The sequence below is a fragment of the Priestia sp. SB1 genome (assembly GCF_038898415.1).
Window position 1 is genome coordinate 1 of record NZ_JBBJSS010000017.1, and the last position, 49995, is coordinate 49995.

Consider the following 49995-nt stretch of genomic DNA (forward strand, 5'->3'; position numbering starts at 1 on the left):
GAGCCATTAGCTCAGTTGGTAGAGCATCTGACTTTTAATCAGAGGGTCGAAGGTTCGAGTCCTTCATGGCTCATTTTAATAAGCGGAAGTAGTTCAGTGGTAGAACACCACCTTGCCAAGGTGGGGGTCGCGAGTTCGAACCTCGTCTTCCGCTCCATTTCTATATAAAAAAACATATTGGGGCCTTAGCTCAGCTGGGAGAGCGCCTGCCTTGCACGCAGGAGGTCAGCGGTTCGATCCCGCTAGGCTCCACCATACATATAAACGTACAACCTTTAAGCAATTTGCTTAAAGGTTTTTTTGTGTAGTTTCTACAAATTAGAATTGTATATATATTCAAAAAAGTGTCGAGTTGAGCCATCGCTCATTTAGCCGTTACAATAAGAGAGTAGCAACATTTGTGATGGGGGGAAATATTATGAATAAGCTTTCAATTATTGGAGTACCAATGGATTTAGGTCAAACTCGCCGAGGGGTCGATATGGGGCCAAGTGCGATACGATATGCAGGTGTTATGGAACGCATCGAGAATATTGGATATAGTGTAGAAGATAAAGGGAATATTGAAATTGCCTTAGCTGAACGAGTACATAGTGATGAAAATACAAACTTAAAGAATTTAAAAGCTGTAGCGGATGCTAGCGAAAGACTTGCTCAGACCGTAAGTGATGTTATTGCAAATAAAAGGTTTCCTTTAGTGCTAGGGGGAGATCACAGCATCGCTATCGGAACACTAGCAGGAGTAAGTCGTCATTATAAAAATTTAGGCGTAATTTGGTATGATGCACACGGAGATTTAAATACAGCAGATACGTCTCCTTCCGGAAATATTCACGGTATGCCATTGGCGGCAAGTATAGGTATAGGAGACGAAGCATTGACTCGAATTGGTGGCTATGCCCCTAAAGTCAAGCCCGAGAATATTGTGATTATCGGAGCCCGTTCTTTAGATGAAGGAGAAAAAGAGCTAATAAAGGAAAAAGGAATTAAAGTGTATACGATGCATGAGATAGATCGAATGGGTATGACAAAAGTAATGGAAGAAACAATTTTATATTTGCGTGATAAAACAGATGGCGTTCATCTATCACTCGATTTAGATGGACTGGATCCACATGATGCACCTGGAGTAGGAACGCCAGTTATCGGTGGAATAAGCTACAGAGAAAGTCATTTAGCTATGGAGATGTTGGCAGAATCTCAGCTAATCACTTCTGCCGAGTTTGTGGAAGTGAATCCTATTTTAGATGAGCGGAATAAAACAGCTACCGTAGCTGTTGCATTAATGGGCTCACTTTTAGGAGAAAAATTAGTATAAAACATTATTGCCTACCAAAAGGTACATGAAACATATGTGAAGATAAAAAAAAGAAGCTCTTAGTTCAGATTCTAGAGCTTCTTTATATAGAGAAAAACTTTTCATATTCATTTAATAGACCATCTAGCTCTGAGCTTACTCTCACCACTGTTAGTGAGGATAAAGGATTTTCTGCTGCAAGAGTGACCATGTTATTTCTACATTCTTCAATTTGATTCAAAAGGTTTTCTTTTGTATGAGTCAAGCTTTCCACTCCTCTTCTTTTCATCTATACTAATTACATAACCTACGTACGATCTTTTTAAACGTATTTGACAAATTTTTGTTAAAATAATTAAGCATAAGTGAAACTTTATGATAAAGTACACGTATATATACTATCCCGCAATGGGCGGAGGTAACCGTTACATGGATTTATTATTAAAAAGAAAAATAAAAAAAGTAAAAAAAGGTGACCAGGATGCGTTTGCTGACATAGTAGAATATCACAAGGATAAACTTTTTCATCTATGTTATCGAATGCTAGGAAACCGGGAAGAAGCGCAAGACGCTGCACAAGAAGCGTTTATTCGAGCCTATGTAAATATTCATAGCTATGACACGAGTAAAAAGTTTTCCACCTGGCTATATCGAATTGCTACAAATCTTTGTATTGATCGAATTCGTAAAAAAAAGCCAGACTATTATTTAGATGCAGAAGTAGCCGGGACCGACGGGTTAAATATGTACTCTCAAATAGCTGCCGATCAGGCCTTACCAGAGGAAGAGCTAGAGCAAGTAGAATTGCAAGAATTCATTCAGTCGGAAATATTAAAGCTACCTGAGAAATATCGAACTGTCATTGTCCTAAAATATATAGATGAGCTGTCGTTAAAAGAAATCAGCGATATTTTAGACCTGCCTCTTGGTACGGTAAAGACTAGAATTCACAGAGGACGTGAAGCTTTAAGAAATCGACTTCGCCACTTGTAAGGAGTGAACTAAGAATGAAATGTCCAAAAATGTATGTAAACCTCATTCATGAGCATTTAGATGGAGATATTACAAAAGAAAATGAACTGTTATTAAAAGAGCATTTGCACCAATGCAAAGGTTGTCAGCAGCATATGCATCAGTTAAAAAGAACGATTGCATTTGTGCAAAGCACTTCTCATATAGAATTACCTATGAACTTTACAGCAGGTGTTATGGCCGGGTTACCACGTGAGAAGAATCGAATTCGAATGAATAGATGGTTTACAAACCATCCGATTCTTAGTGCAGCTGCTGTATTTGTGCTGTTAATGTCCGGCACGGTGTTTTCAGCTTGGGAAACGGATGAAGACTTTTCTGTTTCAAAGCAGCCGAACCTGGTCATTCACGATAAAACAGTCGTTGTACCAAAAGGTGAGACCGTCAAAGGTGATATTACTGTGAGAAATGGCGATATTAAAATTGAAGGAAAAGTAGATGGAAACGTTACTGTTATACATGGTGATAAGTATCTAGCTTCTGCAGGAGAAGTGACAGGCAATATTGAAGAGTTAGACAAGATTTTTGACTGGGTATGGTATAACGTCAAAACTCATGCCAAGCAAGCTGTTGACTTTTAATAGTTAAACATAAAACCGTCCGCTTATCTTGTTAGAGAGGAACAGTGGACGGTTTTATTTATATAAAAAGAAGGCTACATTATATAGGAACAAGGATTTAAAAATAAGATGTAATTTACAGTGTAATTTTGTTTTATGGTATAATAAAACGGTTATGTTATCTTTATTACATATATAGAGGAAGTGAGAAGATGCCTATTGGAGACCTGCCAATCCTCTCATATTTAGGAAAAATTGTTGATGTTCTCCTGGTATGGTTCGTCATATATAAATTAATTATGGTCATAAGAGGTACAAAAGCAGTACAGCTTTTAAAAGGAATCACGGTAATTTTAGTTGTCCGCTTTATAAGTAACTTCCTTGGACTAAATACGTTGCAATGGTTAATGGACCAAGCGTTAACGTATGGATTTTTAGCTATTATTATTATCTTCCAGCCAGAGCTGCGCCGAGCGCTTGAACAGCTTGGGAGAGGACGTTTGTTTTCACGCAGTAATTTGCCTGAAGAAGATGAACGTACCGTTACGATTGAGGCGATTATAAAAGCAACGCATTATATGGCTAAAAGACGCATAGGTGCATTGATCTCAATTGAAAGAGAGACGGGTATGGGTGATTATATTGAAACAGGTATACCGCTCAACTCTAATATTTCTTCTGAATTATTAATCAACTTATTTATACCGAATACACCACTTCATGATGGAGCGGTTATTTTACAGCGGGATCAAGTAGCCGCTGCAGCATGTTACTTACCTTTATCTGAAAGTCCTTTTATTTCAAAAGAATTAGGTACTCGCCATCGTGCTGCTGTAGGAATAAGTGAAGTAACAGATAGTGTGACTGTCATTGTATCTGAAGAAACTGGAGGCATTTCCGTTACCAAAAACGGTGAATTGTATCGTGAATTGACCATTGATACATTAAGAGAAATGCTAGAAAAAGAATTAGTCACAACTTCTAAAGCAACTTCTTCCACTCGTTGGCAATGGAGGTTGAAGAAGAATGGATAAATTGATGAATCGATCGTGGGTTATGAAAATTATCGCGTTGCTGTTAGCCTTCATGTTATATTTATCTGTTAATTTAGATGATGGTGCCAGTTCATCAAATAAAATTCTGAACCGAAGCAGTTCTGCCAACACTGGAGTAGAAACATTAACAGATGTTCCGGTTCAAGTATCCTACAATGAGAAGAACAGAATTGTAAGAGGTGTTCCGGATACGGTCATTATGACACTGGAAGGTCCTAAAAATATTTTGGCTCAAACAAAGCTACAAAAAGATTATCAAGCTTATATTGACCTTGATAATTTAAGCTTAGGGCAGCATAGAGTCAAGGTTCAGTATCGAAATATCTCTGATAATTTAAACGTAGTGGTTAAGCCTGATATTGTAAATGTAACAATTGAAGAACGCGATTCAAAACAGTTTTCAGTAGAGGCAAGCTATGATAAAAATAAGGTCAAAAATGGGTATGAAGCAGGGGAAGCAACCGTTAGCCCAAGAGCCGTCACGGTAACGGGCGCATCAAGTCAATTAGACCAAGTTGCTTATGTAAAAGCTATTATTGATTTAGATAATGCTTCAAAAACAGTGACGAAACAAGCAACTGTTGTCGCATTAGACAAGAATTTAAATAAATTGAATGTAACAGTTCAACCAGAAACGGTCAATGTAACAATCCCGGTGAAAAATATTAGTAAAAAAGTGCCGATCGATGTGATTCAAGAAGGCACGCCAGGCGACGGTGTCAACATTACGAAGCTAGAGCCTAAAACAGATACCGTGAAAATTATCGGTCCATCTGATTCTTTAGAAAAAATCGATAAAATTGATAATATTCCAGTCGATGTTACCGGTATTACGAAATCTAAAGATATTAAGGTGAATGTCCCTGTTCCAGACGGAATAGATAGTGTAAGTCCTAAACAAATTACCGTTCATGTGGAAGTAGACAAACAAGGTGATGAGAAAGACGCAGAAGAAACGGACGCAAGTGCAGCTGAGACTAAGTCATTTAAGAATTTGCCGGTTTCTTTAACTGGTCAATCCTCAAAGTACACGTATGAACTGCTTTCTCCTACTTCAGTAGATGCGGATGTAAAAGGACCAAAATCTGATTTAGATAAGTTAACGAAAAGTGGCATTAGCTTGTCAGCGAATGTAGGGAATTTATCTGCTGGGGAGCACACGGTTCCTATTATAATAAATAGTCCTGACTCTGTTACATCAACACTATCGACTAAACAGGCAAAAGTTCGTGTAACAGCGAAAAAACAATCAGGGACAAATGATGAGCAAACGGATAAAGAAACAAGTGGAAGCACGAGCGATAAAGAAACAAAGCCAGACACGGGAACTGGATCAGGATCAGGAACAAATCCTGGGACGGGAAATTCAGGTGATTCAACTGATAAACCAAGCGAAGAGACTGATACACCTGAAGACAATACAGATACACCAACAGATAATACAGAAACTGGTGACGATAGTAGTAATCAAAGTGATGAAAATTCTACACCCGTAGATGGACAGACAGATAATACATCAGGAAACTAAATGTTTTGACATGAAGGAGAGAAAATTAATGGGTAAGTATTTTGGAACAGACGGAGTACGAGGAGTTGCCAATAGTGAATTAACTCCTGAGCTTGCTTTTAAAATTGGACGCTTAGGTGGTTACGTTCTAACAAAAGATGCAGAGCGACCAAAGGTATTAATCGGACGCGATACACGCGTTTCTGGTCATATGTTAGAAGGAGCGCTTGTTGCAGGCTTGCTTTCAATTGGTGCAGAAGTTATGCGATTAGGCGTTATTTCAACTCCAGGGGTAGCGTATTTAACAAAAGCACTTGGCGCACAAGCAGGAGTCATGATCTCTGCTTCACATAACCCAGTTCAAGATAACGGAATTAAATTCTTTGGTCCAGATGGATTTAAACTGTCAGATGCACAAGAGAATGAAATTGAAGCGTTAATGGATAGTGAAACAGATCAATTACCAAGACCTGTTGGGGGAGATTTAGGTCAGGTAAATGACTACTTCGAAGGTGGACAAAAATATCTTCAATACTTAAAACAAACGGTTGATGAAGACTTCTCAGGTATTCATGTTGCATTAGACTGTGCGCACGGAGCAACGTCATCGTTAGCAGCACATTTATTTGCAGATTTAGATGCGGATATCTCTACAATGGGGGCATCACCAAACGGATTAAACATCAATGACGGTGTAGGATCTACACATCCGGAAGCATTAAGTGCCTTCTTAAAAGAAAAAGGAGCGGATGTTGGGTTAGCATTTGATGGAGACGGAGATCGTTTAATCGCAATCGATGAAAAAGGCGAGATTGTAGACGGTGATCAAATCATGTTCATTTGTGCAAAGTACTTATATGAACAAGGACGTTTAAAGAAAAATACGCTTGTTTCTACCGTTATGAGTAACTTAGGCTTCTATAAAGCACTAGAAGCTAGCGGAATTGAAAGTGCACAAACTGGTGTAGGCGACCGTTATGTAGTAGAAGAAATGAAAGCTAATCAATATAACCTAGGTGGAGAACAGTCAGGTCATATTATTTTCTTAGATTACAACACAACAGGTGACGGTATGCTTTCAGCTATTCAGCTTGTAAACATTATGCAAGCAACGAAAAAGCCTTTATCAGAATTAGCAGCTGAAATGAAGAAGTATCCTCAGCTTCTTGTAAATGTAAAAGTAACGGATAAGCATCATGTTACAGATAATGAGAAGGTAAAAGTGGTTATTGAAGAAGTGGAAAAAGAAATGAACGGTAATGGCCGAGTACTTGTACGCCCTTCAGGAACAGAGCCGTTAGTACGTGTTATGGTTGAAGCACAAACACAAGAAGAGTGTGAAACTTATGTAACGCGTATCGTAGAAGTAGTAAAAGAAGAAATGGGCTTAGAGTAATTCATTAATTATATGCATAAGCGGTGACGTTTCGAGCTGCTTATGCATATTTTTATATTGTTGAGAAAAATTCTTGGAAATTATCTGATGCTAAAGGCTGTTTTTACAGATAGTAAAGAAGATAATTGACGTTTTCTCACTTCTTATTGTAATATTAAATCTGTTCGTCTCTTAATTTATGTAAAGGAGTGAACAATCTATTTTAAAAGTGAATACAAAGCGCCTGAACTAAGTAAAGGGACGGAAACGACTTAGTTGACGAGGAGGAGGTTTATCGAAGTATCGGCGGATGCCTCCCGGTTGTTGATTATCACGGCCGAAAACTTGATGTGAAAAACAATGAGGTGACTTATTGGACAAAAGCATTGAGATGATAATCATTGATGATGAAAAGAGACTCTCTTTTCATACATGAAGGAGGATTTTATCTATGTGCGGAATTGTAGGATATATTGGAACAGAAGATTCGAAAGAAATTTTATTACGTGGTCTTGAAAAGTTAGAATATCGTGGCTATGACTCAGCAGGTATTGCAGTTGTTAACAATGAAGGCGTACACGTATTCAAAGAAAAAGGTCGTATTGCAGAATTGCGTCAGGCAGTAGATAACAGTGTTGTAGCACCAGCAGGTATCGGTCATACGCGTTGGGCAACTCATGGTGTACCAAGCCAAGAAAATGCTCACCCGCATCAAAGTACATCTGGACGCTTCACGCTTGTGCATAATGGTGTAATTGAAAACTACGCTATTTTAAAACGTGAATATTTACAAGATGTAACGTTCAAAAGCGAAACGGATACAGAAGTAATCGTTCAGTTAATTGAAAAAATCGCAGCAGAAGGCTTAGATGTAGAAGAAGCGTTCCGCAAGACAGTAAGCTTGCTTCACGGTTCTTATGCACTAGCTCTTGTTGATAACGAAGATAAAAATACAATCTACGTAGCTAAAAACAAAAGCCCGCTTCTTGTAGGTGTTGGCGAAGGATTTAACGTTGTAGCAAGCGATGCTATGGCAATGCTTCAAGTAACAGATCAGTACGTAGAATTAATGGATAAAGAAACAGTAATTGTTACAAAAGAAGGCGTAACAATTAAAACGCTTGATGGTGAAGTGGTAGAAAGAGCACCTTACACAGCAGAGCTTGATGCAAGTGATATTGAAAAAGGTACGTACCCTCACTATATGTTAAAAGAAATTGATGAGCAGCCTTTAGTTGTTCGTAAAATCATTCAAGAGTATCAAAATGAAAACAATGAACTGCACATTGATGCAGACATTTTAGGAGCAATGGATGAAGCAGACCGCATCTATATCGTAGCATGTGGAACAAGCTATCATGCAGGCCTAGTAGGTAAACAATTCATTGAAACGTGGGCGAAGGTTCCGGTAGAAGTGCACGTAGCAAGTGAATTCTCTTACAACATGCCGCTTTTATCTGAAAAGCCACTGTTTATCTTTATTTCTCAAAGTGGAGAAACAGCTGACAGCCGTGCAGTATTAGTTCAAATTAAAGAACTAGGTTACAAAGCGTTAACAATCACAAACGTTCCGGGATCAACATTATCTCGTGAATCTGATTATACGTTATTACTTCATGCAGGTCCGGAAATTGCTGTAGCATCAACAAAGGCTTATACAGCTCAATTAGCAGTCCTATCAATTCTAGCGGCTGTAACAGCAAAAACACGCGGCATTGAATTAGAATTTGATTTAGTTCAAGAGTTAGCAATCGTAGCAAACACAATGGAAGTACTTTGCGACGACAAAGAAGAAATGGAAAGCATTGCTCTTCAATTCTTAGCAACAACTCGCAACGCATTCTTTATTGGACGTTCTGTTGATTATTATGTAGGTTTAGAAGGCGCGTTAAAACTAAAAGAAATCTCTTACATTCAAGCAGAAGGATTTGCTGGAGGAGAGCTTAAGCACGGAACAATCGCTTTAATTGAAAACAATACGCCAATTATTGCATTAGCAACACAAGAACATGTAAACTTAAGCATCCGTGGTAACGTAAAAGAAGTAGTAGCACGTGGAGCTAATCCTTGTATCATTTCAATGAAAGGATTAGAAACAGAAGAAGATCGCTACGTGATTCCGAAAGTTCACGAAACACTTTCACCACTAGCAGCGGTTATTCCTTTACAATTAATCTCTTACTACGCTGCATTGCACCGCGATTGCGATGTAGATAAACCACGTAACTTAGCAAAATCAGTTACTGTAGAATAATAAGGTTCTAGACACCCTTCTATTATAGAAGGGTGTTTTTGTATATAATTCTCATTGAGCTAAAAAATATATTTGCTTGCTTCATTTATTTTATATAATAGAGTAGGTAAATGAATGAAACTTATTTATAAAAAAGGAAGTGAAAAGTATTAGTGGAGTAGCTCAAAGTATAAAGTACGTGTTGCGAGGCATCTTTTTTGTCTTGTATTTTCCCTTTTATTTTGTATTTCAAATTTTGTGTAAGATATGGATATATTTTATCGCTAAGCCCCTCATATGGATAGGAACAAGAATTATTCAACCTGTCATTGATTTCATTTGGAGATACATTATACGTTTTTTATTCGTTTATCCTATTTCTTGGCTATGGAGTGTCCTCATCTATCCTTTTATTCTCTTCGTTTGGAAACGATGTTTTTTGCCTATAACTAGATTTATATGGAAGTATGTTTTATACCCTGTTTTATACATGGTTTGTTACCCTTGTTATCTTCTATGGAAATATGTTGTGCTGCCATTTTACAATGAAATTGTTATTCCCGTGGTTTCATTTTGTCAGCGTATATTCTTCTGTTTTTGGAAAGGAGTTAAGTGGATCATAATTCATATGATCTACTATCCCCTACGGTGGATTTGGGTGAGATGTATATACAAACCGCTGAAAAAGGTATATACAAAAATCATTCAGCCTGTTATCAAATGGTTTTCTCATTTATTTAGTTAACGAAATATACCAAAAGATTGCTTGTCTTTTTTAGGTATTAAACTCGAAAGATAAGAGGGAATTGATGTATAATAAAAACGGATATATCATTGCCTATTTATTTTATTAGATTCAATTTTGAAAGAGAGTGAAACAATATGGGCCGTAAGTGGAACAATATTAAAGAAAAGAAAGCGTCAAAAGATGCTAATACAAGTCGTATATATGCCAAGTTTGGCCGTGAGATTTATGTGGCTGCAAAACAAGGTGAGCCAGATCCAGAATCAAACCAAGCGTTAAAAGTTGTATTAGAACGCGCGAAAACATACAATGTGCCAAAAGCAATTATTGACCGTGCCATTGAAAAAGCAAAGGGCGGTTCAGAAGAAAATTACGATAATCTTCGTTACGAAGGTTTTGGACCAAATGGCTCAATGGTTATCGTAGATGCTCTTACGAATAACGTAAACAGAACAGCTTCAGACGTGCGTGCTGCCTTTGGTAAAAACGGCGGTAATATGGGAGTAAGCGGATCAGTAGCGTATATGTTTGATCCAACAGCTGTTATTGGTGTAGAAGGTAAAGATGAAGAAGAGACGCTAGAACTGTTAATGGAAGCAGACGTAGACGTGCGTGACATTTTAGAAGAAGAAGATTCTGTAATTGTTTATGCTGATCCGGATCAATTCCATGCGGTACAAAAAGCGTTCAATGATGCTGGTATTACGGAATTTACAGTAGCTGAGCAAACGATGCTTGCTCAAAATGATGTAACTCTTCCTGAAGGTGCACAAGCTCAGTTTGAAAAAATGATTGATGCATTAGAGGACTTAGAAGATGTGCAGCAAGTATATCACAACGTTGATTTAGGATAATAGTGAAAGAGGCAGACCTATCAAAGAGGTCTGTCTTTTTTTATAGGCCGTGTGAAAAGCATCTATTGACCCTTTCCCTTCGTTTGGAATATGGTAAGATAATGAATTAAGAATAGAAAATAGTAGAATTTTATAAGGAATAAATGGAGGGAAAGCAGTTGAAAAAATTAATGGTGGGGATGGCGTTAACAGCTACGCTTGCAACGGCTGTAACGCCTGGCTTTGGCTCAATTGGGGGAAATCAAGAAAAGGCATATGCAGCAACAGTTACATATAAAGTAACGGCAAGCAAGCTAAATGTGAGAAGCGGAGCGGGAACGAATTACGGGATTATCGGCAGCGTAGTAAAAGATCAAACACTATCCGTGGTGAGCAAAAGCGGAAGCTGGTACAAAATTAACTATAACGGCCGCACAGGCTATGTAAGCAGCGATTATGTACAGTCATCAGGAACAACAGCGCCACCAGCAGAAAGCACAACGTATACAGTAACGGCAAGCACGCTGAATGTAAGAAGCGGAGCGGGCACCAACTACGCATCTATAGGAAGTGTGGCAAAAGGCCAGAAGCTGTCTGTGATGAGCAAAAGCGGAAGCTGGTACAAAATTAACTACAACGGCCGCACGGGCTACGTAAGCAGCGATTATGTACAAGCATCGGGAACAACAACGGCCCCAACAATGCCACCAGCAGAAAGCACAACGTACACAGTAACGGCGAGCACGCTGAACGTAAGAAGCGGAGCAGGCACCAACTACGCATCTATAGGAAGTGTGACAAAAGGCCAGAAGCTGTCTGTGGTGAGCAAAAGCGGAAGCTGGTACAAAATTAACTATAACGGCCGCACAGGCTATGTAAGCAGTGACTATGTACAGGCTTCAGCTACAGCGTCTCCAAAGCTCGTAGTCGATTCTTTTAAAACGTTAGGCAACGCTCAGCAAGTCATCTTGGTTACAGCAGATAACTACGATACGAAGTCTGCTAAAATTCAAACATTTGAAAAAGTTGATGGAAAATGGAAGCAAGTTTTAACTGCGAACGGTGTACTTGGACAAAAAGGATTCGCTTTAGCGAAAAAAGAAGGAGATATGGAGTCTCCGACAGGGAAATATACAATTGGCACAGCATTCGGACGCTATGCAAATCCTGGAACTAAGCTTCCATATCGAAAGATTACATCAAATGATGTGTGGGTAGACGATTCAAAAAGCTCTCTGTATAATACGTGGCAGCAAAAGCCAGCGAATGGCCGCTGGACGAGCGCTGAGAACATGGATATCCCGGCTTATGATTATGGGTTTGTCATTAATTATAATGAATCTAGAACCCCAGGAAAGGGAAGTGCAATCTTCTTTCATGTAGGAACAAATTATACAGCAGGATGTACGGCCACTTCTAAAGAACAAGTTGTCTCTATTTTAAAATGGTTAAATCCAGAGAAAAATCCAGTTATTATTCAATCTCCTGTAAGTGAATTAGATAAATATTAAGTTAGAAAGCAGCTGAATTCGTGTAATTCAGCTGCTTTTTTATGTAATTAAAAGCTTTGTCCGTCTGTGGTACGACAAAGTTAGTTTTCCTATTCATTGAATGAAAGCGTTTAATCTCTTACGATTAAAGTATCACCACGTAGAGAAAGGAAGAGAGCAAATGGCTCAATCTAATATAAAAGTAGCTGTACAAAAATTTGGGAACTTTCTAAGTTCAATGGTTATGCCAAATATCGGAGCATTTATTGCATGGGGACTTATTACTGCTTTATTTATTCCAACAGGCTTTTTTCCAAATGAAAGCCTTGCCAAACTAGTGGATCCAATGGTCAAGTATTTGCTTCCGCTGCTAATCGGCTACACAGGAGGAAAGCTTGTACACGATCAGCGCGGAGGCGTTGTAGGTGCTATCGCGACCATGGGCGTCATTGTTGGATCTGATATTCCGATGTTTCTAGGCGCTATGATTATGGGGCCGCTGGGCGGCTATATCATCAAGAAGTTTGACCAGTTTATTGAAGGTAAAGTCAAAACAGGATTTGAGATGTTAATTAATAATTTCTCAGCAGGTATTCTTGGAGGAATTCTAGCGATTCTAGCCTTTTTAGGAGTTAGCCCAGCTGTGGACGGATTTACAGGTGCACTTGTAGTGGGTGTAGATTGGATGGTTGCACATGGCCTTCTTCCTCTTACAAGTATTTTAATTGAACCAGCTAAAATTTTATTTTTAAACAATGCCATTAATCACGGCATTTTATCTCCGATTGGCGCAGAACAAATTCGAACAAACGGACAGTCCATTCTATTGTTATTAGAAACAAATCCTGGTCCGGGATTAGGAATTCTGTTAGCGTATTGCTTCTTTGGAAAAGGAACAGCAAAACAGTCAGCACCGGGAGCGGCCATCATTCATTTTATTGGCGGAATTCACGAAATTTACTTCCCTTACGTTTTAATGCGTCCTCTTCTAATCATTGCGGCTATTTTAGGAGGAATGAGCGGAGTATTTACATTTGTTCTTTTAGGAGGAGGCTTACAAGCCGTTGCTTCACCAGGAAGTATTTTGGCTATTTTAGCTGCTACACCAGGTAATGCAGGCAGCTATGTTGCAAATATCTCAGGTGTTCTTGTTGCAGCCATCGTATCGTTTATTGTAGGTTCGTTAATTTTAAAAACGGGCAAGCAAACAGAAGATTTGGACGAAGCAGCTCGCAAAATGCAAGAGATGAAGGGCAAGAAGAGCTCTGTAGCAGGAAGCTTTACAAAACAGCAAGGCGACGTACCAGCAAGCGTTCAAAAAATTGTTTTTGCCTGTGACGCAGGTATGGGATCGAGTGCAATGGGCGCCTCTCTTCTTCGCAAGAAAGTTAAACAAGCAGATTTAAATATTTCGGTAACAAATACAGCTATCAGTAATATTCCAAGTGATGCTCAAATCGTTATTACACAGGAAGAGCTAACGCCAAGAGCTCAAAACAAAGTTCCAGATGCGTATCATATCTCGGTGGATAACTTTCTATCTAGCCCGGAATATGACAAACTAATTGATCAACTAAAAAATGATCATACTACTTCTAAGGCGGAAGAAGAAAAGAACGTATCTGCAGAAAACTATACAGATAGTAATGATGGTTTATTAAAAGAAGAAAACGTTTTCTTGAATCAGCACTTTTCTTCTAAGGAAGAAGCAATTCGATTTGCAGGAAGTGTGTTAGTAAAAGGCGGATATGTAGAAGAAAACTATGTTGAAGCGATGATTGAGCGAGACAATATGACTTCTACTTATATGGGAAATGACGTAGCGATTCCGCACGGTACGGAAGAAGCGAAAAAGAACGTTTTAAGATCAGGTTTTACAGTAATTCAAGTTCCAGAAGGCGTTGATTTTGATGGTGAGAAAGTTCGTTTGATTTTCGGAATTGCCGGAAAAGACGGCACCCATTTAGAAATTTTATCTGGTATCGCGATTACATGTTCTGATATGAACAATATTGAAAAGATGGTTCATGCCAAATCAGCTAAAGAATTAATGGCTATTATTCAAAGTAACTAACGGGATAGAAAGGCATGAAGATGCCTTTTTATCCTTTGTTTATAAATAAGAAAAGAGTTGATGTTCTTGTTTATTACTTCAAGAGAAAAATCAATCATTGAGTTAATTATTAAAACGGCAGGAAAGCATACAGCACTTACACTTGCTACTTTTTTGAATGTAAGTGTAAGAACCGTTCACCGAGATTTGAAGGCAATTGAATCAATACTTGAAAAATTTGATTTAAAGCTGATTCGTACACAAGATGAAGGACTAATGATTGAAGGTAAAAATGAACAAATTTTTCGTCTTATCCAAGAGCTGATGAAGATTAAAACGACGGATCAGTCTCCACAGGAAAGAAAATTAATTCTTTTAATTCTTCTTCTAGAAGAAGGAGATTCATTTAAATTACAAACGCTGGCTAAAGACTTAGAAGTAAGTATTACTACACTAACTGCTTATCTAGATGAATTAACAGAGTGGTTAACCACATTTGACGTTTTCCTTCATCGAAAGAGAGGGGTCGGAGTAGAGGTTCAAGCTACTGAAGCCAATAAACGGAACGCATTAGCCAATTATTTTCTTGTCCACTTTAATGAAGAGTTAATTGAATGTTTGTTTCTAGTAGAAAATCACCAGCATACGGATGAAACGATTTTGCATTATTTTTATCCGAATTATTTAGCAGAAGTAGACCGAATTGTACATCAAGCGATTAATCAGTATCATTCTAAGCTGGCTGACAGCGATTATATAGGGCTCATTGTTCATATTTGCATTATGATACAGCGAACGAAAAAGCAAATGTATCTAGAAGACGACGGCGGCCAAACGGAAGAGCTGGCGAGTGAACTGTTCTTAATGAAGGATATTTGCCGCGAAATTGAACGGGTATTTTCTCTTTCTTTCACGGAAAAAGATATTCATTTCTTAGCAGTACGGCTGCGTGCAGCTAAGTTCCAAACTACTAGAGACGTATATTACGACAGCGTAGTGGTTGGGCAGATTATTAAGAATATGATTTCTCATGTTTCTGTTCAGCTTAACACCGACTTGACCGGTGACTTTTCCCTTTACCAAGGGCTGCTTGCTCATATGGAACCGGCAATTTTTCGTCTTAAGCAAAAAATGGAGCTTTTTAATCCATTAACGGAAGAGATTAAGAAAAAGTACCCTGTTTTATTTATGGCTGTGAGAAACAGTATCGATCAAGAGCTGCCGGATTTAGTTTTTCCAGATGATGAAGTGGCATATCTTGTTTTGCATTTCGGTTCAACGCTAGTGCTAAAAGAAGAAGTCATGGAAATTCAGGCACTGATTGTCTGTCCAACTGGAATCGGCACTTCGAAAATGTTAGCTAGCCGTATTCGTAAAGAGATTCCGGAGATTAATTCAGTTGTCATTAAATCGGTAAAAGAAATCAAAGAAGCGGCGCTTGAAGGGTATGACGTAGTGATTTCAACAGTAAGACTTCCTTTTTTAAATGTCGATTACATTTTAGTCAATCCACTCTTAACCGAAGAGGATATTCAGTCCGTTCAGAATTTTTTACAGAAAAACATTCAAAAGTTAACCAAAGATAAGGGCTATCGTTCGTTCCAATATAAAAATAAGACCGTCTCTACACAAAAACCGTCTTTTGAGGAAACGATGAAGCAAATTAAAGATGTGCATGGAAGTATCGAATCAATTCTTCAAAACCTTAGAATGTATCGATTTTCGGATGCAGTGAGTCATGATCAAGTGATTTCGCACGTAGTAAAAGCAGCTGAAAAAGAACGTTTAATAACCAATGCCAGCTGCGTTATTGATCAGCTTAAGGAACGAGAAAACAAAGGCGGTTTAGGTATTCCGCAAACGAGTATGGCACTGTTCCATTGCCGTGAACATCACGTAAAAGAGCTGATTTTTCAAGTTTCACATTTAGAACAGCCTTGCACAGTTAAAGGTATGGACGGAACAAACATGCAGGCGCGTAACCTTCTATTAATGCTAGCACCTGAGGAGTTAAGTGAAGTACAGCAAGAAATCTTAAGTTTAATTAGTACAAGTTTAATTGAAGATCATGAAGCAATGATGGTTTTTTCGTCTTCGAACGAAGAGATAATTCGCACAAGGCTAGAGGATACGTTTCATGAGTACCTTCGAAATAATTTGATAAAGGAATGATTTTTGTGAAACAAGCAGTTCATTTTGGAGCAGGTAATATTGGGCGAGGATTTATTGGGGCATTATTTTCTCAAAGCAACTATCACGTTACATTCGTAGATATTGCTGAAAAGATTATTAATCAGTTAAACACAGATGAAGGGTATAACGTAATAACAGCCGCAGAGCACCCAGAGACATTAGCTGTTCAAAACGTATCTGGTTTAAATAATCTGACGCAAGAACAAGCAGTCATTAAAGCGATTAAAGAAGCAACGTACATTACGACAGCCATCGGACCGAACGTTCTGCCTCGCATTGCTCCTTTAATTGCTAAAGGTTTGGCTGAGCGTGTGAAAACAAGCGACGAAAAGGTATATATTATTGCATGTGAAAATCAAATCTCTGCGACAGATTTATTAAAAGGCTATATTTTTGATGCGCTGGATGAAGAGACAAAAGCTCATATGGTAAATAAGGTCTTTTTCTTCAATTCAGCTGTAGATCGTATCGTACCTCTTCAACACAACCAAGGTTCGCTTGATGTTTTAGTAGAATCCTATTATGAATGGGTAGTAGAGGCACCTGAAAATATTCCTTTTGTAGAAGGAATGACGATTGTGCCTGACCTTGCTCCTTTTATTGAAAGAAAGCTATTTACAGTAAATACAGGACATGCGGTGATTGCATATTTTGGTTATTTAAAAGGAAAAGAAACGATTGATCAAACGTTAAGAGATTCAGATATTTACCAACAAGTACAGCAAACGCTACGAGAAACAGGAGACTATCTAATTAAAAGATATGACTTAGATAGAGAGGAACACGAAGCCTACATCGTAAAAATTATTGAGCGCTTTAAGAATCCTCATTTAAATGATTCAGTTAAACGGGTAGGAAGAGCGCCAATTCGCAAGCTTGGACCTCAGGATCGTTTGATTCGTCCAGCGCTAGAAGCAAAAAAAGCGGGCCTTTCTTATACCCACTTAGCGAAGGCCATCGCTGCTGCGCTTCTATTTGACCCGCAAGAAGATAAAGAGGCTATAAAGCTTCAAGCGAATATTCATGATTATGGTATTGAGTATGTGTTAAAAGAGATCAGTGGGTTAGAGGCAAGTAATAATTTAACAAAAGAAATCATTGCTCAATATCATGCTTTAAAATCGTAAATGACTCTAATACGTGTAAACAGTCCATTTTAAATGGGCTGTTTTTCTTTTTGTAGAAAGGGAATGTTTGTGTATAGGAGGATGATAAAATGGTAGCTATTACTCACGTTGGATTAGCTGTACCTGATGTAGAAGAAGCCGTCCAGTGGTATGGGGAAGTTTTAGGTTTTAAGCTGATTGCCGGTCCTTATACGTTTAATGCGGAGGAAGAAAAAGCTGAAAATATGACTCAAGATTTACTAGGGTCTCATATTAAAAAAATGAAAAATGCTCACATGACAGCTGATAACCAGGTAGGCATTGAACTGTTTGAATTTAATAAGCCGCAAATGCCTCTTGTATTAAAAGACAGCGATGAGCAGTATCAAAGTTATTTTCACATGTGTTTAATAGTCGATGACGTGGAAAAATTAGCGGATAAAATCGAACAATCAGGCGGTAAAAAGCGTAGCCAAGTATGGAATACAAGACCTGGAAAACCTTATTACTTAATTTATTGCGAAGATCCGTTTGGGAATATTATTGAGCTATATTCACATAGTACGGAGCTCATGTATGGGAATAAAGAAGAATAAAAGCTTATCCACATTTTTTGGATAAGCTTTTATTTTTCACAGCTGTCCGTAGCCATATACCTTTGCCAGCTCTTCGAAGGTTTTTGATGAATACGTAATAGTTACAGATGTTCCTACTGCTACTTTATCGAATAGTTCTTCCACATCCGCATTGTGCATCCGTACGCAGCCGTGGCTTACATATTTGCCAATGCTAGCTTCTGAGTTATTCCCATGAATACCGTATGTGTCGCCGGTTGTTCCGTTTGCATTAAGCCCTAGCCAGCGAGAGCCAAGAGGATTATTAGGAGCGCCTCCTGCAATGTGCCCTGTATAGTAAGGGCGATTTTTAATTTTGTTAACAATCTTGAAAAAGCCTACCGGCGTATCGCTCCATGTTTTTCCCGTAGCTACTGAATACGTCTTTTCTAACTTTCCGTTATGAAAATAAGCAAGCTGATTTGTTTTTTTATTAATAATAATTAAATCTTTACTTGCTGTGTTTTCACTTGCGTCCGCCGTGCTTGCTGTATAAGAAATACTGATAATAGCTGCGAGACACAAAGCCGCTGCTCGCAGTAGAATTTTTCTCACGTTCTAGCCATCTCCTCTATTGTTCGATTACATATTTGATGAATTACATGCTATTAGTGTATAAAAGAAAAATGGACTGAACATGAACCTTACCTGAATGAAAACTGAAAGTGCGTTTTTACATGCGAATATAAAGTGAAAATATGGGCAGAAATACAACTAAAGGTCTGGTACATATCTCATGAAAAAGAGAAAAATGAAAATGCACCTTGTCTGTTTAATTTAGGATGTATTATCATGAAAGTTTGAAATGAAGGGCAGGAGGTGGAATAAACAGATGCTTAAAGAATTTAAAGAGTTTGCTTTGCGAGGAAATGTATTAGATTTAGCTGTCGGTGTTATTATTGGAGCTGCATTTGGAAAAATTGTCACGTCTCTTGTAAATGATATTATTATGCCGCTGATTGGTTTGTTGTTAGCAGGGATAGACTTTAAAGATTTATCCTTTACGGTTGGAGATGCTACGGTATTATATGGATCTTTTATTCAAACAATTGTTGATTTCTTAATTGTTGCATTCTCGATTTTCTTATTTATTCGTTTCTTTAATCGTTTTAAGAGAAAAGAAGAAGAGAAAGTAGAGGAAGAAGTGGCTGTTCTGTCAAAAGAAGAAGAGATCTTAACAGAAATTCGTGATCTGCTAAAAGCAGAAGCAGTGAAAGAGCGTTCATAACAGCAATTTTTACATACGTATAAAACGGCTAAGAGGCCCGTCTTTTCATCAGAAAAGCGGGATTTTTTTTGTGAAATTTCGCGGGAAATGTTATTGATGTGATTTTGAGAAAATTAGGCGTGAAGGCGAGAGAGATAGGAATGTTAAAATCATATTAAAAGTGTTAAGATATTGTAAATAGGAGGCTTAAGGTTATGTTTAAACATTTGTATCGTTCTTTGCCAATGCTGGTGGCGTATGGGCTGCTTAGCGTTTTTTTATACAGTGTTGTTATGCTTAATATATCAAATGACACAAAGATATTGTTTGACTGGGCCCAAATCCATACAGCTGGGTTCGTCGTATTAATAGGGGGATGCTCACTTGTCTTATGGGCGCTCACTTTCTATTTGCTGCTTCGATTTAATCAGATAGAGAGAATACAAGGTTCGCAGTGGTACGCCATTTTTACGGCAATTGTGTTTTCAATTGCGGTAGCAGCCGTTTCTGCTATGGTTTTTGTTATCTATCATATTGATATACATAATCCAGGCAAAACAATAGAGTGGATGCAAGCATACCCTGAACGCTATCTTTTTACGGTATTTTTACTTTCGCTGTTAACACTAGCGATCATTATGCTAGTAGGGGAAGCTTATTTAGGGGCTGGGATTACCTTTGTTCTGTATTTCATTTTAGCTCTTGTAAACTATTATAAAAAAATCTTTCGAAATGAACCATTGTTCCCGAACGATTTTATTCAGGCGAGTCAGTTAAAAGAAGTTATTCCGATGATTAAAGATTCCATTTCAATTCCTATTGTCATAGGAGTTATTGGATCTATTGTCGTACTGATTGCTCTTTGGTTTTTCTTGCCGAAAATTAAAATTCGATGGTTTCTTCGAATTATTATGATTCTGCCGCTTATCTTTTTAATGAAATCATTTTTATTCTTTGAACACTCGTTTGCTCAAAAATATTATGATCAATATGCTGCGCTGATGCCTTGGAATCAGCAAAATAATTATTACTATAATGGACCGGTTATTGGCATGATTTCAAATGTTAAAACAGATGTGCTGCAAGAGCCGGATGACTACTCACAGGAAGTAATGGCCAAAGTGGCAAAGCGCATTCATTCAAAGGAAGAGAAAACACAAGAAAGCAAGGCTGAAGTCAAACCAAACGTCGTGTTTGTAATGAATGAAACGTTTTGGGACCCAACAAAGCTTAACGTGACGTTCTCTGAAGATCCAATGAAAAATACAAGAGAACTTCAAAAGAAATATCCTTCTGGGTGGTCTTTAAGTCCTTCATTTGGCGGGGAGACAGCTAATGTAGAGTTTGAAGCATTGACGAGCTACTCTTTGTCTTTCTTTAACCCTGGAGGTCTTCCTTATCAGCATGTATTGAGTAAAAAAGAATATCCGTCTTTTGTTTCTTATTTAGAAAAACAAGGCTATGCTACAACAGCTATGCATCCAAACAGCGGTATGCTTTATATGAGGCAAAATGTGTATCCAAATTTGGGATTTGATCAAGTGAAGTTTATTGATCAAATGAAGCATACGCAAAAAGATAACAAAGAATTTGTTTCTGATGAAGCTGTAGTTGATGAAGTACTCGATACGCTTCGTCAGTCGAAAAAGCCTGCATTTGTGCATGCTGTAACGATTGCAAATCATCTCCCTTATTCTGCGGATAAGTATAATGGTCAGGAAACAATTAAAGTAACCGGTAAAGGGTTATCACCAGAAATGCAAAAGGAAATTGAAATTTATGCTGAAGGAATCAAACGTTCAGATGCTGCTTTAAAACGATTGAACGATGAAATTCAAAAGTTGGACGAGCCGACCATTGTAGTATTTTGGGGAGATCATTTGCCAGCACTTGGACAAAACCTTCAAGCTTACAAAGAAACGGGTTTTGGAAACGAGAAAACGCAGCAAACATCTCAAAAATTTTATGAGACGCCGCTCTTATTTTTATCTAATTATGATACAAAAATAGATAAAAATCTTGGTACGATGAGTCCTATTTATATTGCTCCGACGCTTGTTCAATCTCTTGGTTACAAAAGTAATCTGTTCTACGATCAGCTGAATCAAATGAAAACAGAAGTGCCGGCTTTTCGTTCAAATATGTATATAAACTCAAAAGGAAAGCTAGTGGATGATCCGGCAGCGCTCTCTAATAAAGCTGCAAAAGACCTTCAAGATTACCATGAAGTTGAGTTTGATACATTATCCGGGAAACAGTACGAAACGCATAGGTTGTATAAATAAAAATAAAAACTCCTTTTAAATAAAAGGAGTTTTTATTTTTTAAGTGTTTAAGGTTGTACTAAAAAATAATTCATGTATAATATTTTAAGGTTAAAAGTAAACTTTAAGTTAAGTAAAACAAAACTTGAGTTTGGAACAGCATGAACAATTATTCATGCTGTTTGCTAATTTTAAATACAGTTGAGGATCGAGAGTATGGAAATAGGAAAGAAAATTAAGAATTTACGATTAAAAAAAGGCTTAACACAAGAAGAGCTAGGAGAACGTACTGATTTAAGCAAAGGCTATATTTCGCAGCTAGAGCGCGATTTAAGTTCGCCGTCTTTAGAAACATTTTTTAGTATTTTGGAAGTGCTGGGGTGCGAACCGAAAGAATTCTTCGAAATTGATACGCATGTTCAAAAGGTTGTATATAAAGAGGAAGACTACACGAGTTATTGCGAAGATGAAAAAGGTTACCATATTCAGTGGCTTGTACATGAATCAAATGAAAAGGAAATGGAGCCAATTCGTCTTATTCTTCATGAAAAAGGTGCATTTAAGAGATTTGAACCTTCTCTTTCAGAAACGTTTGGCTACATTTTGCGCGGGTGTGTGAAGGTGAAGCTTGGAGGCAGAATATATGAGGCTAAACAAGGGGAAACCATCTATTTTCAAGCTTCTGAAGAACATCAGATTTTAAATGCTCATGACGGAATAACAGAGTTAATTATCGTGGCGACAGAGTCTTATTTATAGAACAAAAGAGGTGAAGTGAAATGACATCTACGAATACAATTATTCAATTTGAAAATGTGACCAAGCAATATGATAATGATTCAGTTGTATTGGATCATGTAAGCTTTGAAATTGAAAAAGGGAAGTTTTATACCCTTTTAGGTCCATCGGGATGTGGAAAGACAACGATTTTACGATTAATTGCAGGCTTTACGGAGGCCTCGAGCGGAACGATTTATTTTAATGGAAAAAGAATTAATGATGTCCCGGCTAACAAACGTCAGGTTAATACGGTTTTTCAAGACTACGCGCTTTTCCCGCATTTGAATGTATTTGAAAATGTAGCATTTGGTCTTCGAATCAAGAAGATGAAAAATGCTGATATTGGGATAAAAGTTAAAGAAGCCCTTCGCTTTGTTAACCTAGAAGGATATGAAAAGAGAGAAATAAAGGAAATGTCGGGCGGTCAAAGACAGCGCGTAGCCATTGCACGAGCAATTGTAAATCAGCCCGAAGTCATTCTGCTGGACGAGCCGCTTTCAGCTCTTGATCTAAAATTGCGTACGGAAATGCAATACGAGTTAAGAGAATTACAGCGCCGTCTAGGTATTACGTTCATTTTTGTTACGCACGATCAAGAAGAAGCGCTTGCGATGTCCGATGAAATCTTTGTTTTGAATAAAGGAAGAATTCAGCAGAGCGGGGAACCTACAGATATTTATGATGAGCCAATTAATCGTTTTGTTGCCGATTTTATTGGTGAATCAAATATTGTACCAGGTAAAATGATTGCTGACTTTTTAGTGGAGTTTGGCGGCCAGCAATTTGAATGTGTCGATCAAGGGTTAAACCGAAATGAGCAGGTTGAAATTGTGATTCGCCCTGAAGATTTAGCCATTACAAGCTCCGATCAAGGAAAGCTGCAGGTTCGTGTAGATTCACAGCTGTTTAGAGGAGTCCATTATGAAATTTTAGGCTATGACCATGCAGGGAATGAGTGGCTCGTCCACTCTACAAAAAAGGCAACGGTTGGCGAAGAAATTGGTTTATATTTTGAACCTGAAGCTATTCACGTTATGCGATTTAATGAAACGGAAGAAGAATTCGATAAGCGACTCGAAGGTTATGAAGAGGATTACCATGCAAACTAAATCAAGAAATATTTATTTAGTCCCGTATGTGTTATGGATTTTGCTTTTTGTAGTTGCTCCCATTGTATTAGTTGTCTATTATTCTTTTTTCAGCATTGATAATGAGCTGACGCTTGAAAACTATAAGAAATTTTTTACCCCTGTTTATTTACAGATGACGCTGAGCTCATTTTGGTATGCCTTTTTAATTACGTTATTTTCCTTGGTTTTTTCTTATCCAACAGCTTATTTACTAACGAAGCTTAAGCATAAGCAGCTTTGGCTTCTACTGATTATTTTACCGACGTGGATTAACCTATTATTAAAAGCTTATGCTTTTTTAGGCATATTCGGCACGTACGGTACGGTTAATAAATTTACTGAATTTCTGGGATTTGGTACTCATCAAATTTTATTTACTGACTTTAGTTTTGTATTTGTATCAGTGTATATTTTTATCCCCTTTATGATTTTGCCGATCTTTAACTCTTTAGAAGAACTTAATCCCTCGCTTATCTACGCTTCGCGAGACTTGGGGGCATCTTCATGGGTGACATTTAAGCGCGTGGTATTTCCGCTAACGCTAGAAGGGGTTAAATCAGGTTGTCAGGCTGTTTTTATTCCAGCACTGTCACTCTTTATGATTACGCGTTTAATTGCTGGAAACCGCGTCATTACACTGGGAACGGCGATTGAACAACATTTTTTAGTGACGCAGGATTGGGGCATGGGAGCCACAATTGCTGTCTTTTTAATTATTGCGATGGCCGTTATGATGCTCATAACAGGCACTGGAAAGAGAGGTGTGTAAAATGAAGAGAAAGTGGAAGTTCAGCCACCTTTATTTATTTTTTGTCTTTTTCATTTTATACGCGCCCATTTTTTATTTAATGTATTACTCTTTTAACAGCGGAGGAAACATGCGAGAGTTTGAAGGGTTTACGTTAGATTGGTACAAAGAAGTGTTTCAAGACACACGTTTGCTCATTATTGTCTTGAATACCTTAATTATTGCTCTATTGTCTTCGGTTATTTCAACGATTATTGGCGTGATAGGAGCACTTGCTATCGTATACGTGAAGCGCAGACGTGTTCAAAATACACTGTTAACATTTAATAATGTGTTAATTGTGAGTCCAGATGTTATTATTGGCGCATCTTTTTTAATTCTATTTACCATTATCGGTGTAAAGCTCGGGTTTATATCGGTATTATTAGCGCATATTGCATTCAGTGTACCGATTGTGGTCATCATGGTTCTGCCTAAGCTGCAGGAAATGAGTCCGACACTGCTCGATGCAGCCCGTGATTTGGGAGCAAGTCGCTTTGAAGTACTTTCGAAAGTGGTATTGCCATTTATTCGTCCGGGTATCTTTGCAGGCTTTTTTATGGCTTTAACTTACTCTTTGGATGACTTTGCGGTTACGTTCTTTGTGACCGGGAATGGTTTTTCCACGCTTTCAGTAGAAATTTACTCGTTAGCAAGAAGAGGGGTCTCGCTGAAAATCAATGCTCTTTCTACTCTTATTTTCATGTTTACCGTGCTGATTGTAATTGGTTATTACTTTATCAGTCAGCGATATAGCAATAAAGCGAAAGGGGTGGCGACTGGAAAATGAAGCAATTAGCAAAGCCGTTTATCTTCATCGTCATCCTTTCTTTCGTTCTTATGTATGTGGTTCATCATTTGAACAATGCCGAAGGATACTCTGGAGGAGATACGCTGACCGTCTATAATTGGGGAGATTATATTGATCCTGATTTAGTGAATCAGTTTGAAAAAGAAACCGGAATTAAAGTCATTTATCAGACCTTTGATTCGAATGAAGCAATGATGACAAAAATTGAACAAGGCGGTACGACATTTGATATTGCTGTTCCTTCTGAATACGCGATTAGCAAGATGCGTGAAGAAAATTTACTATTGCCAATTGATCATTCGAAGCTGCCTAATTTAAAATACATTAATCCGCGTTTTTTAGACCTATCTTTTGATCCTGGCAATAAGTACTCTATTCCTTATTTTTGGGGAACTGTGGGTATTGTTTATAACTCTGATATGATTCATGGTAAGAAGATAAAGAGTTGGAATGATTTATGGGATCCTAAGCTAAAAAATCAAATTTTACTTGCAGATGGCGCTAGAGAAGTGATGGGAATGGGGCTAAATAGCTTAAATTATTCATTAAATGATACGAATAAAGCTCATCTTCAAGAAGCAAAAAGAAAGCTTGATACATTAACACCAAACGTAAAAGCCATTGTAGGAGACGAGATTAAGATGCTCCTAGCAAATGAAGAAGCGGCAGTTGGCGTTGTTTGGTCAGGTGATGCTTCTGAAATTATGAGTGAAAACGATAAGCTGAATTACGTTGTTCCAGAAGAAGGTTCGAATTTATGGTTCGATAACATGGTTATTCCAAAAACGGCTAAAAACGTAGAAGGTGCACATAAATTCATGAATTTTATGCTAGATCCTAAACACGCTGCTCAAAATGCAGAATATGTAGGGTATTCTACGCCTAATAAAAAAGCGTTAGATTATTTGCCGAAAGAAGTAGCGAAAGATGAACGTTTTTATCCGGATGAAGAACTAACCAATAAGCTTGAAGTATATAATAACTTAGGCAAACGAATGCTTGCTTATTACAATGAATTATTTTTAGAATTCAAAATGCACCGTAAATAAAAGGTACTTAGTTAGGCCTTTATACTCAAGTTCTTTATTGTTTTTGTAAATTCAGTTGCGTGATAGCAAGAGGAAAGATAAAATACAAACGAGTAAAGCTAATAACATTTATTTTATGTTATTAGCTTTTTTATTTGTAAAACGGGAAAGATAAGAAAAAATTGAATGTTCTATTATTCATCTAGAATGTATATTTCACATTATATAGGAGAGAAAAAGTGAAGCAAAAACAAAAGCAGCATATTCAATCCATTTATTTTTTACGATTATTCGCTATGATGATGGTTGTGCTCGTACATGTAACAGCAGCGTATGCAACGGTACTGCCATTTGCAAGTGAAGCTTATCAGAAATATCATTTCCTTAACCGAATTGTTCGAATTGAAGCAGGGATCTTCATTGTGATCACAGGTTTAGTTTTCTTTTATAGTTACATTAACAAGCCGTTAACAAAGACTTTATGGAAAACGTATTATGCTCGAAGAGTGACATATATTTTAGTCCCCTATGTTATTTGGGCACTTATTTATGAATTTTATTCGTACTATGTGGGAGCAACAGAGTTAAATGCAGCTGATATTGTGAAACGTATTTTACGCGGAGAGTCCTACTATCAGCTTCATTTTATCTTTTTAATTGTACAAGTGTATCTCGTGCTGCCGGTTTTTGTATGGCTAGCACAAAAAGTAACCATTTTTAAAAAATACATGTGGCTGTTTGGTATTATCATTCAGCTTGGTTATTTAATGCTTAACAATACGTATCATATCACTTCATTTAATTTATTTTTAAATACGATGGCTACGTTTTTACTCGGCGGTTGGATTGGTATTTATTATCGCGAACAAGTGGATAAAAAGTACAGTCGTTCAAATATTGTATTATTTCTGATGACGCTCGGATCGGGAATAGCTATTTCACTGTTAAATTATCACTTATACACAATGAAGACGATTCACATTTCAGGCTTTACGTATGAGGCTGTTAATACGCTTTATTTGGTCGTGGGAAGTTATTTCTTCTTCCGAATTGCAGAGATATTAGCTGAAAAGCTTTCTGTGAAGTCCGTGACGGTCGTTAAAAATATTGCCATGTACTCGTTTGGATTTTACTTGATTCATCCAATGGTTTTAAACTTTGTGGCAAAAGCAGTACCAATACAAGGCAACTATATGTTTCACGTGGAAATCTTGGCACGTTATATTTTGACATTAGCGGGCTGTTACCTCATTATTTGGGGATGTCATCGTCTTTTACCGTTTGCTAGCTTTTTGTTTGGTAAACTGCCAAAAGAAGCGGTGTTCATTTACCGACGTCCTGATCATAAATAGCGTTTAGTTAAAAGTTATGCCTGCTTGCAGGCATAACTTTTTTTATAAAGTATAAGAGATGATAACGCGCTAGTTTTAAAATATTTTTAAAAGTGACATGCTAAGATAATGATTATTTAGGTAATCACAAAAGGGGGAATTTGATATGCGTGTACTTGTGGTAGAAGATGATGCTTCATTATTACACGGTATCGTAGAAGGCTTAAAAGAAGAAGGATATGAAGTTGATTGTGCGTCTGATGGAGATGAAGGTTTGTTTTTAGCAGAGCAGAATATTTATGATGCCTTAATTTTAGATATTATGCTGCCGAGTATGACAGGGCTTGACATACTAAAAAAACTAAGAAAACAAAAGGTGTTGACCAAAGTTATTTTTCTTACTGCAAAAGATAGTGTAGAAGATCGAGTGAAAGGACTCGACTATGGAGCCGATGATTATTTGGTTAAGCCTTTTGCCATGGCTGAACTTTTTGCGAGGTTAAGGGTAATGCTTAGGGACTTGCAGGCAGAAGAAGGTATGATTTCATATGGTCCCATTTCTATACGAGAAGCCAATCATGAAGTAGTGATTAATGGAAGTGTCCTCACGTTAACGATTAAAGAATTTCAGCTTTTGGAATATTTTATTCGAAATAAAGAACAAATCCTTATTCGAGATCAAATTTTTAATCGGGTATGGGGTTTTACATCCGATGTAGGAGTGGGCGTAGTTGATGTTTATGTTCACCATTTAAGAAAGAAGCTTCAGCCTTTTAATTGTGACAATTATGTACGTACAGTCAGAGGCGTAGGCTTTATGTTAAAAGGGGAAGAGCATGTTTAAAAAGACGAGAATCAGGCTTGTGTTATTTAACACAATGGTGCTGATGGTTATCTTGAGCATTTTTAGTGTGGTTTTATATTTTTACATGCAGCATCTTATTTTTTTAAACCCGGACAATCGGCTAAGTGAGATGAGCGAGCAGGTTAAAAAAAGAAATTTACATGAAATTCAGGAAAACAATGAGAGAGAAACAGAACGTCGCGTTGCGTTTTTACTTTGGAGCAGTGATAAAAAATTAATCAAAATTACACCTAAAAAAGGGTTATATACAAACGATATTGACGACTTTAAGCCTGCGCTCTCAGAAGGGAAAATCAAAACGTCGCAAGAGGTAAACGGTCATGCTTATCGAGTGATGAATGTGAAAAATGAAGGATATATAAAAGATCAAGACGTTTCAACAATTCAACTTGTCTTAAACGTAGATCCAGAAACTCAAACCTTAGAGCACCTTGCTTTTCTTCTTGTCATTTCAGCTTTTATTGGACTGCTTCTTTCCCTTGTAGCTGGCTTGTTTTTAGCCAATCGAGCGCTTGTACCTATTCAAAAATCTTGGAACAAACAAGTCGAATTTATTGCAGATGCTTCCCATGAGTTAAGGACGCCTCTTTCCGTGATGCAAACGCATCTCGAGCTATTGTTTAGACGACCAAATCATACGATTGAGCAAGAAAGCGAAAACATTTATCAAAGCTTAAACGAAGTAAAGCGGATGACGAAGCTGGTGGGCAACTTACTAACACTCGCTAGATCTGATTCAAGTGCACAGCTGCTAAACAAAACGGTCTTTAATATGGGTGAGCTAGTTGATAAAGTAGCTAATCAGTTTGAGCCTATATTTGAACTAAAGGAGCTGCATTTCACAAAGGAAATTGAATCGTTAATGTTCGGAGGAGATCAAGAACGACTTCATCAGCTATGTATGATTTTGTTAGACAACGCTTTTAAGTACACCCCACCTCGAGAAAGCATTCATATTAGTCTAAAGAAACATCATCACTCTATGACGCTAATTGTCAAAGACACAGGCATTGGAATTGAAGCGAAAGATCTTCCGTATGTGTTTGATCGCTTTTATCGAAGTGATAAGAGTCGGGCGCGTGCCGAAGGAGGATCAGGTTTAGGGCTCGCGATTGCCAAATGGATTGTACAAGCTCATGACGGAGAAATTAAGGTTTTTAGTCAAAAAAACGTGGGTACGGAATTTTATGTGAAAATTCCGCTATGAAAAAAGCTGCCTGTCATTAGGCAGCTTTTTTTGTCACTTTTTTGTTTGCAGTCTTCCATGCTTTCCATGCATTAGCAAGTAACAGGCCGATTAATAAATAGGCAAGGCCGCCAAAAACTAAGTAATCTACGGCGCTAATCGCCCCTGCAAGCATCCCAAATTTTATTTGGTCTTTATACTTCGCAGGAGAAGTTGGCGGATCCGTCACCATAAAGAAGGCTAAAAATAAAGCGGAATTAACAAAAGGAGCTCGTAAAGCATCCGCTACATCACCTACTCCTATTAACGACATAATCGTAAAAATAGCAAAATACACGCCTAAAAACGCAAATACTTGAGGGAATTTATTTACTTTGCTCGTCACAAGGTACCCTGTCACAAACACGAATACAATGAGCCAGACGGGTAGTAAAGATAAGCTTCCCCACCAGCTTTGGCCGCTTGAAAAGACAATAAGTGAAAAGAGAAGACCAAAAGCGGCAGGGTTAAAAATAGGCTTCTTTTTTACTTTTACTAAGTGCTTCGATAAAATAGCAACAGCTACAGTGCAAAATGTGACCCAAGCAGGTGTAGAGGTGCTGAGCACTAAGGCAATAATTAATCCAGTAATAATTCCGCCGTCAGGAAGCTGAATTTTCTTTTTATAAGCAAAAGAAAATCCTAAATCTAAGGCGGCCGCCGAGCATACGGCGAGTAGTAGGTGTCCTAATCCTTGAAAGGCAGAAGAGTTGAATTCACCTAATAAGGTTAAAAGCAGCAGCATAGCCATCACGTATCTTTTAGGTGTTTTAACTAGCTGCCCCCACCGACTTATTTCTTTTGGTTTGTTTTCATCTACAATAATATAACCTTTGGGTGTACTAATATATTTAACACCGCTTCTTCGTTCAGAACGTGTGGTCATCATTCATTAATTCCTCCATATCTGATGTGAAAAAAGGAGTGAAACTAGAATCGAAGAGTACGCCGCGTACGTCGGCATCATTCAATAAATTTACTCCTTTCTCCGCTCCTAAAATAAAAGCTGATGTAGATAATGCATCGGCCAGCATGGCAGAAGGAGCAATAGCTGTACAACTCATTAGACTGCTTCTAGTAGATGGAGATAAGGGATTAACCAAATGATGCATGAATGGTTGCGTCTTATTTTTTCTAGCATAATTTCCTGATGTGCAGACAGCCGTATCTGTTACACGCAAGGTCAGTAATGACTGCGTTTGAATCTGAGGGTGCTGAATCCCGACTTTCCACAAATCTCCGTGTTGATTGAGTCCTTTAACTAGGATGTCTCCTCCGGCATTAATCATAAAATGCTGATAAGGAAGGGAGTGGGCAGCCAAATCAATAGCTAATCCTTTGGCGACCGCTCCAAGATCTATAATCATCGGTTTTTGTAAGAGAACCGTTTTTTTATGTGTATTCAATACGATGTCTTTATAACTTCCAGAATCGACTGCTTCGTTCACTTGTACGGGCTTTCCATCTAAATAATGTTCGTTAAAACCACGTTTTTCTAATTGTTTTCCTACCGTTGGGTCAAAGATTCCATGCGTTTCATCTGCTACTAAGATAGCGAAATGAAGGGCTTCAAATAATAGGGGGCTAACAGCAACAGGTTCTTTGATATGTCTAATTAGCTTCATAACTTCGCTTTTGGCATCAAATCGACTGCATGTCGTTTCGACGGTCTTAAAAATAGTAAATGCCTTTGAGATATGGTGAAGGACATTTGCTTCCTCCGATTGGGGAGCAATTACTTGAATGGACACGGTTGTTCCCATACATAAGACAGAGCGGCTATACGTTTTTATGGACATCATTCGTTTCTCCTTTATGCATTCATTGCTTGCTGAAGGGCGTCATCCACGGCATTTTGAAAATCTTCCGTGCTAAGCGTTGCTCCGCTCACGACGTCGACATCTGAGCTTTGTCTTTGTACGACTTGAGACGGAAGATCCTCAATGTAACTCTCAGAATAGTGAGTATCCGCTTCTGTAATTTCAACTGTATCAATTCGGTCGTTTTTAATGGTCACAGATACGTAAACAGTTCCGATACGGTTGCTTCCTTGACCAGAATACGTTCCATCTTTGTATTTTGTTTTAGGAGCAGAACTTTCGGTACTCGCTGATGAAGGGTGCTTATTAGAAGAAGCGATATCTTCTCCCCAGTTATCATTAACAATCGTTTGATTGTCTGTCTGATCTCTCGTTTTTTTCTGATGATGAGCCGGTGTGACTTGAACAGCTTGCGCGTCAGATAGAGTGTTTATATAACCAGTTGCATAAATACTTCCAATGGCTACGCTGCATGCAGCAATCATCGTTTTTCCCATTTTACTCATATTTGTTGAACCTCCTGATTTATACCAGAACTATAGTTTCGATTATTGATGGTGATCTTTAGCATAAATAAACTTTATAAATAAACTTTTAAAAAAGATTTAAAATCAAAAAAGTTTTTTTAAAAATAAATGATTCAAGTGAAAAGGTCATTTTAAATAATGAAAGGAGAAGCTGGAATTTCTTTCACAAGCCTAGCTATTTTGACATACGTAATAATAGTTAATATTTCTGTTTACTATCTAAACGTGCATGATAAAATAGAAAAGATGAATATGTGTTAGGAGGAACATCAGTGAAAATTAAGCTTGGCCTTTTATACGGAGGAAAATCCGCTGAACATAAAGTATCTTTACAAACAGCTCTAGCAGTTTCAAAAGCAATTAATCACGATAAATATGAAGTGCATCCAATTTACATTACAGAAACAGGAAAATGGATTCGCGGCACACAGCTGACTGGTCCGCTTGAAACAGTTGCTCAATTAGAAATTCAAGATAACGGAACAGCTATTTCACCAGTTTCATTGAATACAGAAATGTTTGCATTAACAGATTCAAAAACAGATGATCAACTAGATGTTATTTTCCCACTTCTTCATGGTCCAAATGGAGAAGATGGTACGGTACAAGGATTATTAGAATTATTGAATATTCCTTATGTTGGAAACGGCGTATTAGCTTCAGCAGCTGGTATGGATAAAGTTGTAATGAAGCAGCTGTTTGCACAGGCAGGTCTGCCTCAAGTGGAGTACGTATCATTTATCCGCCGCGAGTGGGAAGCAGATCGAACGGCTGCTTATGAAAAAGTAGAAACACTTGGATACCCTTGCTTTGTTAAACCAGCAAACTTAGGTTCAAGTGTTGGGATTAGCAAATGTGATAACCGCGAAGAGTTAGAAGCGGCATTTGTTGAAGCCTTCTTATTTGATCGAAAAATCATTGTAGAAGCAGCAGCAGTTGGTCGTGAAGTTGAAATTGGTGTGTTAGGGAATGATGAAGCAGCTTGTTCAGTAGTTGGAGAAATCTTACCTAAAAAAGCGTTTTACGATTACAAAGCAAAATATGAAGACGGCGATACAGGTCTTATTATTCCAGCTGAAATTACAGAAGAACAGCATCAAGAAATGTCAGCACTAGCAATCAAAGCATTTAAAGCAATTGATGGATCTGGTCTTGTACGTGCGGATTTCTTCTTAACACCAGAAGGTAAATTCATTATTAATGAAGTGAATACGATGCCTGGTTTTACACCTTTCAGTATGTTCCCGTTATTGTGGAAACACGCAGGTGTTGAATATCCAGATTTAATTGAAAAACTTGTATCACTAGCAATTGAACGTCATACCGAAAAGCAGCAAATTAAACACACAATGTAACTCACACAACACTATTCATCATGAATAGTGTTTCTGTGTTTAGTTTCAATTAAATAGTATCCATAGTTTACTTTATATCGAGAGGAGCAAAACAACAATGATTAAACGTACGCTTAAACAGCTAGCTGCAATGATTCCAGGAAGTGTATTTCATAGCGGGAACGAAGCAACTGTAATTGAGGGAGTCTCAATTGATACGAGAACTATTCAGCAAGGCAATTTATATATCCCAATTAAAGGGGAACGTTTTAACGGGCATGTATTTGTCGATAAAGCAATTGAAAACGGAGCGGTCGCTACTCTGTGGAACAAAGATGAAGAAAACCCACCGACAGACATTAGCGTTATTTTAGTCGATGATACGCTAGAAGCTCTTCAGCAATTAGCGAAATCCTATCGTCACGAGTTAGATATTAAAGTAGTGGGCATTACAGGAAGTAACGGAAAAACAACGGCAAAAGACATGGTGAAAGCTGTGCTTGATACAACTTACCGTGTTCTGAAAACAGATGGAAACTTTAATAATCATATTGGCATGCCGCTTACTATTTTGCGTTTAGATGAAACTCATGATATTGCCGTTTTAGAAATGGGCATGAGCAGCCGAGGAGAGATTGAGTTTCTTTCTAATTTAGCGGAGCCTGATGTGGCCATTATTACAAATATCGGAGAATCGCACCTTCAAGACTTAGGAAGTCGTGATGGAATTGCGGAGGCAAAATTAGAAATTACAAGCGGCTTAGCACCAACAGGTCAGCTTGTCTATAATGGTGATGAGCCACTTTTAACGTCGCGCGTAGTTAATCCAGCATTTGAAACGGTGACATTTGGCAGCTCAGAACAAAACGATTTGTATCCAAGTGCTATTTCAGCCGAAGAGTTAGGAACAACATTCACTGTTTCACGTGAAACAACATATTCATTCTTTATCCCGGTATTAGGTAAACATAATGTTCACAATGCGCTTTCTGCTATTGCGGTAGGTCATTATTTTGGACTAGACAACGAAACAATCGCTAAGGGATTAAAAGAATTAAAGCTAACAAATATGCGTATGGAGCTTGTAAAACGAACAGATGGCCTGACCTTCATTAACGACGCATATAACGCAAGTCCAACGTCCGTTAAAGCTGCTATCACGTTGATGCATGATTTAGAAGGCTATAAGCAAAAAATTCTTGTTCTCGGGGATATGCTTGAATTAGGCGATCAGGAAAAAGAGTTCCACAAAGAAGTGGGAGAGTTTATTCAAGCAGAAAAAATTGATTATGTTCTAACATACGGTCCTTTATCTGTTGAAATTGAGCAAGGAGCAAAAAATAATTTTGCAGAAGATAAGGTAATACACTTTGAGGAGAAAGATGAGCTTGTTGAAAAATTAACAGCGATTACAACAAGAGAAGATGTGGTTTTAGTGAAAGCATCTCGAGGGATGAAGCTTGAGGAAGTTATCTCAAAAATGATGCATAAATTACCGTGATATTAAAAAGAGTATAAGTAAGCTCTATTGCAAACGGAAAGCCATAGTGTTATGATGTAGTCTGAGTGTCTTGAGGCGCTTATACTCTAAACGTTGAATTTATTGAAGTAGTCGTTTAGAGCATTTTCCGTTTCCTCGGAGAATGCTTTTTTTTGTAAAATATAGATAGTCTAAATATAAAAGGAGTTTGAAAAACTTGGCATTATTTCAAGATTTAGGATTAAGTCAACAGCTTAACAAAGCTGTGAGTAAAATGGGTTTTGAAGAAGCAACACCAATTCAATCAGAAACTATCCCATTAGCACTAGAAGGTCACGATTTGATCGGACAAGCACAAACAGGAACAGGGAAAACAGCGGCATTTGGTATTCCTCTTATTGAAAAAGTTGATGTAAACGTAGATGCAATTCAAGGGTTAATTATTGCTCCTACTCGTGAACTTGCTGTACAGGTATCTGAAGAACTTTACAAAATTGGTCAAACAAAGCGCGTACGCGTGCTATCAATTTATGGTGGTCAAGATATCAGTCGTCAAATTCGTGCATTGAAAAAGCACCCTCATATCATCGTAGGGACACCAGGACGTATGCTAGATCATATTAATCGTCGTACACTTCGTCTACAAGACGTTCATACAGTTATTTTAGATGAAGCAGATGAAATGTTAAACATGGGATTCATCGAAGACATTGAAAAAATCTTATCAAACGTACCTGAGAACCACCAAACACTTTTATTCTCAGCAACAATGCCTACTCCAATCCGTCGCATTGCTGAAAAATTCATGAACGAACCAAAAGTGGTAAAAGTAAAAGCAAAAGAAGTAACGATGCCAAACATTACGCAGTATTATTTAGAAGTACAAGAAAAGCGTAAATTTGATATCCTTACTCGTCTTTTAGATATGCAATCACCTGAACTAGCTATCATTTTTGGTCGTACAAAGCGCCGTGTTGATGAGTTATCAGAAGCATTAAATATGCGTGGTTATTCTGCACAAGGTATCCATGGTGACTTGACACAATCGAAACGTCTATCTGTACTACGTCAATTTAAAGAAGGTTCTATTGATGTATTAGTTGCGACAGACGTAGCTGCACGCGGACTTGATATTTCTGGTGTTACTCATGTATACAACTTTGATATCCCTCAAGATCCGGAGAGCTATGTACACCGTATCGGACGTACAGGACGTGCTGGTAAAATGGGTGCTGCTATGACATTTGTAACGCCAAGAGAAACTGGACAGTTACACAATATTGAGCGTACAACAAAACGTAAAATGGAGCGTATGACTGCTCCAACGCTTGATGAAGCAATGGAAGGTCAACAGCGTATTGCAGCTGACAAATTAACGGAATCTGTGACACAAGGCAACTTATCTTACTACAAACAGTTGGCAGAAGAGTTACTTGAAGAGCACGATTCAGTTTCATTAGTGGCAGCGGCAATCAAATTATTTACAAAAGAACCAAATGAATCACCAATTCAATTAACTGCTGAACCACCGGTAATTGCAAAAGGTGATAAAAACAAACGTGGAAATGGCGGAGGTCGTTCACGTTCTAACTCTAAAAACTACTCACAGCAAAATCGTCGTGGAAACTCAAAGCGTTTTGGTGACAAGCGTCGCGGTGGAAGCAACGGCAGTGATAATAGAAATCGCAATAGCAGCAGTAATCGTAAAGATTCTCGCAGCAAAGCGTAAAATAAAAACGAGCCTTAACAGGCTCGTTTTTTTTATGTGTTAATTGCTATTTTATTGGTGCACACTATGAGTAAAATAAAATGGGGTGTTCACTGATGTCGACCATTGTTCGGTTAGGTTATGTGGCGATGAGCGTTCATTTGGAAAATAGTTCTCCTTCTCAAACAATGACTTTTGCACAATTTCAGCGTGTGAAAGACCATGAAGCGGCCATTCGCAAGCTCGAACGTATTGCAATATCCAACTTAGAAAACTGCTTACGGTTATTAAAACATAATGCGTGGAGTGAAATTGAGTTTTTTCGATTCAGTTCTAAGTTAATTCCATTAGCTAACCATGAGGCACTAAAAGAGTGGAACTACATAGCTCCTTTAAAAGATGCTCTTCAGCGTATTTCTGTATTTTTGAAGGAACATCCAATGCGAGTAGATTTTCACCCGGATCATTTTGTTGTTTTAAACTCAACGGATAAAGAGGTTTTTAAGCATTCTATCCAAACTCTTCGCATGCATCAAAAGTTGCTGAAAGGAATGGATATTCCGCTTCAAAATCGCTGTGTTTTACACGTTGGAGGAGCTTATAATGATAAAGAAAAAGCACTGGAGCAGTTTATTCATAATTGGGGGCTTGTACCTCAATCCCTTCAGCAAATGATTATGTTGGAAAACGACGATACAACCTTTCATATAAAAGACGTCTTGTATTTATGTGAAAAACTAAATGTCCCAATCATTTTTGATCTTCATCATCATCAGGCGAACAACGATGAAACTTCATGGCAAGAGCATTGGGACCGTATCATTAGAACATGGGAACATGAAACACTCCCTCTAAAAATGCATATATCTAGTCCTAAAAGTGATAAAGAATTTAGAGCCCATGCAGATTATATCGATGTTAATGGATTTTACAGCTTTTTAAAAGAAGTAAATGGAACGATACCGCAAATTGATTGCATGATTGAAGCTAAGAAAAAAGATGAAGCGCTCTTTCAGTTAGTAAGAGATTTGAAGACTTATGAAGATGTGGAATTTATTAACTCATCCACTTTTTATATTAAATCCTAAAGCAGGCCTCATATCTGTGGCTTGTTTTTCGGTTTGAACGTAAGAAAAGCGAGAAGAAATCCAGCAATACCTCCAGCGAAATGAGCTGTATTGTTGGTTCCTGGCGTTAGCAGACCTGAAAGTAATCCAATAATTAAAAAGACGACAATGATTTGCTGGTTGCTTTTAGAAAGCATATGCTTTTGTTTTATGACAAGATAGAGGTAAAATCCGAGCAGTCCGAAAATGGCACCGGATGCACCCACATGGCTGTAAAAAGAAGATTGGATTAGAAATGTAACGATATTTCCAAGCAATCCACACGTAAGGTAGAATAGAAGAAACTTATAAGAAGAAAGAATACGCTCAGCGCCTGGTCCTAACAAGAACAATGAAAATGAGTTAAAAAGAAGATGTGAAAAGCTTAGATGTAAAAAGATAGGTGTGAAAAGCCGCCAGTAGTCTCCTTGGGAAATTAAACTATTCACACCAATAAGCTGATGTATAAAAGATTCTGCAAGGTGTGAGGGAAGAGCGGCAAGTAACCATAGCGCAATGTGGATGCAGATAAGCGTGAAGGTAACAGGATAAAAACGTTTAAATTCAGCTGCATTTTCTGTGCGTACGAACATATTTGTCACTCCTTTTTATAAAGGCATTTTTATATACTATTCTGTAAGAGAGGATTAAATGAAAATGATTATAGGAACTGGAATTGATATTACAGAGTTAGAGCGGATTGAAAAAATGGTGCAGCGTCAAAGCGCTTTTATTACTCGGATTTTAACAAAAAATGAAAGAGAACGCTATGAAAAGCTATCAAGCCGACGTAAGGTCGAATTTTTAGCAGGAAGATTTGCTGTGAAGGAAGCATATTCGAAAGCTCTTGGAACAGGAATAGGGAAAGATTTTAGCTTCCAAGATATCGAAATCGTGAATGATGAAAGAGGGAAACCCCACGTTGTTACAAAACAACCACTGGAAGCGTCTGTACACGTATCTATTTCCCACAGTGCGCACTATGCGATTGCTCAAGTAATTATTGAACGCTTGTCAAGCTAGTCTGCATATTCACTATTTCTTGTTCATATATTCATAGTGTGGATAGGGGAGACAAGATATGTTCTTGCTTCTCCGTTTAGCTGTGAATATACGAAACAAAGGAGTTGGGGAAATGCATAAAAAATGGGTTGGCTTATTTGTTTGCGCCTTTTTTCTCTTAGCCTTATCAGCATGCGGTGAAAAAAGTCAGCAGGATGTAACAGATGCATTGGATGCCAAGGTACAAGAAATGGCGGGGTATAAATCAGATGCTAAGATGACATTGAATACAGGGAAAGATGCTCAAGTATACGATGTAGAGATTTGGCATAGTAAGCCTATGTACTATCGAGTGAATTTGAAAAATACAAAGAAAGATCAAAGCCAAATGATTTTGCGTAATGATGAAGGGGTTTTTGTTTTAACGCCTGCCTTAAATAAAAGCTTTCGTTTTCAAAGTGACTGGCCGCAAAATAGCAGTCAAGCTTATTTGTATGAATCCCTTGTCCAAGATATTGTGAAGGATGAAAAGGCAAGTTTTAAATCAACGGATAAACATTATATTTTTGAAACAAAAACGAACTATCAAAATAGCACAATGCTTCCTAAACAAGAAATTACGCTGAACAAAAGTGACTTAGCGCCTGTGTCGGTTAAAATTATGGATACGGATAATAAAGTGTTAATAAAAGTTGATTTCTCTAAGGTGAAATTCGATTCTAAGTTTGATAAAGGGGCTTTTGATACAAAAAGAAACATGACAAGTGCAAAGATTGACATTCCGACATTAGCTCAGCACAAATCATTTAGCGTTCTTTATCCTAAGGACGTTCCAAAAGGTACAAAGCTTTCCAAGGAAAAGAAAATTGAGACGGAAAATGGTGAGAGAGTCGTTTTAATGTACAAAGGAGAAAAGCCGTTTACGCTTGTACAAGAAAAAGCGCAAGTAGCTAAAACAGCAACATCTACAGTTACTGCCGGAGAGCCATTTGATTTAGGTTTTACTGTGGGAGCTTTAACGGATAAAAGTCTATCTTGGACATATAATGGAGTAGACTTTATGCTGGCTTCTGATCAGCTGACACCAGATGAATTGAGTACAGTTGCTAGATCTGTGCAAAGTCAGATGGGAAAATAAGAGAAGCTTACAAGCCTGCATATATGTAGGCTTGTTCTTGCTTAATTTGAATAAAGATCGAGATGAAGTTTGGCTATAGATGTATTATACTAACAGAGGAAAGTACGTTTAGAATGGTTCTGAAAAAAGGAAGTGTCGTAGTAATGGATACATTTTATAGAGAAACATGGGCAGAAATTGATGTAGAAGCCGTTTTTCAAAATGTGAATCATGTAAGAGAACTGATACCGGGGCATAAAACGTTAATGGCCGTAGTAAAAGCGAATGCGTACGGGCATGGAGATAAAGAAGTAGCAGAGATTGCGCTTCAAGCTGGCGCTGATATGCTAGCTGTAGCTTTTTTGGATGAAGCTATTGCTCTTCGAAAAAAAGGAATAAAGGAATCCATTTTAGTATTAGGAGCCGTGCCTCCCTTACACATTCAAACTGCATTGAAGTGGGATGTAACGGTCACTGCTTATAGCAAAGCTTGGATTGAAGAAGCGGCGTCCATTCTAGGTGCAAACAGTCAGTTGCATATGCATTTAAAAATAGATACAGGCATGGGTCGCTTAGGAATTAGAACAAAAGAAGAATTACACGAAACGATGAATATCATCACTTCTCATTCAGGATTCGCGCTGGATGGAGTGTTTACGCACTTTGCAACAGCAGACGAGCTAAATTCGTCTTATTTTGAAAAACAATACACATTCTTTGAAGAAATGGTTCGAATTGTGAAAGAACATAGTTTTACACCTCCGATGATTCACTGTGCAAATAGCGCAGCTTTGCTTCGTCGTCCGAGCGATATCTTTAATGGCGTACGCTTAGGTATCTCTATGTATGGCTTGAGTCCTTCAGAGGAATTAAAAGAAGTCTTGCCAATTCCGTTAAAACAAGCTTTTTCGCTGCACAGCCGTATTGTGCATGTTAAAAAAGTCAAAAAAGGGAGTCATATCAGTTACGGAGCTACTTATGAAGCTAAAGAAGATGAATGGATTGCTACTATTCCAGTAGGATACGCAGACGGCTGGATTCGTAAATTAAGTAATTTTGAAGTGTTAGTAGATGGAGTTAAAGTGCCAATTGTTGGTAGGATATGCATGGATCAATTGATGATTAAATTGCCTAAAATGTATAAAACGGGTACAAAAGTAACATTTATTGGAAAACAACAAGGTGCTGAAATTACAATTGATGAAGTAGCAAAGCATCTTGAAACAATTAATTATGAAATCCCTTGCATGATTGCAGCAAGGGTTCCGAGGGTTTATACAAGAGATTCTCAGCACATTCATGTTAATAATTATATCTTGCGCTGAATATACATCTTCCTGAGTCAACATAAAAAGCCTGCGAACAAAAGACAATAAAATAATAACTTCCATGCATAAAAGAGGGTATCAATTGACGATAATAGTGTAGAAATTGACAGAATTAACTTTCCATTAAAGCTAATCAATGTTATGATAAGGAAAGATGAGACTATTGGTGTGTGTATTGATGTTGGAGGTGTATGTTTGTGTCTGAAGCGAGCGCAACTACAGAAATCCTAGTAAGATTACCGAAAAATTTAGTATCGGAGCTCGATCTTATGGTTAAACAAGAAAATGGCAACCGAAGTGATTTTATTCACCAAGCAACAAAATTGTACCTTCGTGAGCGAAAAAAACGCCATATTCGCGAATCAATGAGACGTGGATATATGGAGATGGCAAAGATAAACTTAAATATTGCTTCCGAGGCTTTTCTAGCAGAGTATGAAGCTGATCATACTGTGGATCGTTTAGTAAGCGGGGGGTAATGACTTGGTAGTCAAACGTGGCGACGTTTATTTTGCTGACCTATCTCCTGTTGTTGGCTCAGAACAAGGAGGCGTTCGCCCTGTACTTGTCATTCAAAATGATATAGGCAATCGTTTTAGCCCAACTGTTATTGTAGCTGCGATCACTGCTCAAATTCAAAAGGCAAAGTTACCTACGCATGTTGAAATTGATGCAAAGCGCTATGGATTTGAGCGAGATTCAGTTATTTTACTAGAACAAATTCGTACTATTGATAAACAGAGGCTAACAGACAAGATTACCCATTTAGATGATGAAATGATGGACAGAGTGGATGAAGCCTTGCAAATCAGTGTAGGACTTATCGACTTTTAGAATTATACTTCCATTTATGCTAAGTTGCTCCTTTATGAGCAACTTTTTTAATTTGACTAGGAATAATCAGTAAACGTATATTGTAATAAGAAACGTTTTAAAAATGATAATATATATATAGATATAAATGAGTGTATTGACTCACAAGGAGGACCTCATGAATCAAGATTTATTCAATTATATACAAAATCATAAATCAGAAATTTTTGATCGATGGCTAGTGTTAATGAATGATGTGGAAACAGAGCGGATTAAAAACATTGTATCCGAGCAAGTGTACGTAAATGTAAGCTCTGATTTTGTAAATTTACTTTTGGCAAAAGCATTCCGTGATCAGGAAAATTTTGCAGAGGAACTAGAGGAAGTAGTAGGACGAGTTGTGAGTTTAGGATGGCCTCTTGCTTATTTGACACAGGGTGTACGTAACTTGGGTCATGTAGTGGTTGAAGGGTATGTAAACAGTGAACATGTAAAGGCTGATCAAACTCATTCTGAATTATTCTATCGGTTTGACAAGTGGTTAAGCCCTATTTATAACAAAATAGTAGAACAATACTCCAACTCGTGGGAAAATACAGTTATGTTGCAAAAAGTTGCACTTCAAGAATTGTCTGCTCCATTAATACCGGTATTTGATAAAATTACGGTAATGCCGCTTGTGGGAACAATTGACACCGATCGTGCAAAGAAAATTATGGAAAACTTACTGCAAGGTGTCGTAAAGCACCGATCAGAGGTCGTATTAATAGATATTACCGGAGTACCAGTAGTGGATACGATGGTTGCCCATCATATCATTCAAGCTGCTGAAGCCGTACGTTTGGTTGGAGCCAAGTGTTTGTTAGTAGGAATTCGTCCGGAAATTGCTCAGACTATTGTGAACTTAGGTATTAACTTAAATGAAATTATTACGAAAAACTCATTAAAAAAAGGTGTAGAGTTTGCGTTAGAAATGACTGAGCGGAAAATAGTTGATATAGAATCGGAGGAATAAACGTGAGAATACCCATTTTGAAATTGTACGACTACTTATTGGTATCCATTCAATGGGAGCTGGATGATCAAACGGCTATTCAATTCCAAGAAGATTTGCTAAGTAAAATTCATCAAACTGGAGCAAAAGGAGTGGTAATCGATTTAACTTCAATTGATATGATCGATTCATTCATCGCAAAAGTGTTAGGTGACGTGGTTAGCATGTCTAATTTGATGGGGGCCAGAGTAGTATTAACAGGTATCCAGCCTGCAGTAGCTATTACACTTGTTGAGTTAGGGATTGGCCTAAACGATGTTCTTACTGCACTCGATTTAGAAAAAGGTCTTGAGAAACTCCAATCGGAATTGGGGGATTAGTATATGGAATTCCAATCCAGCGTAAAAATCGTAACAGAATGGGACATCGTAGCGGCACGCCAATTAGGTAGAAATGTGTCGAAAGAGCTAGGGTTTGGAACAGTTGACCAAGCTCGTATTACAACCGCCATTTCTGAATTAGCTCGTAATATTTACCTATATGCGGGTAAGGGTCAAATCTATATTGAGAAATTAAATCGTGGAGGAAAAAACGGTCTTCTTGTCGTAGCAACAGATGAAGGGCCAGGTATCCCCGACGTTCGCAAAGTAATGGAAGATGGATACTCAACATCGGGTGGACTAGGAGCTGGGCTTCCTGGGGTAAAACGATTGATGGATGAGTTTGACATCGAAACAAATGTCGGAGAAGGTACTGAGATTAAAGCAGTTAAGTGGCTCCGGTAGGAGGAAATAGATAATGTCTTTTGATAAAGAGATGAGAGATTTATACAAAGATATTTTGGGGAACTATATCCAAACACAAAATGAACAAATTTTGTATCAAGGACAAAAACTAAGTAGAAAATCTTTAGAGAATGAAATATCGCCAGAAGATATTGTGAGCATTCATAAAGAAGTGATTGAAGAAATTTATTCTGATATTCCAGAAAAAGTGCTGCATTCTCTGGACTTTTTACTTGAGGTAATGATTAGCTACGGTCTTGCTCTTCGTGAGCATCAAACATTAAAAAATAAGCAGCGGGAACTTCGTTCTGAAATCGAAGTTGCCGCTAACGTCCAGCAGACGCTGTTAGGGACAAAGGTTCCGGCTAGTTCAACTTTAGAAATTGGCGCGATTAGCGTACCTGCTAAACAGATGAACGGAGATTATTTTCACTTTGTAGAAGAAGAGCACGGTGGGTTAAGTATTGCCATTGCCGATGTGATTGGAAAAGGAATTCCAGCTGCAATGTGTATGTCTATGATCAAGTATGCAATGGACAGCTTACCGGACTCAAGAAAAAATCCAAGTTACGTATTGGAGAACTTGAATAATATTGTAGAGAGAAACGTAGATCCAAGTATGTTTATTACGATGTTCTACGGAAGTTATAATCCCGAGACAAACTTATTTGATTATGCATCTGCAGGGCATGAGCCAGGCTTTTATTATGATGCCAAAGCTGATTCATTTGAAGATTTGGAAGCAAAAGGACTCGTGCTAGGAGTCGATCGCCATGTGAAATATCTTCAGTACGAGCAGCAGCTTTCAAAAGGCGATATGATTGTTCTGTTAACAGATGGTGTAACAGAATGCAGAACTGAAGAAGGATTTATCGAAAGATTGGACATCATAAAATTAATTCGAAAATACATGCATTTGTCTCCTCAAGAAATTGTAGAATCTGTATATAAAGAGCTGGAAAAATTACAGCATTTTCAATTGAGGGATGACTTTACATTGATTATTTTGAAGAGTTTAGTTTAAGTATTCTAAATAAGGGTACAGAAAAGATAGCACAAAATTAGAGGGGGTCTACTAATACGATGAATTTAAAAATAGATATACAAAAGGACGGTCAAGCATATCGTATTAAGCTGGCTGGAGAGATTGACGCATATACAGCACCTAAGCTAAAAGAAAAGTTCATGGAAATTACTGAACATAACGAACCAGAAATTATAGTTGATTTAACCGATGTATCATACATGGATAGTACAGGACTAGGTGTATTTATTGCATTGTTAAAAGCTAATAAGAAAAATAACGGCTCTTTGAAATTTGTTGGTGTATCAGAGCGCATCAAGCGCTTATTTGATATTACGGGCCTCACAGACATTTTAAACGTGAATTCACAAGTAGAAGGTGGCGTAAAATGAAACAGCCTTATGACTTTGTTGAGATGAAGATTCCTGCTAAGCCAGACTACGTAGCGATTATTCGACTGACGCTGTCTGGTGTAGCGAATCGGATGGGTTTTTCTTATGATGAAATTGAAGATATGAAAATTGCTGTGAGTGAGGCATGTACAAATGCCGTACAGCATGCTTACAAGAATGAAGAAAATGGTGAAGTGAGAGTAGGTTTTGGTTTATTTGATGACCGTTTAGAAATCATGGTGGTCGATAAAGGCGAAAGCTTTAATTTTGAAGAGCTTAAGGAACATATAGGACCTTATGAAACATCAAAAGAAGTTGAATTTCTTCCTGAAGGTGGACTTGGTTTATATTTAATTGAAACACTAATGGACGAAGTGAAAATGGTCAATTCAAAAGGTGTAACGCTAATGATGACTAAGTATGTGCAAAGAGAGCAGGTGGAGAGTGATGAAAACACAGTCTCAACCTATGAAATTAACTAAAGAACAGGTTCAGGAACGAATTGAGCGCTTTCAAAAAACGCAGGATGAAGAAGCACAAAGTGATCTAGTAGTACATTACAAGAACCTTGTTGAATCTATTGCACGTCGTTATTCAAAAGGCAGAAGCTTACATGAAGATATTGTGCAGGTAGGGATGCTAGGACTGTTAGGAGCTATTAGAAGGTATGATGCTTCATTTGGAAGAAGTTTTGAATCGTTTGCTGTTCCTACAATCATTGGAGAGATTAAGCGATTTTTACGCGATAAAACGTGGAGTGTTCACGTACCGCGCCGCATCAAAGAATTAGGTCCTAAAATTAAAGCAGCTGTCGAAGAGCTAACAACCCGTTTACAGCGATCTCCTCAAGTAAAAGAAATTGCTGATCATATCGGAGTGACAGAGGAAGAAATTTTAGAAACGATGGAGATGGGGCAAAGTTATCAAGCGTTGTCTGTTGATCATTCTATTGAAGCAGACTCTGATGGAAGTACTGTTACAATCCTTGATTTAGTAGGTGAACAAGAGTCGGGTTATGAGAAAACTGATCAGCGCTTAGTGTTAGAAAAGATTCTTCATGTATTAAGCGATAGAGAAAAAGAAGTAATTCGCTATACATTTATTGAAAATCTGAGTCAAAAAGATGCCGGTGAGAAATTAGGGATTTCTCAAATGCATGTATCTCGACTGCAAAGAAGAGCGCTTGATAAGCTAAGGACTGCAGCTCGCTCAGATTCTAACGATTCGGAGTATATGTCGTGATGACAGTAGACCCGAATACAAAGTCGATTCAAACTCATATATATCAAGAGCCAAAGCAAGGGAACGTGTGTTGTGGAGATAGTTACTATGTCAAAGAAACGGATGATTATTTTCTATGTGCAGTGGCAGATGGATTAGGAAGCGGTGAACAAGCCAGAGCCGCTTCTGTAGCTGTTACGGATGTAGCGAAAGGTCATCATCATCTAGATGTAGATGAGATTATTTCTAAGTGCAACAAGGCTACTCGACATACAAGAGGCGCAGCAGTAGCTATTTTGAAAATTGATAAAAAACATAACGAATTTCATTACACAAATGTAGGTAATATCCGCTTTTATCTGTATTCTCCGGAGGGGAAATTAACGTACCCTCTGCCAATTCAAGGTTTTTTATCAGGGAAAATTCAAAAGTTCCGCACACAAACCTTCCCATATGACTCCGGTTCTAAATTTTTGATTCATACAGATGGCTTAGAATTAAAAGAGATTAAATCTGTTTTTGCTAACTCGATGAATGTCGATCAATTGTCGACACGCCTACAGGCAGCAATTCGATCTCATAATGACGATATTACGTATATCGCTGGTCATCTTCCAACTGCATAGCCTTTCTTTTTAGCTCACATGTGTTATTGCATGTGAGTTTTGTTACAATAGAGACAAAGTTTCATTTAGGTAGGAGGATAAGCTGTGTCTGTTGCAACGAAATTAGATAATCAAATTGTTCAACGTGTAAGTAAAGAGGTAGAGATTTCACACAAGCAAGTACAAAACGTAATTGCTTTAGTAGAAGATGGTAATACAGTTCCCTTTATTGCTCGATATAGAAAAGAACAAACTGGTGCTTTGGATGAAGTCCAAATCCGGAATATTTTAGATTCCTGGAACTACTTAATGAATTTAGAGGAGCGTAAAGAGGAAGTTCACCGATTAATTGAAGAGCAAGGGAAATTAACTGAGGAACTGGCTGCTCAAATTCATCAAGCGAAGAAATTGCAGCAAGTAGAAGATTTATACCGCCCTTTTAAGCAAAAACGACGTACAAAAGCAACTGTAGCAAAAGAAAAAGGTCTTGAACCATTAGCACAGTGGCTACTAAGTTTCCCGAATTCTGACGTAAACATTGAAGCGCAAACATACATAAATGAAGAAGCAGGAGTTCAATCTTCTGACGAAGCTATTCAGGGAGCCCTAGACATTGTAGCGGAACAAATTTCTGACGAAGCATCTTACCGTCAATGGATTCGTACGACCACTGTAAAAGATGGCATAATTGTTACTTCAGTCAAAGATCCGGAAAAAGATGAAAAAAATATCTATGAAATGTACTATGAATATACAGAAGCGGTAAAGCGAATCGTTCCTCACCGTATTTTAGCTATGAATAGAGGAGAAAAAGACGGTATTTTAAAAGTGAGTATTGACGCGCCTACAGATCGTATTCTTTCATATTTACATAAAGAAGTAATCAAGAAAAGGGATTCTTCAGCTGAAGGTTATATCATCTCAGCTATAGAAGATGCTTATAAACGCTTAATAGAACCATCTATTGAACGCGAAATTCGTAAAGACCTATCAGAAAAAGCGGAAGAAAGAGCCATTCACATCTTTTCTGAAAACTTACGAAAACTTCTTCTCCAACCTCCATTGAAAGGTAAAGTGGTATTAGGAGTAGATCCAGCTTTTCGAACAGGCTGCAAATTAGCTGTAGTAGATGAAACAGGCAAGGTATTAAAAATTGATGTTATTTATCCACATCCTCCTGTGAGAAAAGCAGCTGAAGCACAAAATAAATTAAAGAAAATGTTCGCTGAATACCCTATTGAAGTAGTGGCAATTGGAAATGGAACGGCATCTCGCGAAACGGAGCAATTTGTAGCGGATGTTCTTAAAGAAATTGAAAACCCAGTTTATTATTTGATTGTGAATGAAGCGGGAGCAAGCGTATATTCGGCTTCTGATGTTGCTAGAGAAGAATTCCCTGATTTTCAAGTAGAAGAGCGAAGCGCTGTATCGATTGCCAGAAGGCTGCAAGATCCGCTGGCTGAGCTTGTGAAAATCGATCCTAAGTCGGTAGGAGTAGGGCAATATCAGCATGATGTGTCTCAAAAGCAATTAAATGATTCACTGACTTTTATTGTAGAGACAGTAGTAAACCAAGTAGGAGTGAATGCAAACACGGCTTCTGCTTCGCTTCTACAATACGTTGCTGGTCTAAATAAGACAGTTGCTCAAAACATTGTAAAATATCGGGATGAAAACGGAAAATTCTCTAACCGAAAACAGTTGAAGAAAATTCCGCGTCTAGGGGCTAAAACATATGAGCAGTGTATTGGGTTTTTACGTATTATAGAAGGTGAAGAACCTTTAGACAGAACGGGTATCCATCCTGAAACATATGGAGACGTTAAAAAGCTTTTAAAGAAAGCGGAAGTGAAAGAGACTGAACTTGGAACGGAGAAAGTAAAAGAAGCATTAAAACATATTTCTTTACCCGAAATATCAGAAGAACTAAGTATAGGGGAGCTTACTTTAAAAGACATTATAGAAGCGCTCGTAAGACCGGAAAGAGATCCTCGTGATGAACTGCCAAAACCTTTGCTCCGTCAGGATATTTTGAAGCTAGAGGATCTAGCAAAAGGTATTCAGCTTGAAGGAACGGTGCGAAACGTCGTAGACTTCGGAGCGTTCATCGATATAGGAGTTAAGCAAGACGGTCTAGTCCATATTTCTAAATTAACGAATCGGTACGTTAAGCATCCCCTCGATGTCGTTTCAGTAGGAGATTTGGTGAATGTGTGGGTAGAAGACGTAGATATGAAAAAAGGAAGAGTTGCACTGACGATGATTCCGCCCCATCAATAATAAAATTGCCTTTTCAGATTTTCTGAAAAGGCAATTTTATTTGTAAAAAGAAGTGATTTAAGAAGCGGAATTATTTTTTTGATAAAAAAACCAACATTGGTTGAGCAATTTTATTTGTGCACGGTCTTTTTCCGAATAAGCGCGCCTCATTTGTTTTTGTAGCCACATTGGCATAAGGACAATCACTCCTTTTCATTTATGATAAGGTGAATAGTGAGTATGTAATGAAGTGTATGCCCAAAGAGCTAGTCAGGTGATTTCATACAGTAGAGGAGTATATAAGATGAATGATAAGGATTTACAAATACTTGTAGAAGAAATTTCATTGAAGCTGTTTCACAAACCATTTCGTCATGAAGCCACTTTTAATTCTCGGTTACGTACGACAGGCGGAAGGTATTTGTTACGTACATCTAATATAGAAGTAAACTACAAATACTTTGAACAATATGGCACACAAGAAATAGTAGAAATTATTAAACATGAGCTCTGTCACTATCATTTGCATATTGAGGGGAAAGGGTATAAGCATGGAGATCAAGACTTTAAAAGGTTAATGAAAGAAGTAGACGCACCTCGATTTTGTCAGGCATTGAAAAAAGAAAATGATGGAAAGAAAAAAGAGCACATATATGTATGTATGCAGTGTGATCAAAAATATGTTCGAAAAAGAAAAGTGAACACAGTTAAATATGTTTGTGGGAAGTGTAAAGGTAAATTAAAAAAAATGTAGAAGATGCTTGACTAAAATAGATTCATTATGGTAAATTAATAAAGCCGTCTCAAATAAACGGCAAAGAAATTACAAAAACTTATTGACATTACATATAATGTCGATTACAATGTAAGAAGTCTGATAAATATTATTCCACAGTAGCTCAGTGGTAGAGCTATCGGCTGTTAACCGATCGGTCGTAGGTTCGAGTCCTACCTGTGGA

The 49995-nt window shown here is 37.8% G+C and carries 49 protein-coding genes and 4 tRNA genes; 46 read left to right on the forward strand and 7 right to left on the reverse strand.

All coding sequences use genetic code 11. The annotated features are described in order from the left end of the window. The 4 genes from WKH56_RS33350 (at position 1) to rocF (ending at position 1318) form a co-directional block, all read left to right on the forward strand. Positions 1-73: transfer RNA gene (locus tag WKH56_RS33350), tRNA-Lys, on the forward strand. A 9-nt stretch (positions 74-82) separates the two neighbouring features. Beyond that, a tRNA-Gly gene (locus tag WKH56_RS33355) sits at positions 83-157 on the forward strand. A gap of 22 nt (positions 158-179) precedes the next feature. Beyond that, positions 180-255, forward strand: a tRNA-Ala gene (locus WKH56_RS33360). Positions 256-418: 163 nt separating this feature from the next. After that, positions 419-1318: an arginase gene (gene rocF / locus WKH56_RS33365; RefSeq protein ID WP_048022388.1), complete on the forward strand. Its 900-nt coding sequence runs from the start codon at positions 419-421 to the stop codon at positions 1316-1318. Between the two features lie 82 nt (positions 1319-1400). On the opposite strand, the gene WKH56_RS33370 is transcribed toward rocF, so the two are convergent. Continuing rightward, the gene (locus WKH56_RS33370) at positions 1401-1562 is read right to left on the reverse strand and encodes an aspartyl-phosphate phosphatase Spo0E family protein (RefSeq protein WP_013054968.1); all 162 of its coding nucleotides are present in this window, start codon (positions 1560-1562) and stop codon (positions 1401-1403) included. Positions 1563-1726: 164 nt separating this feature from the next. Here WKH56_RS33370 and sigW point away from each other — a divergent pair, with 164 nt between their 5' ends. The 12 genes from sigW to WKH56_RS33430 all read left to right on the forward strand — a co-directional run bounded on the left by sigW (position 1727) and on the right by WKH56_RS33430 (position 18075). After that, positions 1727-2290, forward strand: coding sequence for an RNA polymerase sigma factor SigW (gene sigW / locus WKH56_RS33375; RefSeq protein WP_013054969.1), 564 nt, complete (start codon positions 1727-1729; stop codon positions 2288-2290). A gap of 14 nt (positions 2291-2304) precedes the next feature. Beyond that, entirely contained in the window at positions 2305-2910 is a 606-nt protein-coding gene (locus WKH56_RS33380; protein ID WP_013081391.1) for an anti-sigma factor family protein, read from the forward strand. Positions 2911-3101: 191 nt separating this feature from the next. Next, complete coding sequence (cdaA, locus tag WKH56_RS33385) at positions 3102-3923, forward strand: diadenylate cyclase CdaA (RefSeq protein WP_013054971.1); 822 nt, start codon at positions 3102-3104, stop codon at positions 3921-3923. After that, positions 3916-5472: a CdaR family protein gene (locus WKH56_RS33390; RefSeq protein WP_028411906.1), complete on the forward strand. Its 1557-nt coding sequence runs from the start codon at positions 3916-3918 to the stop codon at positions 5470-5472. Before cdaA ends, WKH56_RS33390 begins: the two co-directional genes overlap by 8 nt. Before the next feature lie 28 nt (positions 5473-5500). Beyond that, positions 5501-6847, forward strand: coding sequence for a phosphoglucosamine mutase (gene glmM, locus WKH56_RS33395; protein WP_028411905.1), 1347 nt, complete (start codon positions 5501-5503; stop codon positions 6845-6847). A 430-nt stretch (positions 6848-7277) separates the two neighbouring features. Further along, positions 7278-9080, forward strand: coding sequence for a glutamine--fructose-6-phosphate transaminase (isomerizing) (gene glmS, locus WKH56_RS33400; protein ID WP_014461996.1), 1803 nt, complete (start codon positions 7278-7280; stop codon positions 9078-9080). A gap of 861 nt (positions 9081-9941) precedes the next feature. Continuing rightward, positions 9942-10658: a YebC/PmpR family DNA-binding transcriptional regulator gene (locus WKH56_RS33405; RefSeq protein WP_221834000.1), complete on the forward strand. Its 717-nt coding sequence runs from the start codon at positions 9942-9944 to the stop codon at positions 10656-10658. A gap of 143 nt (positions 10659-10801) precedes the next feature. Then, positions 10802-12148 (forward strand): SH3 domain-containing protein, encoded by a 1347-nt coding sequence (locus WKH56_RS33410; protein WP_221834007.1) that lies wholly within the window; start codon positions 10802-10804, stop codon positions 12146-12148. Positions 12149-12308: 160 nt separating this feature from the next. After that, positions 12309-14201, forward strand: a complete 1893-nt coding sequence (locus WKH56_RS33415; protein WP_048022379.1) for a PTS mannitol transporter subunit IICBA — start codon at positions 12309-12311, stop codon at positions 14199-14201. Between the two features lie 60 nt (positions 14202-14261). Further along, positions 14262-16352, forward strand: coding sequence for a BglG family transcription antiterminator (locus tag WKH56_RS33420; RefSeq protein ID WP_221834009.1), 2091 nt, complete (start codon positions 14262-14264; stop codon positions 16350-16352). Between the two features lie 5 nt (positions 16353-16357). Further along, complete coding sequence (locus WKH56_RS33425; protein WP_168761587.1) at positions 16358-17500, forward strand: mannitol-1-phosphate 5-dehydrogenase; 1143 nt, start codon at positions 16358-16360, stop codon at positions 17498-17500. 89 nt (positions 17501-17589) lie between these two features. Continuing rightward, complete coding sequence (locus WKH56_RS33430) at positions 17590-18075, forward strand: VOC family protein (protein WP_048022368.1); 486 nt, start codon at positions 17590-17592, stop codon at positions 18073-18075. A 36-nt stretch (positions 18076-18111) separates the two neighbouring features. Here WKH56_RS33430 and WKH56_RS33435 read toward each other — a convergent pair whose 3' ends face one another. After that, positions 18112-18648 carry a L,D-transpeptidase gene (locus WKH56_RS33435; protein ID WP_063248159.1) on the reverse strand — a complete coding sequence of 179 codons (537 nt, stop codon included), beginning with the start codon at positions 18646-18648 and terminating at the stop codon, positions 18112-18114. A gap of 277 nt (positions 18649-18925) precedes the next feature. On the opposite strand from WKH56_RS33435, the gene mscL reads away from it, so the two are divergent. From mscL to WKH56_RS33485, 10 genes are all read left to right on the forward strand, one after another. Further along, positions 18926-19321, forward strand: coding sequence for a large conductance mechanosensitive channel protein MscL (gene mscL, locus WKH56_RS33440; protein ID WP_028411898.1), 396 nt, complete (start codon positions 18926-18928; stop codon positions 19319-19321). Positions 19322-19515: 194 nt separating this feature from the next. Continuing rightward, a complete protein-coding gene (locus WKH56_RS33445; RefSeq protein WP_221834011.1) occupies positions 19516-21585 on the forward strand; it encodes an LTA synthase family protein in 2070 nt (689 codons plus the stop codon). Between the two features lie 195 nt (positions 21586-21780). Further along, on the forward strand, positions 21781-22323 hold the full coding sequence (locus WKH56_RS33450; RefSeq protein WP_028411896.1) for a helix-turn-helix domain-containing protein: 543 nt from the start codon (positions 21781-21783) through the stop codon (positions 22321-22323). Between the two features lie 20 nt (positions 22324-22343). Then, a complete protein-coding gene (locus tag WKH56_RS33455; RefSeq protein ID WP_028411895.1) occupies positions 22344-23453 on the forward strand; it encodes an ABC transporter ATP-binding protein in 1110 nt (369 codons plus the stop codon). After that, positions 23443-24243 carry an ABC transporter permease gene (locus tag WKH56_RS33460; protein ID WP_028411894.1) on the forward strand — a complete coding sequence of 267 codons (801 nt, stop codon included), beginning with the start codon at positions 23443-23445 and terminating at the stop codon, positions 24241-24243. The genes WKH56_RS33455 and WKH56_RS33460 overlap by 11 nt, the downstream gene beginning before the upstream one ends. A gap of 1 nt (position 24244) precedes the next feature. After that, positions 24245-25051 (forward strand): ABC transporter permease, encoded by an 807-nt coding sequence (locus tag WKH56_RS33465; protein ID WP_028411893.1) that lies wholly within the window; start codon positions 24245-24247, stop codon positions 25049-25051. Beyond that, on the forward strand, positions 25048-26121 hold the full coding sequence (locus WKH56_RS33470; RefSeq protein WP_028411892.1) for an ABC transporter substrate-binding protein: 1074 nt from the start codon (positions 25048-25050) through the stop codon (positions 26119-26121). Before WKH56_RS33465 ends, WKH56_RS33470 begins: the two co-directional genes overlap by 4 nt. A 218-nt stretch (positions 26122-26339) precedes the next feature. Then, positions 26340-27452, forward strand: a complete 1113-nt coding sequence (locus WKH56_RS33475) for an acyltransferase (protein WP_168761582.1) — start codon at positions 26340-26342, stop codon at positions 27450-27452. A 145-nt stretch (positions 27453-27597) separates the two neighbouring features. Then, positions 27598-28275 carry a response regulator transcription factor gene (locus WKH56_RS33480; protein WP_048022362.1) on the forward strand — a complete coding sequence of 226 codons (678 nt, stop codon included), beginning with the start codon at positions 27598-27600 and terminating at the stop codon, positions 28273-28275. After that, positions 28268-29503, forward strand: a complete 1236-nt coding sequence (locus WKH56_RS33485) for a sensor histidine kinase (RefSeq protein WP_168761581.1) — start codon at positions 28268-28270, stop codon at positions 29501-29503. The genes WKH56_RS33480 and WKH56_RS33485 overlap by 8 nt, the downstream gene beginning before the upstream one ends. 16 nt (positions 29504-29519) lie before the next feature. On the opposite strand, the gene WKH56_RS33490 is transcribed toward WKH56_RS33485, so the two are convergent. The 3 genes from WKH56_RS33490 to WKH56_RS33500 are packed head-to-tail and all read right to left on the reverse strand — an operon-like array spanning position 29520 to position 31847. After that, positions 29520-30410, reverse strand: a complete 891-nt coding sequence (locus tag WKH56_RS33490; RefSeq protein ID WP_228123023.1) for an RnfABCDGE type electron transport complex subunit D — start codon at positions 30408-30410, stop codon at positions 29520-29522. Next, a complete protein-coding gene (locus WKH56_RS33495; RefSeq protein ID WP_230624707.1) occupies positions 30391-31320 on the reverse strand; it encodes an FAD:protein FMN transferase in 930 nt (309 codons plus the stop codon). Before WKH56_RS33495 ends, WKH56_RS33490 begins: the two co-directional genes overlap by 20 nt. Positions 31321-31334: 14 nt before the next feature. Beyond that, positions 31335-31847 carry an FMN-binding protein gene (locus WKH56_RS33500; protein WP_033580799.1) on the reverse strand — a complete coding sequence of 171 codons (513 nt, stop codon included), beginning with the start codon at positions 31845-31847 and terminating at the stop codon, positions 31335-31337. Between the two features lie 293 nt (positions 31848-32140). On the opposite strand from WKH56_RS33500, the gene WKH56_RS33505 reads away from it, so the two are divergent. The 4 genes from WKH56_RS33505 to uvsE all read left to right on the forward strand — a co-directional run bounded on the left by WKH56_RS33505 (position 32141) and on the right by uvsE (position 37478). Continuing rightward, a complete protein-coding gene (locus WKH56_RS33505; protein WP_048022356.1) occupies positions 32141-33223 on the forward strand; it encodes a D-alanine--D-alanine ligase in 1083 nt (360 codons plus the stop codon). A 97-nt stretch (positions 33224-33320) separates the two neighbouring features. Then, positions 33321-34703 (forward strand): UDP-N-acetylmuramoyl-tripeptide--D-alanyl-D-alanine ligase, encoded by a 1383-nt coding sequence (locus WKH56_RS33510; RefSeq protein ID WP_033580800.1) that lies wholly within the window; start codon positions 33321-33323, stop codon positions 34701-34703. 196 nt (positions 34704-34899) lie between these two features. Continuing rightward, positions 34900-36411, forward strand: a complete 1512-nt coding sequence (gene cshA / locus WKH56_RS33515; protein WP_028411884.1) for a degradosome RNA helicase CshA — start codon at positions 34900-34902, stop codon at positions 36409-36411. Positions 36412-36506: 95 nt separating this feature from the next. Continuing rightward, positions 36507-37478, forward strand: a complete 972-nt coding sequence (gene uvsE, locus WKH56_RS33520) for a UV DNA damage repair endonuclease UvsE (RefSeq protein ID WP_033580801.1) — start codon at positions 36507-36509, stop codon at positions 37476-37478. An 8-nt stretch (positions 37479-37486) separates the two neighbouring features. Here uvsE and WKH56_RS33525 read toward each other — a convergent pair whose 3' ends face one another. Continuing rightward, the gene (locus tag WKH56_RS33525) at positions 37487-38089 is read right to left on the reverse strand and encodes a rhomboid family intramembrane serine protease (protein ID WP_049162680.1); all 603 of its coding nucleotides are present in this window, start codon (positions 38087-38089) and stop codon (positions 37487-37489) included. Between the two features lie 64 nt (positions 38090-38153). Here WKH56_RS33525 and acpS point away from each other — a divergent pair, with 64 nt between their 5' ends. The 14 genes from acpS (at position 38154) to WKH56_RS33595 (ending at position 49057) form a co-directional block, all read left to right on the forward strand. Beyond that, positions 38154-38519: a holo-ACP synthase gene (gene acpS / locus WKH56_RS33530; RefSeq protein ID WP_221834027.1), complete on the forward strand. Its 366-nt coding sequence runs from the start codon at positions 38154-38156 to the stop codon at positions 38517-38519. A gap of 58 nt (positions 38520-38577) precedes the next feature. Then, a complete protein-coding gene (locus tag WKH56_RS33535) occupies positions 38578-39636 on the forward strand; it encodes a LolA family protein (RefSeq protein ID WP_048022353.1) in 1059 nt (352 codons plus the stop codon). A 113-nt stretch (positions 39637-39749) separates the two neighbouring features. Further along, a complete protein-coding gene (alr, locus tag WKH56_RS33540; protein WP_221834015.1) occupies positions 39750-40940 on the forward strand; it encodes an alanine racemase in 1191 nt (396 codons plus the stop codon). Positions 40941-41140: 200 nt separating this feature from the next. Further along, positions 41141-41422 carry a CopG family ribbon-helix-helix protein gene (locus tag WKH56_RS33545; RefSeq protein WP_013055003.1) on the forward strand — a complete coding sequence of 94 codons (282 nt, stop codon included), beginning with the start codon at positions 41141-41143 and terminating at the stop codon, positions 41420-41422. Positions 41423-41426: 4 nt separating this feature from the next. Next, a complete protein-coding gene (gene ndoA / locus WKH56_RS33550; protein WP_013055004.1) occupies positions 41427-41777 on the forward strand; it encodes a type II toxin-antitoxin system endoribonuclease NdoA in 351 nt (116 codons plus the stop codon). Between the two features lie 157 nt (positions 41778-41934). Next, positions 41935-42771 carry an RsbT co-antagonist protein RsbRA gene (locus WKH56_RS33555; protein ID WP_013055005.1) on the forward strand — a complete coding sequence of 279 codons (837 nt, stop codon included), beginning with the start codon at positions 41935-41937 and terminating at the stop codon, positions 42769-42771. A 2-nt stretch (positions 42772-42773) separates the two neighbouring features. After that, positions 42774-43130, forward strand: a complete 357-nt coding sequence (locus WKH56_RS33560) for an STAS domain-containing protein (protein WP_013055006.1) — start codon at positions 42774-42776, stop codon at positions 43128-43130. 3 nt (positions 43131-43133) lie between these two features. After that, positions 43134-43535: an anti-sigma regulatory factor gene (locus WKH56_RS33565; protein WP_013055007.1), complete on the forward strand. Its 402-nt coding sequence runs from the start codon at positions 43134-43136 to the stop codon at positions 43533-43535. 13 nt (positions 43536-43548) lie between these two features. Then, entirely contained in the window at positions 43549-44559 is a 1011-nt protein-coding gene (locus WKH56_RS33570; protein WP_013055008.1) for a PP2C family protein-serine/threonine phosphatase, read from the forward strand. A gap of 59 nt (positions 44560-44618) precedes the next feature. After that, positions 44619-44951, forward strand: coding sequence for an anti-sigma factor antagonist (locus WKH56_RS33575; RefSeq protein ID WP_047751770.1), 333 nt, complete (start codon positions 44619-44621; stop codon positions 44949-44951). Then, entirely contained in the window at positions 44948-45433 is a 486-nt protein-coding gene (gene rsbW / locus WKH56_RS33580) for an anti-sigma B factor RsbW (RefSeq protein WP_013055010.1), read from the forward strand. Before WKH56_RS33575 ends, rsbW begins: the two co-directional genes overlap by 4 nt. Then, positions 45399-46193 carry an RNA polymerase sigma factor SigB gene (sigB, locus tag WKH56_RS33585; RefSeq protein WP_013055011.1) on the forward strand — a complete coding sequence of 265 codons (795 nt, stop codon included), beginning with the start codon at positions 45399-45401 and terminating at the stop codon, positions 46191-46193. Before rsbW ends, sigB begins: the two co-directional genes overlap by 35 nt. Next, the gene (locus tag WKH56_RS33590; RefSeq protein ID WP_310884516.1) at positions 46193-46798 is read left to right on the forward strand and encodes a PP2C family serine/threonine-protein phosphatase; all 606 of its coding nucleotides are present in this window, start codon (positions 46193-46195) and stop codon (positions 46796-46798) included. Before sigB ends, WKH56_RS33590 begins: the two co-directional genes overlap by 1 nt. 84 nt (positions 46799-46882) lie before the next feature. After that, on the forward strand, positions 46883-49057 hold the full coding sequence (locus WKH56_RS33595; protein ID WP_048022347.1) for a Tex family protein: 2175 nt from the start codon (positions 46883-46885) through the stop codon (positions 49055-49057). 57 nt (positions 49058-49114) lie between these two features. On the opposite strand, the gene cmpA is transcribed toward WKH56_RS33595, so the two are convergent. Next, positions 49115-49231, reverse strand: a complete 117-nt coding sequence (cmpA, locus tag WKH56_RS33600) for a cortex morphogenetic protein CmpA (protein ID WP_013055014.1) — start codon at positions 49229-49231, stop codon at positions 49115-49117. Between the two features lie 109 nt (positions 49232-49340). Here cmpA and WKH56_RS33605 point away from each other — a divergent pair, with 109 nt between their 5' ends. Together WKH56_RS33605 and WKH56_RS33610 are read left to right on the forward strand one after the other, a co-directional pair. Then, on the forward strand, positions 49341-49790 hold the full coding sequence (locus WKH56_RS33605; RefSeq protein ID WP_221834025.1) for a SprT family protein: 450 nt from the start codon (positions 49341-49343) through the stop codon (positions 49788-49790). A gap of 134 nt (positions 49791-49924) precedes the next feature. After that, positions 49925-49995 (forward strand) — tRNA-Asn (locus WKH56_RS33610).

Excerpts from the sequence above, each read along its gene's own strand:
- WKH56_RS33495 (WP_230624707.1), bottom strand. The coding sequence starts at position 31,320 with ATGTCCATAAAAACGTATAGCCGCTCTGTCTTATGTATGGGAACAACC.
- WKH56_RS33460 (WP_028411894.1), top strand. The coding sequence starts at position 23,443 with ATGCAAACTAAATCAAGAAATATTTATTTAGTCCCGTATGTGTTATGG.
- glmM (WP_028411905.1), top strand. The coding sequence starts at position 5,501 with ATGGGTAAGTATTTTGGAACAGACGGAGTACGAGGAGTTGCCAATAGT.
- sigW (WP_013054969.1), top strand. The coding sequence starts at position 1,727 with ATGGATTTATTATTAAAAAGAAAAATAAAAAAAGTAAAAAAAGGTGAC.
- sigB (WP_013055011.1), top strand. The coding sequence starts at position 45,399 with ATGAAAACACAGTCTCAACCTATGAAATTAACTAAAGAACAGGTTCAG.
- glmS (WP_014461996.1), top strand. The coding sequence starts at position 7,278 with ATGTGCGGAATTGTAGGATATATTGGAACAGAAGATTCGAAAGAAATT.
- WKH56_RS33410 (WP_221834007.1), top strand. The coding sequence starts at position 10,802 with ATGGAGGGAAAGCAGTTGAAAAAATTAATGGTGGGGATGGCGTTAACA.
- WKH56_RS33405 (WP_221834000.1), top strand. The coding sequence starts at position 9,942 with ATGGGCCGTAAGTGGAACAATATTAAAGAAAAGAAAGCGTCAAAAGAT.
- WKH56_RS33480 (WP_048022362.1), top strand. The coding sequence starts at position 27,598 with ATGCGTGTACTTGTGGTAGAAGATGATGCTTCATTATTACACGGTATC.
- acpS (WP_221834027.1), top strand. The coding sequence starts at position 38,154 with ATGATTATAGGAACTGGAATTGATATTACAGAGTTAGAGCGGATTGAA.
- WKH56_RS33485 (WP_168761581.1), top strand. The coding sequence starts at position 28,268 with ATGTTTAAAAAGACGAGAATCAGGCTTGTGTTATTTAACACAATGGTG.
- WKH56_RS33380 (WP_013081391.1), top strand. The coding sequence starts at position 2,305 with ATGAAATGTCCAAAAATGTATGTAAACCTCATTCATGAGCATTTAGAT.
- WKH56_RS33450 (WP_028411896.1), top strand. The coding sequence starts at position 21,781 with ATGGAAATAGGAAAGAAAATTAAGAATTTACGATTAAAAAAAGGCTTA.
- rocF (WP_048022388.1), top strand. The coding sequence starts at position 419 with ATGAATAAGCTTTCAATTATTGGAGTACCAATGGATTTAGGTCAAACT.
- WKH56_RS33390 (WP_028411906.1), top strand. The coding sequence starts at position 3,916 with ATGGATAAATTGATGAATCGATCGTGGGTTATGAAAATTATCGCGTTG.
- WKH56_RS33490 (WP_228123023.1), bottom strand. The coding sequence starts at position 30,410 with ATGATGACCACACGTTCTGAACGAAGAAGCGGTGTTAAATATATTAGT.
- WKH56_RS33445 (WP_221834011.1), top strand. The coding sequence starts at position 19,516 with ATGTTTAAACATTTGTATCGTTCTTTGCCAATGCTGGTGGCGTATGGG.
- WKH56_RS33525 (WP_049162680.1), bottom strand. The coding sequence starts at position 38,089 with ATGTTCGTACGCACAGAAAATGCAGCTGAATTTAAACGTTTTTATCCT.
- WKH56_RS33590 (WP_310884516.1), top strand. The coding sequence starts at position 46,193 with ATGACAGTAGACCCGAATACAAAGTCGATTCAAACTCATATATATCAA.
- WKH56_RS33465 (WP_028411893.1), top strand. The coding sequence starts at position 24,245 with ATGAAGAGAAAGTGGAAGTTCAGCCACCTTTATTTATTTTTTGTCTTT.
- WKH56_RS33430 (WP_048022368.1), top strand. The coding sequence starts at position 17,590 with ATGGTAGCTATTACTCACGTTGGATTAGCTGTACCTGATGTAGAAGAA.
- cmpA (WP_013055014.1), bottom strand. The coding sequence starts at position 49,231 with ATGCCAATGTGGCTACAAAAACAAATGAGGCGCGCTTATTCGGAAAAA.
- WKH56_RS33555 (WP_013055005.1), top strand. The coding sequence starts at position 41,935 with ATGAATCAAGATTTATTCAATTATATACAAAATCATAAATCAGAAATT.
- WKH56_RS33605 (WP_221834025.1), top strand. The coding sequence starts at position 49,341 with ATGAATGATAAGGATTTACAAATACTTGTAGAAGAAATTTCATTGAAG.
- WKH56_RS33415 (WP_048022379.1), top strand. The coding sequence starts at position 12,309 with ATGGCTCAATCTAATATAAAAGTAGCTGTACAAAAATTTGGGAACTTT.
- mscL (WP_028411898.1), top strand. The coding sequence starts at position 18,926 with ATGCTTAAAGAATTTAAAGAGTTTGCTTTGCGAGGAAATGTATTAGAT.
- WKH56_RS33470 (WP_028411892.1), top strand. The coding sequence starts at position 25,048 with ATGAAGCAATTAGCAAAGCCGTTTATCTTCATCGTCATCCTTTCTTTC.
- WKH56_RS33455 (WP_028411895.1), top strand. The coding sequence starts at position 22,344 with ATGACATCTACGAATACAATTATTCAATTTGAAAATGTGACCAAGCAA.
- WKH56_RS33565 (WP_013055007.1), top strand. The coding sequence starts at position 43,134 with ATGGAATTCCAATCCAGCGTAAAAATCGTAACAGAATGGGACATCGTA.
- WKH56_RS33510 (WP_033580800.1), top strand. The coding sequence starts at position 33,321 with ATGATTAAACGTACGCTTAAACAGCTAGCTGCAATGATTCCAGGAAGT.
- WKH56_RS33570 (WP_013055008.1), top strand. The coding sequence starts at position 43,549 with ATGTCTTTTGATAAAGAGATGAGAGATTTATACAAAGATATTTTGGGG.
- WKH56_RS33420 (WP_221834009.1), top strand. The coding sequence starts at position 14,262 with ATGTTCTTGTTTATTACTTCAAGAGAAAAATCAATCATTGAGTTAATT.
- WKH56_RS33535 (WP_048022353.1), top strand. The coding sequence starts at position 38,578 with ATGTTCTTGCTTCTCCGTTTAGCTGTGAATATACGAAACAAAGGAGTT.
- WKH56_RS33500 (WP_033580799.1), bottom strand. The coding sequence starts at position 31,847 with ATGAGTAAAATGGGAAAAACGATGATTGCTGCATGCAGCGTAGCCATT.
- uvsE (WP_033580801.1), top strand. The coding sequence starts at position 36,507 with ATGTCGACCATTGTTCGGTTAGGTTATGTGGCGATGAGCGTTCATTTG.
- WKH56_RS33575 (WP_047751770.1), top strand. The coding sequence starts at position 44,619 with ATGAATTTAAAAATAGATATACAAAAGGACGGTCAAGCATATCGTATT.
- rsbW (WP_013055010.1), top strand. The coding sequence starts at position 44,948 with ATGAAACAGCCTTATGACTTTGTTGAGATGAAGATTCCTGCTAAGCCA.
- alr (WP_221834015.1), top strand. The coding sequence starts at position 39,750 with ATGGTTCTGAAAAAAGGAAGTGTCGTAGTAATGGATACATTTTATAGA.
- cdaA (WP_013054971.1), top strand. The coding sequence starts at position 3,102 with ATGCCTATTGGAGACCTGCCAATCCTCTCATATTTAGGAAAAATTGTT.